The following is a 56,816-nucleotide window of genomic DNA, read 5'->3' on the forward strand; positions in this document are numbered from 1 at the left end:
GGCAAGTTAACAGCTCGACACCTTGTTTACAACCCCTGCAAAGAAAAATGCCGTTCAGACTTAACTGAACGGCATTACCCGCGCGGGGCGGGCTTGAAAAGGCCTGAGGATCCAAGACCGGACCACTCAGGATCCATGCTAGGTGCTAAGCGCGCCCTCCGCATCCCCCGTTCGGGGCGGCCCGGCACAGTGTTTCAGGACGTGGCCATCAGCGGCGGCTGCCGCCGCGTGGCCACGGCAAATGCAATTTGCGCCAGACCCGCGGCCAGCCCCAGGGTCACGCCGACCTGCCACGCCACGGTGTAGGAACCCAGCGCGTCGTAGACCAGCCCACCGCCGAAGGCGCCGAGAAAGCTGCCGATCTGGTGGCTGAAGAACGCCACGCCGCCCAGCATGGCCTGCCAGCGCAGGCCGAAGGTCTCGGCGATCCAGCCCGATACCAGCGGCGCCACGCCCAGCCACAGGAAGCCCATCACCGCGGCGAACACCAGCGTGCTTTGCGGCGTGGGCGCCGACGAGAAGTACCAGGTCAGCGCCAGCGAGCGAATCGTATAGATGCCGCCCAGCAGCATCAGCTTGTTGAAGCGGCCGCCGGCCCAGCCGAAGAAGATGCTGCCCAGCACGTTGAAGCCGCCGATCACGCCCAACGCCTGCGCGCTGAGCATTGGGTCCATGCCGCATACGTCCAGATACGATGGCAGGTGCGTGGTCAGGAACACCAGTTGCATGCCGCAGACGAAATACGCCAGCGCCATCACCACGAACGGCGCATGCCGCAGCGCGGTGCCCAGCGCTTCACGCGCGCTGTCCTGGCCGCGCCCTGCGGGCGACACCAGCGGCAGCCGGTCCACGCGCCCGGCAAACCACGCCGCGGGCAGCATCACCAGCGCCAGCAGCACGAACGCTGCCAGCCCGGTGCGCCAGCCGTAGGCCTGCGTCACCATCTGCCCGATCGGCGCCGCCAGCAGCGCACCCAGCGAGCCCGCGCCAGACACCAGCCCCAGCACCGTGCTGCGCAGCGCCGCCGACACCGGCCGCGCCGCCACCGCCATCGCCAGGGCGCTGCCGGTGCAGGCCATCGATGCGCCAATGGCCACGCCCGCGCCCAGCGTGACGCCGACCATGCTGTGCGCGGTCGCCAGCAGCACCAGTCCGGTCACATAGAGCAGCGAGCCGGCCAGCATCAGCGGCCGGAAGCCGATCCGCGTGGCCCAGGCCCCGGCCAGCGGCTGCAGCAGGCCCCACGCCAGGTTCTGTACCGCGATGGCGATGGTGAAATCCGATACCGAGATGCCGAGGTCCCGCGTCAGCGGCGGCATGAAGATGCCAAGGCTCTGGCGCAGGCCCATGGCCAGGCTGAGCATCAAGGAGGCGCCGATCAGGATCGGCAAGGCCGGGCGCAGGGCTTCGTAGCGGGAAGGCGCGGTGGGGGTGGGCACGGTGTGGTCTCGTCGTTGTCGTTATCGTTGTGAGCCCCGGGGCGCTTTCCATGTCTTTACATTTAAGCGTGCGCTGAATATACCGCAGGGTAGGGCGAGGGTATGCCCCGGGTCCCACCGTGTCAATTTGGCTTTGGGCGGGTCCGCCTTCCGCTTTGCCAAAGGCGGCCCCGCGCCTGGCTAGTCCAGGCTGACCTTGGATGCCCGGATGGTCTCGCCCCAGCGCTTGATGTCGCCGCTGACCAGCGCGGCGAACTTCGGCTGCGGTTCGCCGCCCGGAATGCCGCCCATGTCGCGGAACCTGGCCACCACCTCGGGGTCGCGCATGGCCTTGCCCAGCGCTTCCTGCAGGGTGGCGGCAATGGCCGGCGGGGTCTTGGCCGGCGCAAAGAAGCCCAGCCAGCCCATTACCACGAAATCCTTCACGCCGGCCTGCGCCATCGTCGGCACGTCCGGCAGGGCCGGCAGGCGCTCGGCGCTGGTCACCGCAAGCGCGCGCAGCTTGCCGGCGCGGATTTGCGGCAGCGCCTGCGTCAGGTTGTCGAACATGAAGGTGGTTTCGCCCGCCAGCACGGAGGTCGTGGCTGGTGTCGACCCCTTGTACGGCACGTGAATCACTTCGGTGCCCGTGCGCAGCCGGAATAGCTCCGCCGTCAGGTGCGTGGTCTGCCCGATGCCGGCCGAAGCATAGGAATATTTGCCCGGGGACTGCTTGAGCTGCGCCATCAGCTCGGCCACGCTGCGTACCGGCGACTGCGTGCCGACCACCAGCACGTTGGCAAACGAGATCAGGTCCGTCAGCGGCAGGAAATCCTGCGGCTGGTAGGACAACTGCTTGTAGGCGCTGTAGTTGATCGCGTGCGAGCCGGTATTGCCGACCAGCAGCGTGTAGCCGTCCGGCGCCGCGCGCATGAAGGCCTGCGTGCCAATGATGCCGCCGCTGCCGGGCTTGTTGTCGACCACCACCGGCTGGCCCAGGATGGCCGACAGCTTCTGCGCCACCAGCCGTGTCGGAATATCGGTGGTGCCCCCCGGCGCGCCGGGCACGATGATGGTGATGGGGCGCTCAGGCCAGGCCGCGGCGCTGGCCGCCAGCGGCAGCATGGCGGCGGCGGTTGCCAGCAGCAGGGCCGCGGACGTGTTGAACAGCGATTCTGGCAGCTTGTGTTTCATGGGTCTCCTCCATGTTCTGGTCTGCGTGCTGCTTGGAATGTGCGAACGGCCGGCTTGCGGCCGGCCGTTCTGTAGTCCACTAGCGCAGGACGGATGACATCGATGCCCTCCGCCTGGCGTGCGCCATCACTTGCCCGTCCACACCGGCTTGCGCTTCTCGGCGAATGCGGCGGCACCCTCGCGGGCATCGGCCGAGGTGAACACCGGCGCCAGCAGCGGGCGCTGGCGCTCGAACATCTCCTCGGCGCTCCAGTCGGCGGACTCGGCCACGATCTGCTTGCTGACCGCAACCGCCAGCGGGCCGTTGGCGCCGATCTCGTCGGCCAGCGCTAGCGCGCCTGCCAGCGCCTGGCCCGCTTCGGTCAGGCGGTTGATCAGCCCATAGGCGTGAGCCTGCTCGGCGCCCAGCATATTGCCGGTCAGCGCGTATTCCATGGCGATGTGGTACGGCACGCGGCGCGGCAGGCGCATCAGGCCGCCGGCGCCGGCCACCAGCCCCCGCTTGACTTCAGGCAGGCCGAACTTGGCCGCCTTCGACGACACGATCAGGTCGCACGCCAGCGCCAGCTCGAAGCCGCCGGCCAGCGCATAGCCTTCCACCGCGGCGATCAGCACCTTGCGCGGCGGCTTCTCGGTCAGCCCGCCAAAGCCGCGGCCAGGCAGGCTGGGGCGCTTGCCTTCCAGGAAGCCCTTCAGGTCCATGCCCGAGCAGAAGGTGCCGCCCGCGCCGGTCAGGATGGCCACGCTCAGGTCGTCGCGGCTTTCCAGCTGGTCGATGGCGGCGGCCAGCGCGGTCGCGGTCTCGAAGTCCATGGCATTTTTCGCCTGGGGCCGGTTCATGGTGATCAGCAGCGTATTGCCGTGGGTTTCCAGTTGCAGCGTGTCGCTCATGCGGTTTCCTTGTCAGAAGTCGGTATCGGTGCAGCGCACAGCTCAGCGCGGTGCCATGCGGATGGCGCCGTCTAGGCGGATGGTTTCGCCGTTGAGCATGGGGTTCTCCAGGATGTGCAGCGCGGTGGACGCGTATTCATCCGGTGCGCCCAGGCGGGGCGGGTGCGGCACCATGGCGCCGAGCGAGGCGCGCACGTTCTCCGGCAGCTTGGCCAGCAGCGGGGTGTCGAACAGCCCCGGGGCGATGGTGCAGACGCGGATCGCGCGCTGTGCCAGGTCGCGTGCGGCCACCAGGGTCATGCCGACGATACCGGCCTTGGCCGATGCATAAGGGATCTGGCCGATCTGGCCTTCGTAGGCGGCCACCGACGCGGTCAGCACGCACGCGCCGCGCTCACCGTCGATCAGTTCGTTCTTGGCCATGCGCGCGGCACCCAGGCGCAGCGCGTTGAAGGTGCCGATCAGGTTGATGCGCACGATCGACTCGTATTTTTCCAGCGACCCCGGCGAGCCGTCCTTCTCGACCACGCGCACCGGGCCGCCCAGGCCGGCGCAATGGATCAGCGCGCGCAGCGGGGCAATGGCTTCGGCGGCGTCATAGACGGCGTTCATCTGGTCGGTGTCGGTCACGTCGGCCTTGAGGAAGCGGACCTTGCCGCCGAACTCGTCGACGGCGGCATTGCCGCGCTCTTCCGACAGGTCGGCGATCACGACGTCGACGCCGCGTTCCACCAGGCGCCGCACGCAGGCCAGGCCCAGGCCGGAAGCGCCGCCGGTCACGACGGCGGACATATTGGTCAGTTTCATGCTTTGTCTCCTTGACTGGATACGTTGTTCGGTAGGAGGCGCCGCTTACAGGCGCTCGATGATGGTGGCGTTGGCCATGCCGCCGGCCTCGCACATCGACTGCAGGCCATAGCGCTGGCCGCTGTCTTCCAGTGCATGCAGCATGGTGGTCATCAGCCGCACGCCGGAGGCACCCAGCGGATGGCCCAGCGCAATGGCGCCGCCGCGCGGGTTCAGGCGTGCCGGGTCGGCGCCGAGCGCGCGCTGCCAGGCCAGCGGCACGCAGGCAAAGGCTTCGTTGATCTCGTAGTGGTCGATCTGGTCGAGCTTCAGGCCGCTCTTCTTGATCGCGCGCTGGCTGGCGGGGATCGGGGCGGTCAGCATCATGACCGGATCGTCGCCGCACACGTCGAAAGCGACAAAGCGCGCACGCGGCTTCAGGCCCAGGCGCTGCGCCATCGACTCGCTCATCAGCAGCATGGCGGAGGCGCCGTCACTGATCTGCGAGGCATTGCCCGCGGTCACGTTCCAGCCGATTTGCGGGAAGCGCGCGCTGAGTTCGTCGTTGCGGAACGAGGCCTGCAGCGTGCCCAGTTTCTCCACCGAGGTGCCCGGGCGGATGGTTTCATCCTGCTCGACCAGCCCGTTGGGCGTGCTGATGCCCAGGATCTCGCGGCGGAAGGCGCCGCTTTCGCGCGCGGCTGCGGCCAGCTCGTGCGAGTGGGCCGAGTAGCTGTCCATGTCGTGGCGCGACAGTTCGTACTTGGCGGCCACCAGCTCGGCCGCGACACCCTGCGAGACCAGCCCCGGCGCATAGCGCGCTTCCATCGACGGGCCGTACGGGTTCTGGCCGATGCGGGCCGAGCCCATCGGCACGCGGCTCATCGACTCGATGCCGCAGGCGATGACGATGTCATAGGCGCCGGCCATGATGCCCTGCGCGGCGAAATGCACCGCCTGCTGGCTGGAGCCGCACTTGCGGTCGATGGTGGTGGCCGGCACGTGGTCAGGAAAGCCTGCCGCCAGCCACGCCACCCGGCCCGGGCCGGCGGACTGCTCGCCCGCCTGGGTCACGCAGCCGGTGATGACGTCGTCGACCAAACCCGGGTCCAGCTTGTTGCGCTCGACCAGGCCCTTGAGCACCTGCGCCAGCAACTCGGTGGCATGGAGTTCGGTGAAGGCCGAGCCTGGCTTGGAGCGGCCCATCGGGCTGCGGATGGCGTCGACGATGACGGCTTGTTGCATGGGGTGTCTCCTGAAAAAGCTGAGCGTTGCGAGTCGTGGCTGGGATATTGAGACGTCCGTACCGAAATGTGATCGTCCAATACGATGAATTGGGATTCTGTCTTCGGAAAAGCGTCGTGTAAACCCAAATAACCCGGTTTGACTTTGGAAAAAACGAAGGGCAACATCCGGGTTTTGAGACGCTCGTATCAAAAAACCTTGAATTCAGGCAATAACATGACGAATGCACCACACGGCTCCCTGGCCCCGCCGCCCGCCGATGCCGACGGCGAAGCGCGCCTTGTCAGCGCGCTGGCGCGTGGCATTTCGATCCTCAACTGCTTTTCCCCAACGGTGCAGGAGTTGAGCAGCCGCGAGCTGATGGAGCGCACCGGCCTGGCCAAGCCGACCCTGTTCCGGCTGCTCGATACCCTGTGCGAGCTGGGCCTGCTGCATTATTCAGAGCGCCTGTCGCGCTACGTGCCCGGGGTCGGGCTGATCAACCTGGCCGCGCCCGCGCTGGCACGCATGACGATCCGCCAGCTGGCGCGACCGGCCATGCAGGAGCTGGCCGACCATATCGCCGGGCAGGTCGAGCTGATCGTCGGCAGCGGCAATGCGCTGACCTACGTCGAGATCGCCCAGGGCGTGGGCAGCCATGTGTTCCGGCCCGAGGTCGGCACGCGCGTGTCGGTCTCGCGCACAGGGTCCGGACGCGGCTACCTGATGCTGTTGAGCGAGGCCGAGCGCGAGGCCTATCTCGCCCAGCTCCGCGCCGCCGATCCGCAGCGCGCTGACTGGCTGCAGGAGCGCCTGGCTGACGCCGCCAGCGACCTACAAGAACACGGCTTCTGCCGCGGCCACCGCGACCTGCACCGCGAGGTGGAATCGGTTGCCGTACCGATGCGCACCCGCCGCGACGGCGAGGCGTGGATCTTTGCCGCCTCGGTGCCGGTGTTCAGCCAGCAGAGCAAGCAGATGGAGGAGGACATCGGCCCGCGCCTGGTGAGCCTGGTGCGCAATGTAGAGGGAGCGCTGGGCGTGGCAGGCTGAGCGGCACAGCAGTCTGCCTGGCTGCTGCAGCTCAGTTCCCCGTGAAAACCGGCGTGCGCTTATCCAGGAACGCTTGCACCGCCTCACGGTGGTCGGCAGTCTGGTGCGACAGCGCCTGGAAGCCGGCGGACAGTTCCAGCAGCGTATCCAGGCGGGTATGCATGGCCTCGCGCATCAGGCGCTTGGCCAGTCGCACCGCGTGCGGCGGGTTGGCGGCGATGCGGCCGGCCAGCTCATAGGCAGTGGACAGCAGCGCCTCGGGCGCGACCACGCGCGACACCAGGTTCCATTCCAGCGCCAGCCTGGCATCGATCGGCTGGCCGGTGAAGGTCATCTCGGCCGCCCGCGACAGGCCGATCACGCGCGGCAGCAGCCACGCGCCGCCATCGCCGGGGATGATGCCGAGCTTGACGAAGGACTCGGCAAACTGCGCGCGCTCCGAGGCAATGCGGATGTCGCACATGCAGGCCAGGTCCAGCCCCGCGCCCATGGCCGCGCCATTGACCGCGGCGATGACCGGCACTTCCAGGTTGAACAGCGCCAGCGGCAGCCGCTGGATGCCGCAGCGGTAGTCCTGCCGGATTTCCATGCCCGGCACTGCGCCGGAGGCCTGGCGCTCCATGTCCTTGATATTGCCGCCCGACGAGAACGCCGTGCCCGCGCCGGTGATGACCACCGCGCGCACGCTGCGGTCGCCGTGGATGCGGTCGATCGCGGCCAGGAACTCCGCCACGGCGGTATTGCCGGTCAGCGGGTTGCGGCGCTCGGGCTCGTTCATCGTCAGCGTGACGATGTGGTCCTGCTGCTCGTAGAGAAGGAAGTTGCTCATGGTGGTGTCTCCGGATACGGGGATGTGGGCTGGCTGGCTGGCTGCCTGCCTTGGCGCCAAGGCTAAGCGAGGCGTGCCTACACCGTCCAATATTCATTTCTTCATCAGTAATATCCGGCACATATCGCCCGACAGGCTCGGGACGCCAGCCGCCTTGCGCCGGCTGCACGACTTTCCGCGGGTAATCCCTGTACCCATAATCGAATCGCTCACCGATTATCTATAGGCCCCGGCCACCGACCGGCATCGCGCAGTTCCGTAATCCTGCAGTCCCGAATTCCAACAAGAATGCTCTACAGGAGACGACATGAGCCATGCGTTGAAGCAGGCGACGGACCCCGTTGCCCCCGATGTTGCAATGCACACCCGCCGCACCATGAGGCGCGCCACAGGCCTCCTGGCAGCGGCCCTGGCGCTGGTGGTGCAGGTCTTGCCCGCCGGCGCCGCGGCGCCGCGCAATGCGGCAGCCAAGGTTGACGGCGCCTTCATCAGTGCCAACGCCAGCACCGCCCGCGACTGGCCCAGCCATGGCCTGGACTATGCCGAGACCCGCTTCAGCCGGCTCAGGCAGATCGATGCCGCGAACGTGCGCGACCTGGGCCTGGTGTGGACCTACAACCTGGAGTCGACCCGCGGCGTGGAGGCAACCCCGCTGGTGGTGGACGGCGTGATGTACGTCACCGCGTCATGGAGCGTGGTGCATGCGGTCGATGCGCGCACCGGCAAGCGGCTCTGGACTTTCGACCCCAAGGTGGACCGCTCGCTCGGCTATCGCGGCTGCTGCGACGTGGTCAACCGCGGCGTGGCGCTGTACCAGGGCAAGGTGTTCGTGGCCGCCTACGATGGCCGGCTGATCGCGCTGGATGCCGCCAGTGGCCGCAAGCAGTGGGAGAAGGACACCATCATCGACCGCAAGTACTCGTACACCATCACCGGCGCGCCGCGCGTGTTCAAGGGCAAGGTCATCATCGGCAACGGCGGCGCCGAATACGGCGTGCGCGGCTACATCACCGCCTATGACGCCGGCACCGGCGAGCAGAAGTGGCGCTGGTTCACGGTGCCGGGCGACCCCTCCAGGCCGTTCGAGGATGAGTCGATGGCCGCGGCGGCCAAGACCTGGGACCCCAGCGGCAAGTACTGGGAGGCGGGCGGCGGCGGCACGGCCTGGGACACGCTGGCCTTCGACCCCGAACTGAACCTGATGTACGTGGGCACCGGCAACGGCGCGCCGTGGTCGCACAGCAAGCGCAGTCCGGCCGGCGGCGACAACCTGTACCTGGCCTCGATCGTCGCGCTCAACCCGGATACCGGCAAGTATGTCTGGCACTACCAGGAGACCCCGGGCGACAACTGGGACTACACCTCGGCGCAGCCGATGATCCTGGCCGACCTGAAGCTCGACGGGCAGATGCGCAAGGTCATCCTGCACGCGCCCAAGAACGGCTTCTTCTTCGTCATCGACCGCACCAACGGCAAGTTCATCTCGGCAAAGAACTTTGTCGACGTGAACTGGGCCACCGGCTATGACGCCAATGGCCGCCCCATCGAGCGGCCCGAGGCGCGCGCCACCGACAAGCCCTATGACTCGGTCCCCGGGCCGTACGGCGCGCACAACTGGCATCCGATGTCGTTCAACCCGCAGACCGGGCTGGTCTACCTGCCGGCGCAGAACGTGCCGATCAACCTGATGGACGACAAGACCTGGAACTTCAATGAAGGCAAGCCCGGCACCCCGCATGGCAACGTGGGCTGGAACACCGCCAAGTTCCTGAACGCCGAGCCGCCCAAGAGCAAGCCCTTTGGCCGGCTGATCGCCTGGGATCCGGTGCAGCAGAAGGCGGCGTGGACGCAGGAGCATGTGTCGCCGTGGAACGGCGGCACGCTGACCACCGCCGGCAACCTGGTGTTCCAGGGCACCGCCGACGGCCGCTTTGTCGCCTATGACGCGCGCAGCGGCGACAAGCTGTGGGAGTCGCCCACCGGCACCGGCGTGGTGGCGGCGCCGGTCAGCTTCGAGTTGAACGGCAAGCAGTATGTGTCGGTGGCAGTGGGTTGGGGCGGGGTCTACGGGCAGGCCCAGCGCGCCACCAACCGGCAGGGGCCGGGCACGGTCTACACCTTCGCCCTCGGCGGCAAGGCGCCGCTGCCGGCCTTTGCCGAGTACCGCGCCGCCAGGCTGCTGCAGGGCGTGAAATATGACCCGGCGCAGGTCAAGGCGGGCACCGGCCTGTACGTCAGCAACTGCGCCCTGTGCCACGGCGTGCCCGGCGTGGACCGCGGCGGCAATATCCCTAACCTGGGCTATATTGATGCGGCCTATATCGAGAACCTGGACAAGGTGGTTTTCAAGGGGCCGGCGATGGCGCGCGGCATGCCGGACTTTACCGGCAAGCTGACGCCGGACGACGTCGAGAAGATCAAGGCCTTTATCCAGGGAACCGCTGACGCGGTGCGGCCCAAGCCCTGAGGGCTGGGCCGGGCCTCAGTCCTCGGCCTGGAAGCCGGTCGCCTCCACGATCGGCTTCCACGCGGCGCGTTCCAGCTGGATGCGGCGGCGGCCTTCCTGGCCGGGGCGCGCCACCACTTCCAGGCCCAGCGCTTCCAGCTTGGCCACGGTGGCGGCGTTGGCCGAGGCGGCGAGGAACATCTTTTCCACCTGCGCCACCACGTCAGGCTGCGTGCCAGCAGGCACGAACACGCCGTACCAGCTGGTGGCGTGGTCATACTGGCTGAAGCCCTGTTCCTTCATGGTGGGCACTTCGGGCAGCGCCTTGGCGCGGCGCGTACCGCTCACCCCAAGGAAGCGCAGCTTGCCGCCCTTGTACAGCGGCATCATGCTGGCTACGGCATCCCAGCCGATCGACACATTGCCGCTGACCACATCCACCAGCATCGGCGACGCGCCGCGATACGGCGCGGGCGTGATGGCGATGCCTTCGGCCTTGCCCAGTGCCACCGTGCCCAGGTGGCCGGCGCTGCCGATGGTGGCCAGGCCCAGGCTGGCGCCGCCCGGGTTGCGCCTGGCCCAGCTCACGTATTCCTTCATGTTCTGGTAAGGCTGCTGCACGCCGGTCGCGACCGCGGTCGGCACATCGGTCAGCACCGCCGCGGGCACCAGGTCCTTGTCGGCGTCGTATGACAGCTTCTTGTAGGTCAGCGGAAAGATGGTGAACAGGGGCGAGGGGCCGATGAACACGGTCTTGCCATCGGGCCTGGCACGCTTCACGTAGTCGAGCGCCAGGCGCGCCGAGGCTCCGGGGCGGTTTTCGACCACCACCGTGGCGTGGCCGTCCTGGCGCAGTTGCTCGGCATACAGGCGCGCCAGGCTGTCGGCGGCGCCGCCCGGGGCGTAGCCGACAATGATATGCATCGGCTCGGCATCGGCTGCGCCGGCCGGCGCGGTCATGGCGAAGGTGGCGGCGGCGACAGCGGTCATGGCCAGCAGCCGGCGCGTCAATCGGACTTGATGAGTCATGGCAGTCAGGGAACGATGTTGAGAGGGTGTCAGGGCAGGGTGGGCCACTGGCCCGTGAGGTCATGGACCGATTCGTACAAGGCCGCCGCACGCAGCAGCTGCGCGTCACCGCGGAACTGCCCGACCAGCTGCAGCCCGATCGGCAGCCCGTCGCTGCCAAAGCCGCAGGGCAGGCTGATGGCCGGATGTCCCGTCATATTGAACGGCATGGTCCAGGGGAACCAGTTCGCGCGCACATCGGGATAGTCCTGGCCATCGATTTCGATCTGGCCGAACAGGTCTTGCTCCAGTGGCAGTGCGGTGCGTGTGATGGTGGGCATGGCGAGCAGGTCGGCGCGCCCCAGCAGCGCCTGCACGTGCAGGAACAGCTGCGAGCGCTCGAACATCGCCTGCTGGTATTCCACGGCGGTGAAGGCGGCGGCCGATTCCACCTGGCGCACGAAGGTCGGGCTCAGCGCCTCGCGGTGCTGCGCCACGATCGGCGCAAAGCGCGTGCGCCAGACCGTGTGGTTGATCGCACGCCAGATGGGTTCGACGTCGAACCCTTCGCCGCCGAACGGCACCAGTTCGGCGCCTAGCGCGCGCAGCTTGTCCAGGCTGGCCTCGAACGCGCGCGCCACGTCCGCCGACACTGGGCGGCCCGGCGGCGCCAGGCAATACAGGATGCGCCGGCCACGCAAGTCGCCCTGCGGCTGCGCGGCGGCCACGTAGTCGGCGGCGGGCACGCCGATCGACCACGGGTCGCACGCATGCTCGCCGGCCATGGCCTGCAGCATCAGGCCGGTGTCGGCCACCGTGCGCGTGGTCGGCGTCACGTAGGTCTGGTTGCCGAACAGATCCTGCGCCTGGCTGTGCGGAATCACCCCCTGGCTCTGCTTGATGCCCACCACGCCATTGCAGGCGGCAGGAATGCGCGTGGAGCCGCCGCCATCGGTTGCCACCGCCAGCGGCGCGATGCCGCTGGCCACCGCCACCGCGGCGCCGCCGCTGGAGCCGCCACTGGTGCGTGCGGCGTGCCAGGCATTGCGGGTGCGCCCGAATAGCGGCGAATCGGTCAGGCATTTGGAGCCGAATTCCGGCGTGGTGGTCTTGCCGACCAGGATCGCCCCCTGCGCGCGCAGCCGCGCCACCGCCACGGCGTCTTCGGCCGCCACGTTGTCTCGCATCGGCACGGCGCCAAAGGTGGTGCGCACGCCGCGCGTGTTGACGATGTCCTTGGCGGTGAAAGGAATGCCATGCAGCGGGGGCAGCGGCCGGCCGGACATCACTTCCGCTTCCGCCGCGCGCGCCGCGGCCATGGCCTCGTCCGCGCACAGCGTGATAAAGCAGTTCAGCACCGGCTGCAGCCGCTCGGCGCGCGCCAGCACCGCGGCGGTCAGTTCCACCGGCGAGATTTCCTTGCGCCGGATGCGCTGCTGCAGCTCGGCGGCGCTGGCAAGACAAAGCGCTTCGCTCATTGGACGGGCGTCTCCTGAAGATGGCTGCGCGTGCCGGCTTCGGCGCGCGCAGGCGTGATGGCGATAAGCTGGAACAGGCATATTACAACCGGCCCGGGCACGCGGGGATTATCGCCGCGAGGTGCCATCGGCGAGGAAGCGTTCGGCAAGCTCAGGGATGCACTGCCGTCGTCTCGCGGCGCGTCACCGCTCAGGGGCACGCCGGGATGCCAGGTACGCCTGCAGGCCGTCTGCCGGCAAGGCGCGTGAATACAGCCACCCCTGGCCGAACTGCGCGCCGCGCTCGCGCAGGAAGCGCGCCTGGTCTTCATGCTCGATGCCCTCGGCCACGACCTCGAAGCCCAGCGCCTCGGCCATGGCGATGATGTGCGGCGCCACGGTGCTGGATGCTGCCTCGCGGCCGATGGTGTCGATGAAGGACTTGTCGATCTTCAACACATCGACCTTGAATACCTGCAGGTAGGACAGGCTGGAGTAGCCGGTGCCGAAGTCGTCGATGTAGATCGGATGCCCGGCATCGCGGAAGGCCTGGATCACTTCGAGCGCGGTCTCGGCGTGCAGGAAGCTGCGTTCAGTGATCTCGATGCGGATCTGCCGGGGCGCGATCCCGGTGCCCTGCAGGCGCGCGGTAAGCACGTCGAGAAAACGCGGCGAGCTGACATCGTCCGCGCAAACATTGATCGACACATAGAAGCCGGGCCTGGCGCGCAGCAGCGGGCCCAGCTCCGCGATGGCGCGGTCGAGCACGTGGTCAGTGATCTGCGGCATCAGCCCGGTCTGCTCCGCCAGCGTGATCAGCAGGTCGGGCGGCACCGGCTGGCCGTCGCGCTTCCAGCGCAGCAGCGCCTCCGCGCCCACGCAGCGGCCATCTTCCAGCGCGACGATCGGCTGGTAGTGCACCTCCAGCCGGCGGCGGCGCACGGCGTTGCGCAGCGCGCCCTCCATGGTCAGGCGGCGCGACATGGCGCGAAACACCAGCGCGGCCAGCAGCACGCCGATCGCCAGCCCCGCCACGACGAAAGAGCCTACCAGCATCGGCCAGGTGGCCAGCAGCCCGGTGGGCGGTGCCAGGGCCACGGCCGCGAACGGAATCCGGGGGGAACGGCGCACGGAACTGCCGGGATTGTCGAGTTCGTCGGCGCCGTTGGCATTGCGCTGGTATTCGCGCGCCATCTGCGCCACGTCGGAGCCGGTGGTGGTGGCGATGAAGACGCCCGTGGCAGTATTGACTGCGCCTATGTACCGGCCATCGAGCTCGACGATGTCGACGAATGACTTGGGGTCGACCGATACGTAATGGCCGTGGCGCCCTACCAGCATGGAAGGGCCGGGCGCGCCAAACGGGTTGTCGAGGTCGAACCAGTATTCGAAGCCCTGAGTGTCGCGCCAGTCCGGCTCGGGCAATGTCATATGCCGCCGGAAGACGTCGCCCAGCAGTGCCGAGCACAAGCGGTAATTGCCGGCATAGCGCCCGGTATCGCGCAGGTGGTGGAAGGTGAAGGTGATGCGCCGCAGGCTGGCCAGGTTGCCGTCGGAGCAGGGCGCGTCGGGCAGGCCTTCCATTTCGTGCAGCGCGCCAGTGGCGTCTGCCATGACCATCTCCATGCGGGCGACGGCAGCATTGGCAAACATCTGCAGTTGCGCCACCTCGCGCCGGGCGACCTCCTCTTCGGCCACGCGCATGCTGGCCGCAATCGGCAAGACGGCCGCGGCAAACGCGAGTATCACTGCCATCGCAAGGAACAAAGGCCGCTTCATGGGTGTCCTGTCAGCCATGCATTGTCGAAGGGTACGGGTACTACGCGCCCTCGCTGCTGCGCAGCACGCGCCATCGCCGCGCGTATTCAGATTCTTCCAGCAAAGCGATGAATTCTTTCGTGCGCCGCGTAATAAGGCAAGCATGACTTGCGCAATGCCGGCAGAATCCGGAAAGTAGGGGGCAAGACTGCCCGCATAGAGGACCTGGCCCATGACCACCGCCCCATTTGCAAGACAAGCACCATCGGCCCGGCTTGCCGCCCGGCGCATCGACGGCCGGCACAGGCCGGCCGTGATCCCGGGCAACGGCTGAGGGGGGCGCATGGCGCTGGTGCTGCTGATCGCGCTGCCCCTGCTGGCCGCGGCGCTGGCGTGGTTGATCGGCATGCGGACCGCGCGCTTGCTGGCGCCTGTCGTCATCGGTTTGCCGCTGGCAGCGCTGGTGCTGCTGCTGAGCCTGCGCGGCGCGGTCTTCGAACCGCCGGGACATGCGCTGGGCTGGCGCGTGGCGTGGCTGCCGCAGCTCGGGCTGGACCTGTCGCTGCGGCTGGATGGCCTGTCGTTCCTGTTTGCGCTGCTGGTGCTGGGCGTGGGCCTGCTGGTGATCCTGTACGCGCGCTACTACCTCGCGCGCAATGAATCCGCGGTGCGCTTCTTCTGCCTGCTGCTGCTGTTCATGGCGGCCATGCTGGGCGTGGTGCTGGCCGGCAACCTGCTGTTGCTGGTGGTGTTCTGGGAGCTGACCAGCATCCTCTCGTTCCTGCTGATCGGCTTCTGGTCATGGCGCACCGATGCGCGCCAGGGCGCGCGCATGGCGCTGGCGGTCACGGGCGGCGGCGGGCTGGCGCTGCTGGCTGGGGTGCTGCTGCTGGGCCATATCTGCGGCAGCTTCGAGCTGTCCGAGGTGCTCGCGCAGGCCGGCAAGGTGCAGCACCACCCGCTATACCTGCCGATGCTGGTGCTGGTCCTGCTGGCGGTCTTCACCAAGTCAGCGCAGTTCCCGTTCAGCTTCTGGCTGCCCCATGCCATGGCAGCGCCCACGCCGGTCTCGGCTTACCTGCACTCGGCCACCATGGTCAAGGCCGGCGTGTTCCTGCTGGCGCGGCTCTATCCGGTGCTGGACGGCACCAACAGCTGGTTCTACCTGGTCAGCATGACGGGGCTGGCCACGCTGATCGTAGGCGCTGGCCTGGCGCTGCTGCAGCGGGACCTGAAAGGGCTGCTGGCTTATTCCACCATCAGCCACCTGGGCCTGATCACGCTGCTGTTCGGGCTCGATACCCAGCTCAGCACGGTGGCGGCCATCTTCCATATCATCAACCACGCGGTGTTCAAGGCGTCGCTGTTCATGGCGGCCGGCATCATCGACCATGAAACCGGCACGCGCGACCTGGACCGCCTGCACGGGCTGGCGCGCTATATGCCGCACACCGCGGTGCTGGCGATCGTGGCATCGCTGTCGATGGCGGGGGTGCCGTTGTTCAACGGCTTCCTCAGCAAGGAAATGTTCTTCGGCGAGACCCTGGCGCAGGGCCTGCTGGGCGACTTCAACTGGGTGATCCCGACCGCGGCGACGCTGGCGGGGGCGCTGACGATGGCCTATTCGCTGCGCTTTATCTACGGCGTGTTCTTCGGCGCCCGGCAGCCCGACGTGCCCCACTACCCGCCGCACGAGCCGCCGCGCTTCATGAAGGTGCCGGTGGAGTTCCTGGTGGTGATCTGCCTGGTGGTCGGTCTGGTGCCGGCCTATACGGTTGGCGACCTGCTGGCGGCGGCTTCGCTGGCCACGCTGCGCGCGCCCCTGCCGGAGTACAGCCTGAACCTGTGGCACGGGGTCAACCTGCCGCTGCTGATGAGCCTGGTGTCGATGGGCGGGGGCGCGGCGCTGTTCTTCCTGCGCCGCGACGCGCTGCGGCGCCTGCAACACGCGATCAGCCACCTGAGCGCGCGCCAGTCATTCGAGCATGGCATGCATGCGCTGGAACGCTTTGCCGCGGCCGTCACGCGCTGGCTGGAGAACGGCTCGCTGCAGACCTATGTCGCCTGGATGCTGCTGGCGCTGCTGGCCGTGCCGGCATACTTCCTGGCTGACCTGGAATGGCTCGGTGGCAGCGTGCCGGCGGGCGCCATCGACCTGATCGGCGCCGCCACGCTGGCGCTGCTCGGGCTGTGCGCGGTGGGCGTGGTGGTGACGCACCGCCAGCGGCTGTTCGCGCTGGTGCTGCTGGGCGGCTGCGGGTTGATGGTGTCGATGGCATTCCTGCGGTTCTCCGCACCGGACCTGGCGCTGACGCAGATCTCGGTGGAGGTGGTGACGATCCTGCTGCTGGTGCTGGCGCTGTTCTACCTGCCGCGCGAGACGCCGGAGCGCGCCGGGGCGGCGCGCCGCGGGCGGGATTTGGTGCTGGCGCTTGGCGGCGGCACCTTGCTGGCGATGGCGGCCTACGCCGTGATGACGCGGCCCTATGACCCGGTGTCTGCCTTCTACATCGACCAGTCCGTGCCGGGCGGCGGCGGGCACAACGTGGTCAACGTGCTGCTGGTGGATTTCCGGGGCTTCGACACCATGGGCGAGATCTGCGTGCTGCTGATCGCAGGGCTGGCGGTGCAGGCGCTGCTCAAGGGCATGCGGCTGGACACGCCGTCGGCAGCGCCCGATGGCCTGCCGTGGACCAGCCAGGCGCATCCGCTGCTGCTGGCCATGCTGGCGCGGCTGATGCTGCCGCTGACGCTGCTGGTGGCGGTCTATATCCTGCTGCGCGGGCACAACCTGCCGGGCGGCGGCTTTGTCGCGGCGCTAATCACCTCGGTGGCGCTGCTGCTGCAGTACGTTGCCAGCGGCGTGCGCTGGACCGAAGCGCGCATTGCGCCGGACTATCGCGCCATTGCCGGCGCGGGCATCCTGCTGGCGGGCCTGACCGGGCTGGGCAGCCTGGCCTTCGGCTATCCGTTCCTGACCACTGCCTTCGGGCATTTCCACATACCTGGCATCGGCGAGGTGGAGCTGGCCACGGCGATGATCTTTGACCTGGGAGTCTTCTGCACTGTGACGGGAACCACGCTGGTGATCGTATCGCACCTGGGTGTGCGCAACCTGCCGCCGGCACAGGCCGCGGAGGACGCCTGATGGCCGCGCTCTACGCCATCACCATCGGCATCCTGGCCGCGGGCGGCATCTACCTGCTGCTGCGCGAGCGCGTCTTCACCGTGGTGCTGGGGCTGACGCTGCTGTCGTATGCGGTCAGCCTGTTCCTGCTGGGCATGGGGCGCCTGTCGATCGGCCGGCCGCCGGTGATCGTGGCGGGCGCCAGCTACGCCGACCCTTTGCCCCAGGCGCTGGTGCTGACCGCCATCGTGATCGCGTTCGGCATGACGGCGTTCGCGGTGGTGCTGGCGCTGCGCTCGCTGGGGCTGACTGGCAGCGACCATGTCGACGCCGCCGGCCAGCCGGAGGGGCGCGATCCCGATGGCGGCAATCAGGAGCCGCGGCCATGAACCACGCCGTGCTGCTGCCCATCCTGATCCCCATGTTTGCCGGTGCGCTGTTGACCGCGATGCCGGCCCAGCGGCTGCGCGCGCAGCGCATCGTCTGCGCCGTGGCCACGCTCTTGCTGGCGCCAGTGGCGGTGCACCTGCTGCGCCAGGCGGCTACCGGCGAGATTGCGGTCTATGCGATGGGCAACTGGTCCGCCCCGTTCGGCATCGTGCTGCAGATGGACCGCACCGGCGCGATGATGCTGGCCCTGACCGTGGTGCTGGCCGTCGCCGCGCTGGCAGCGGCGGGAGAGGGCACCGCCCGGCAGGGCCGGCATTTCCATGCGCTGTTCCAGTTCCAGCTGATGGGCCTGAACGGCGCCTTCCTGGCGGGCGACCTGTTCAACCTGTTCGTCTTCTTCGAGATCCTGCTGATCGCGTCCTATGCACTGCTGGTGCATGGGGCAGGGCGGGCGCGCATCGGCGCCGGGCTGCACTATGTGATCCTGAACCTGGTGGCGTCGTCGTTCTTCCTGGTGGCGGTCGGCGTGCTGTACGGGCTGTCGGGCACGCTGAACATGGCGCACCTCGGCCTGCGCCTGGCCGGCCTGCCGGCCCAGGACCTGCCGCTGGCGGTGGCTGCCGGCGCCATGCTGATGCTGGTCTTTGCGCTGAAGGCGGCGTTGTTCCCGCTGTATTTCTGGCTGCCGCGCGCCTACGCCAGCGCCACCGGCCCGGTTGCAGCGCTGTTTGCCATCATGACCAAGGTCGGCATCTACGCGATGCTGCGTTGCGATGCGCTGATCTTCGGCGGCCCGCAGGGGCTGCTGGGGCCATTCCTGCATGACTGGGTGTTCGTGCTGGCGCTGGTCACGCTGGCGGTCGGCGCGCTGGGCGCGGTCGCTGCTGGCACGCTGCGCGCGATGACCAGCTACCTGGTGGTGACATCGGTCGGGTTGCTGGCCGCCTGCGTATCGATGCAGACGCAAGCCGGCTGGGCCGCGGCGATGTTCTACCTGCTCAGCACCACGCTGTGTACCGCCGCGCTGTTCCTGCTGGCCGACGCGCTGGAGCCGGAGCCGGCGCGCGAGGACGGGCCCCCGGTCAGTGCCTCGCGGCTGGCCGGGCTGCTGTACCTGGTGGGCGTGGTGGCAGCGGTGGGGCTGCCGCCGCTGTCGGGCTTCCTCGGCAAGCTCATGGTCCTGCGCGCGACCCCGGCGCCGTGGGTGCCGGCGCTGTGGCCCGCGGTGCTGGTGTCGGGCCTGCTGCTGCTGATTGCCGTGTCCCGCACCGGCACGCGGCTGCTGTGGCGGCTGCCGCATGATGCGGAGCGCGTGCCGGAAGGGGATGAATACCTCGACGAAGACCATCCCGGCGCGGCACGCGTGCGCGTGCGGCCCGACGCGCGCAAGCTGGCCTGCTGCGCACTGCTGCTGGCGGGCAATGTCGCGCTGACGGTATGCGCGCGGCCGGTCAGCGACTATGTGGCCGACGCGGCGGCGCAGCTGCTGGACCGCGCCGCCTATCTCCGGGCAGTGCTGCCCGGGCAGCCGGGGTAAGCCATGCTGCAGCGCCTGCTTCCCCATCCCTGGCTGAGCCTGATCCTGATGATCATGTGGCTGCTGCTGACCAACAGCCTGGCCCCCGGGCACTGGCTGCTGGGGGCACTGCTGGGCTGGGCCATCGGCCGGCTGGCCGACCGCTGGCTGGTGCTGGGCGCGTTCCGCCTGTCGCGGCCCGACCTGATCCTGCGGCTCAGCATCCATGTGCTGTTCGATATCGTGAAAGCCAACGTGGAAGTGGCCATCATGGTGCTGGGCCCCACCGCGCGCCTGCGCCCCGCCTTTATCGTGGTGCCGCTCGATGTCGAGCACGAACTCGCCACCACCGCACTGATCAGCATCGTCTCGCTCAGCCCCGGCACGCTGTGCGCAGAGCTGAGCGATGACCGCCGCGCCTTGCTCGTGCACGTGCTGGACCTGGAGGAAGAGGCCGCGCTGGTCGAGCTCATCAAGTCGCGCTATGAAACCCCGCTCAAGGAGATCTTCCAATGCTTGCCATCGTGATACCGGTCTGCCTGGTGATCCTGGGCCTCGCCTTCCTGCTGACCCTGGCGCGGCTGCTGCGCGGACCCAGCCTGCCGGACCGCATCGTGGCACTGGACACGCTGAATATCAACGCCATCGCGCTGATCGTGGTGCTCGGCATCAGCCTGGATTCGGCACTGTTCTTCGAGGCCGCGCTGCTGATCGCGGTGATGGGCTTCGTCGGCACCGTGGCGCTGTCCAAGTACCTGCAGCGCGGCGACATCATCGAATATTAGGGAGCGCCAGATGCTGCATCCTGTTGCGGAATTCATCGTGTGCGCGCTGCTGCTGGTGGGCAGCGTGTTCATGCTGGTCGGGGCGATCGGGCTGTTCCGGCTGCCGGACTTCTTCATGCGGCTGCATGGGCCGACCAAGTCGACCACGCTGGGCGTGGGCGGGGTGGTGCTGGCCTCGGTGGCGTACTTCAGCTTCCGGGGCGATGCCAGCCTGCATGAGCTGCTGGTGACCGCCTTCCTGTTCCTGACCGCGCCGATCAGCGCCCACATGCTGGCCAAGGCCGCGCTGCAGCGCCAGCTGCCGGTGGATCCGCGCACGCGCGGCAGCGGCTGGATGCCGCGCATCCGCGATTAGGGCCGCGACGCGCAAACCCGACCAACCCAAAGGAGACCAAGCCATGCCAACCCCGCAAGATCCGCGCCTTGGTGCCTGCTGCTACCTGCTGCACATGCTGCTGCAGCGCACCGAGATGACCCGGCCCGGGTTCCTCGATCAACTCATCCGCGGCGTCACGGCCGACCGGGATGGCATGCCGCAGGACGCGCCAGGCCGCGAGGACGCGCTGCCGGTGTTCGAAGAGACACTGCGCATGCTGACTTCTGCCAGTGACCAGCTGAAGGAAGCAGCCTCCCGGGCATAAGACGTTCTGGCCGCCACGGTTTACTTTCTCCGCAATGTGTCCTACACCCAGTCAGGCGATGCCGGCAACTTCCACGCCAGGGCAGGGGGTTTCATGGACTTGCAACACTCGGACAAAGTCTTCGCGGGCGCGATTCCCGAAGTCTATGAGGCCTTGATGGTGCCGATGATCTTTGCGCCATACGCTGCCGACATGGCTGCCCGCATCGCCGCGCTGCACCCCCGGCGGGTGCTGGAACTGGCCGCCGGCACCGGCGTGCTGACCCGGGAAATCGCCGGGCAGCTGCCGGCCGATACCATGATCGTTGCCACCGACCTCAACGCGCCGATGCTGGCGCGGGCGGAGCAGGCCGGCACCAGCCGCCCGGTGCAGTGGCGCGAGGCCGACGCCATGGCGCTGCCGTTTGCCGATGCCAGCTTCGACATGGTCGCCTGCCAGTTTGGCGTGATGTTCTTCCCGGACAAGGGCCGCGCCTTCGCCGAAGCCCGCCGCGTGCTGGTGCCGGGCGGCACGCTGATCTTCAATGTCTGGGACCGGCTGGAATTCAACGCCTTTGCCCGCGATGTCACCGGGGCACTCGCCACGCTGTTTCCCGACGCGCCGCCCGAGTTCATGGCCCGCGTCCCGCATGGTTACCACAGCCAGGCCACCATCGAGCAGGATCTGCGCCTGGGCGGATTCCAGTCATCCCCGGTCTTTGAAACCGTCGCGGCAACCAGCCGCGCCAGCGCCGCCCGCATCCCGGCGGTGGCATTCTGCCAGGGCACGCCGTTGCGCGCCGACCTGGAGCGGCGCGGGCCGGATGCGCTCGGCCGGGCAACCGACCACTGCGAACAGGCATTCCTGAAGGCTTACGGCGCGGGTCCACTGGCCGTGCCGATGCAGGCGCATGTGGTGATGGTAACGGCGCCCGCCGGGTAAAGCTGCCCCGGCAGTTCGCCGCGGCGCCACCCGGGCGGTGGCCTGGCTGCAGCGGTTGGCTTGAGACAGCATGGATCGTCGGCTACCATCAGCGCGGCGCGGTCCGGATTCCCTGGCGCGCACTGTCGGACGATGACTACGATGCCCCTTGTACGACGCGTGCTCGCGATCGGTCTGCTCTTAGGTTCGCTGTCAGGATGCGATTTCCTGCGCGGCTATGCTGAAGGCGAATCCGCGGTCATGCGGGACTTCAGGGCCGGGGATCGAGCCGACGACCTCGGCGCGGCACGCTTTGTCTTCGATGACTTCGGCGGCCTGAGCACCGATACCCTGGAAACCAATGCGCTGCCGTGGAAGCTGGCAACGACCGCGCTGCTGCTGGCCGGCGGCCCCGGCGTTCCGGTCACCCAGGACGCCTTGCGCCGGGCGCTGCACGAGTTCGGCTTTATCTATCCCGATGCGGTCCGCAACTGGCCGCGCCAGCAACAGCCCAGGTTCGACAAGCCCCTGGGCGTGGTCAGCGGAATGATCGGCCGGGATATCCCGAAGATCCGCCTGGAGGTGTCCAACCTGGGATGTGCATCGTGTCATGCGGGCATCACCTACGGCAAGGACGGGCATCCCACCAACGATGTCTGGCTGGGGCTGCCGAATACCTCGCTCAACCTCGATGCCTTCGTCGCCGCGGTCTATCAGGCGGTCAAGCGGGTGAAATCCGATCCGGAAACGCTCCTCTCAGCCATCCACCAGCTTTACCCCGACACCAGCAAGGAGGAACTGGATACCATCCGGAGATTCGTCTGGCCGCGGCTGGTGAAACGGGTGGCGGAACTCGAAGCCAGCGGTGACGAGCCACTGCCGTTCAGCAACGGCGCGGCTGGCAGCACCAATGGCGTCGCGGCACTCAAGTTCCAGTTTCATCTGCTCTCAGCGGGCACGGCCGCCAGTGGTTCCACCTCGATTCCGGAACTGGGCTACCGCAGGCTGCGCTCATCGCTGCTCTACGACGGCGTCTATACCAGCAAGGGCGCGCCGCGCTTTGCGCCGGTAGCGCCCGGTGCCGCCGATGATGCCGGGCGGCTGGCGCATATCGTGGCCTTCTTCACCGTGCCGACCATGGGAATGCCGCCGGATCGCGCCGGCCGCGCCATTCCGCAGGTGGAAGACGTCATGCGATTCATGGCGGGCTACACGCCGCCGCCGTTTCCGGGCCCGATTGACCGCCCCCGCGCCGCGCGCGGCCGCGCCGTCTTTGATGCCCATTGTGCCCAGTGCCACGGCAGCTACAGCCAGGACACGGAGCGCCCGCGCCTTGTAAGCTTCCCCAACCGGTTGGTGGCACAGGCGGATATCGGTACTGACCCGACGCGCTGGCAAGCGATCGATCCCGGCCTGCTGCAAGCCATCTCGCGCTCCGAGCTGGGCAAGCATATCGACGCGGCAAACACCGGAGGCTATGTCGCGCCCATTCTCTCCGGCGTGTGGGCGACGGCCCCGTACCTTCATAACGGCTCCGTGCCCACGCTCTGGCATCTGATGCATCCGCAGGCGCGGCCCAGGCGCTTCTGGGTCGGCGGTCATGCACTGGACTACGGCAAGCTGGGCATCGCCGGCAAGCTCGATGCGAACGGCACCTGGGCCTATCCGGGCAGCTACCAGCCGTGGTCGAAACCCGTGCTCTACGACACGGCGACAGCGGGGCGCGACAATCGCGGCCATGAACAGGCGTTCTCGACCCTTGCCGAAAGCGACAAGGATGCGCTGCTGGAATTCCTGAAGCTGCTTTAGCCTTGTGCGTTGCCCGGGTCAGACTGAACGGCTTACGATGCCCCCTTCGTCAGCTTGACCCGGCTGAAGGCCCGGCAGTAGCATCAGCTCAGCGCAACCAGGATGGAGCGCAGAAGATGATTGTCGATCTCTCTCATGTGTTCCACGACGGGATGCCTGGCGTCCTCTTCAAGCGCGAAACCGGTGAAGCGGTCGAGTTGACCGCGCATATCCGGCCGTTCATGACGCATGCGCAATCAGGCTGGCACTACGAGGGCAAAGCCTCGTTCGAGATTTCCGAGGTGGCGTTCCAGACATCCGTCGGCACCAAGCTGGATGCGCCCCGTCACCGCTTCGAAGGCGCGGAAGACATTGCTGCCCTCGATCTCAGCCGGCTGGTGCTTGACGGCGTGGTCATCGATGCCCGCCACGCGACCCCCGGGCAACAACTGGCGTGGAATGACCTGCAGTTTCCCGAGCTCCTCGCAGGCCGGGCTGTGTTGGTGAATTTCGACTGGGATCGCCATTGGGGAACGGAGATCTATCGATCGCACCCGTTTGTCTCACGCGACGTGATAGACCGGCTCTGCGATGCGGGCATTTCCATGTTCGGGGTGGATTGCGCGAACGTCGACTCCACCCAGGACCCGGAACGCCCGGCCCATACCCGGTTGCTGGGACGAGGCATCCTGATCGTCGAGAACCTCACCGGACTGTCGCGCTTGCATGGCGTGCCGTTTCGCTTCTTTTCCATCCCCCTGAAGGCGCGAGACGCGGCGGCTTTCCCCGTCCGCGCTTTCGCCGAGGTGCGCGAACACGCATAGCCAGGACCGCGCCCCGGGTAAGGGCCGCAAGCGTCGTTGGTTCAGGATGCTTGCACCAACTCTGCGGCGGGGAGTCTTGCGCTTCGCGGGATGCCCCGGACCGGCACCGGCCCAAAGCGCATGATGTTCACGAGCCGGTTTCCGCGCGGCAAGCGCTGGCTTTCGGCAAGCATGGCGGCATGGCCAGGTGAATCGGCCAGCGCCGACATCGGCACGCCGGCAAAGCCCCTGGCGGTCATGGCCAGCCAGAACCGGTACCAGCGGCGCCCGATGTCAAAGCTCGTGACGTCGGGTGGGGCATGAATCAGGACGATCCGGGCCGCGCTTTTCACTTTTGCGCTTTCCGATGTCAGCAGGCGGGTCAGCGAAAGCGCCGAGAGCAGCCGGACCACACGGGGTCTCAGCGCAATCGACGCACCCCAGGCTTCCCACTGCGACAGTGCCATGCATTCGGCCGAAAGCCCGTCGCGCGGCCAGCCCGGATCGTGCGGTGACAAGCGCAGCCAGTGATGGAGCTCCTCGGCAAACCGTGGGTCATTCAATCCCGCAGCCGCGGCGTCGTCATACCAATTGGCGATTTGCGCCGTGCTGTTCTCGCTCGCCAGCGTGACGAACTCCGCGTGGGCCGCAGCGCATTCGCCCAACGACTTGATCTGCGGCGGGGTCGCACGGAGAAACTTGCCTCGATAGGCGCGGCGTGCGTCCACGAAGGCGTCAAGGGGATCCGGGCTCGCACCTGATGTGATCAGGCCAGATGCGGCCGGGCGCAGGCCCTGGGTAGCGGGCGGGTAGGGCAGGCCGGAGACCTCTGGCTGCGTAAGCCCCAACCCAAGCGTGGACAGCGCGATGGCCATGCCTTCCCAGGCCATGCCCAGGGCGATCTGGTTGTCCCGCCCGGTGGGGTCGCCCACGGCTAGCCATCGAGCAGGGTCTTCAAACAGTTCAACCTTGTCGCCGGCAAAGCGCCAGCGAGCGGGCTGGATATTGTGCGCGCTGGGAGCGCGGCCAGCCTGCGCAACGAGGGTGAGTTGCTGATCGCGCGTAAGCATATCGCTAGATGGCTTTCCTGAAGAGATGCAGTTGATGCAGTACCGTGGCCCCCATTTTCTCCATTTGCTTCAGGCTGGCGCCGTTCGAGTCCGACACCCAGCTGATGCCCAGATGCGAGTATCCGGCACCCCGCATCGCCTTGAGCAGATGGTGCAGCATGACGCCATTGACGCCGCGGCTGTGGTAGTCCCTGCGCACGGAAAAAAAGATGATCGCCGCACGCTTGCGGCTGGCGCGGAACCTGATCAGATGCCAGAGCGTGGACAGCTTCAGGCGGAAGCCGGTGGCGCGCAGAAACGGATTGAGGTCCGGCACGCACAGCAGTACCCCGATCGGTTCCCCGTTGAAATAAGCGGTATAGGACAGGCGCTCGTCGATGATCCACATCATGCCGGCGCAGGGAAACAGGAATTCCTCCTCCGTCAGCGGCACGAACATCGGGTTGCTGGCAAAGCCATCGTTCAGCACAGCGCATGCTTCCAGCAGGCGCCGGTCAAAGCCGCGCCGCCGGATCGGCTCGAATTGCCAGGCGGGATCATCCAGCAGCGCGCGTTGCTTGCTCCCGATCAACTGCTGCGGATCGTAGCTGCGCACGTCGAGCTCGAACGTGCGCATCGGAAAGAACGGCTCGAAGCCGCATGCCTGGAGCAGCCTGGCAATATGCGGCGGCGTATATTCCTGGTAGGTGTATGGCGGATGCTCGAAGCCCTCGGTGACGATGCCGATCATCTGCGTGATCGTCAGGTTGAAACTGCCAGCTAGTTCGTCACAGCCGTTGTGCTTCACCCAGCCCGCCGCCGCGTCGAGCAGCGCTTGCGCGACCTCCACGTCATCGACGCAGTCGAACATGCCGAAGTAGCCGCGCTTCTGGCCGTATTGCTGATTGAATGCATCATGGATATGGGCCAGGATACGGCCCACGATCCGTCCGTCCCGATGGGCGGTGAACCAGGTGCGGCGCGCAAACTGCCGGAACAGCGGGTTCTTCGCCGGGTCCAGCGCGCGCGCAAGATCCCCCTTCATCGGCGAGACAAAATGGGTATCACGGCCATAGCAGGCGAAGGGCGCCTCGAAGAACGCGTCGAAATCGCCTTCACGCAGCACTGTTGTCATGCGGCCTCCCGCTGCCCGAGATGGCGCGCCAGCCGCAGGATCACCGCCGCGCGCAGCTCGCCGATGGCCGCGTTGGCGCCTTGCGGCAGGTTCAGCAGCACCACCTGCGCGGGCTGGCGCGCGATCAGCAGGGCATGGGTCATTTCGTGGCGCTCGAGCAGGTCTACCAGTTGCTCCGCTGCCTCGACCCGATCGCCTTCCCGGAGCCTGGCCCACGCGCGGGCGTCGCCGATCGACACGGGCTCACGCCGTCTTCCTGCCAGGTCGAACAGCGCGCCCAGGGCGTAATCAGCAAGCTCCGCGTTGCCGAGCACCACATGGTCTGCGGTCTGCGGCAGGCGCCTGAGCGAATGCAGGAAACCCTCTGGCGTATCCAGCCGGGCATGGAGCAGCCAGCGCAAGAAGGCATTGCCATCGCCCGCCAGTGAAACGGCGCGAATGCGGACAAAAATGGCGGTCAGCAGCACCCAGGCGATGGCAACTGGCATGCCGCGCAGGCCAGCCTCGGCGAAGCCCGGGCCGGGCCCGCGCGAAGCCAGCGCCATCACGCTGGCCAGCACGACGGCGAAGAGCAGGGCGGCTGCGATATGCGCGAGCAGCCCGCGCACGACCCGCTGCGATTCCGACAGCTTCAGGAACACATAGACGAATGCCAACGCCCCAAGCGCCCCCAGGCGAACCGGCACATGGCCGAGCTCCTCGCGGAAGTCTGTGGCCGCGAGCGGGACGGCCAGGGCCACGACCACCACCACCGCCCGGGCCAGGCGTTCCTCGTTGTCGGACAGCTCGGCATCGCGCAGCCACAGCAGGAACCAGCCATTGCTTGCCGTGACCACGGCGAAGCACCCAAGGAACGCCAGCAACAGCGGCGTATTGTTCGACAGATCGGTAAAGAGATTGATGACGAAGAACACCACCGATACGCCCAGCGCCAGCAGCTTCAGCCCCAACGGGTGGTGGCGCCGCACCAGGTGCTCGGCAAACAGGGTCATGGCAATGGGCAGCAAGGTTGCCGCCGCAAACACCAGCTGCGCCAGCAGCGTACCGCCAAACAGCCAGGAAAAGCCCCGGACTGCCAGCAGCGCCGTCAGCACCCCGAACAGGAACAGGCCCGTGCCGGCCCCGGCCTCGCGCCGCGACCAAAGGAAATGCAGGTAGAGCCCGCAGCCCACCGCGCCGAGCCAGGTAACGGCCACATCGCTTGCCAGGGCGTCAATCACGCGTCAGCCCTCATCTCGCATCAACCTCGCCATGAAGCGCCGTACCAGCGCGCGCACGGCCCATGCCGTCAGCACATTGCGCGGCGTTTCGACACGCATGCTCCAGGGATTGAAGAAATAGCCGCGCACACCGGCCAGCTGCGGCCGGCCGAGCACCAGCTTGATCGCTTCGAACGCCATCAGATTGCCGGTGGTGATCACCATCGGCGCAAACGACATGCGCTTGCGCTTGCCGGTCAGCAGATCCTTGGCGATGCCAAGCTCCACATGCCGGACGGAACTCGAGTTGACCATCACATATTCCAGTTCCTTGCCCAGGCATTCCTGCCTGACCTCCGCCGTCAGGGACTTCCAGTCCATGCCGGCCGTGGGATAGGCAAGACGCTCCTCGGGCCGGGGATCTTGCGGCCGGACGACCGTGACGGAGGGCAGGGGAGCGGTATAGGCGTCGATAACGGTCGCACCATGCTCCCGCGCCTTGCGATAGAGCGCGATGCCCGTGGCCATGTCATCCATGCCGTTGACCACGATCTTGTATCGGCTCAGCAGTTCATCGAGCTTGTCGGTCCACTCCGCGCCGAAGGTCTCGATGGCAAGTTCCGGGTTGATGCGCCGGATCTGCGCCACGGTGGCCTCGACCTTGTTCACGCCAACGGTATCCAGGCTGGCAAACACCTGGCGGTTCAGATTCGACACGTCGAACGCATCGAAGTCCGCCAGCGCGAAGCCGCCAATGCCCACCCGTGCCAGCGCCTGCAGGCAGGCGCCGCCCATGCCGCCGACACCGCAGATCAGCACCCGTGCACTGCGCAATTGCTGCTGTTCCGCGTCGGTGACGAAGCCGATGTTGCGGGTGGTGAATTCCTCGTATGAAAAGGGTGGAATCATTGGCTTTTCCTTGCGCGCAGGACTCCCATCGGCTCGCGCTGATTCAGCCAGTGGAACAATGGCAGGACGATCCGCCCGACAGCCAGGAACGCAATCTGATAAAGGATGGCGGGCAGGGAGTCCCGAGGGACTTCCCGCAACAGGTATTTCCGCGCGCTGGCCAGGTCCAGGCAGGCGATCTGCAGGAAATCGTCGCCGCGCTGGTAATCAAGTTCCCGCTGGCAGAGTTCGTTGGCGCGCTCATCCCGATGCTTCGGCGCCTGGTCGAACGTCTTCTTGAGATTGTCCGAGCCGCCCGTATAGGCATCGGTAATCACGAAGCGCGCTTCGTCAAATCCCGCCGCCCGGTCAACCCCAAAGACATGCCGATGCGATTTCATGATCTCGCGGGCCACGCTCAGGTGTTCAAAGCTGCGCCGCGACGGCTCAAAGGGATTGGGATAGGCCGTGACAAAGACCTCGGCAACCTTGCCAATAATGGCCGGCACCTGGGTCACATTGCTGATCCAGATCGGGCGCAGGCCGCGGCGGAAGAAAAGCAGGATGCAGGTCAGCCCGTACAGCACCCAGGACAGTCCTTGCGTGCGATAGCCCGGATCGACCATGACCAGCCCCAGGTGAATCGCCTCAGCCGGCCGGCCCTTGATCTCGATCGGCATGACCGACAGCGCATTGAACGCAATCGCCTGGCCGCTGTCCCGGTCATAAAGCAGCGTGATTACGGCCCGCCGCAGTCTTTCAGGGTCGCCGGAAAGCACCCCGTAATCGAGATCCTTGCCGATTCCCCGCTGAACGATGCCGCGCATCTCGGCCAGCATGGCTTCGAGCTGCTGCGCGTCCATCCACAGGCCGGGCCGCTCGACGACTCGGATCCGGACGGACCGGCTGGCCTTCAGGCTCAGGTCCAGGTAGCGCAGCCGCTGTCGAAAACGCCCGATGAATTTGAACATGCAGGTTTGGCTGGTGCCTTGTTCTTGTTTGGCCGGACTGGGAGGCAAGTGTGGATTGGAGCATATAACAGCCAGTCTATGGTGTCACGGGCGTGGCCACGGGAAGAAGGCCGACAGCTGGCCAGTTTTGGTAAGGGGTACGACATTTCTATTTGGCTCAAGTACGACATTACTATTTGGGCCTAACAAACGAATTTCGCAGAATGTATATTATGTTAAATTGTTATGGCGCATAACAAAAATATCACCAAGCTCCCTGGAGTCGCCCAACGCGTATCTACCGATCCTGATCGAACGTGACGATGGTGCCACGCCCGGCAATGATTGGGCATACGGGTTCATTCAGTGCTCTAGTCCATACTTGTTCCTGCAACCACGGGCGCCATTGATTACCACTCTTCGGTGGCGTGCCGCCGCCCGCGCGGGTCGTCTTTGCATTGGGGTATTGCGTAGCTACAAACGCGCGCGCCTCATCTTCGGAGCCACCCCCGCCCAACCCACTCCTCGTTTTCCCCGACTGTCCCAAATTGCAAACAAGTTGTCCCCGCTAGTCAAACTGCTGATAGCCAATCCTAGATACTTCGCCGGTCGCGACAGGACTGTGGCCAGCGTTTGAAAGGAGGGTTTTGTCCCCTGCATGCGTAGCCATGACGCAGTCAAGCGCATCCAGGAAAAGGCTTTTCATGCTCGGGCAAACCACCACGCATTCCCCCATCTCAGCCGGCGCGGCCGGTGCGAGTTCGTCGCGTTCTTACGCCTGGCTCGTCTTTGCGCTGAGCTTTGGCTTGTTGCTGTCGGACTACATGTCCCGGCAGGTGCTCAACGCCGTCTTTCCGCTGCTGAAGGTGGAATGGTCGCTGAGCGACACCGAGCTCGGTGCGCTGGGCGGGATCGTGGCCTTGATGGTTGGCCTGCTGACGTTTCCGCTGTCCATCCTGGCTGACCGCTGGGGCCGGGTCAGGAGCTTGATCCTGATGGCGGCGCTGTGGAGCCTGGCCACGCTGGGCTGCGCACTGGCCAACAATTTCGGGCAGATGTTCGTGGCGCGGCTGTGCGTGGGGATTGGTGAGGCGGCCTATGGCAGCGTCGGCATTGCCGTGGTGCTTTCGGTGTTTCCGCGCCATCTGCGTGCCAGCCTGAGTTCGGCGTTCATCGCTGGCGGGGCGTTTGGCTCCGTGCTGGGGATGGCGGCGGGGGGTGCCCTGTCCGCTCACTTTGGCTGGCGTTGGGCCTTTGCCGGCATGGCGATCTTCGGGCTTGTGCTGGTCGGGTTCTATCGTCTCTTCATTACCGAGCCGCGCCTGCACGCGCAACGCCGTGCGCTGGGCGAGGAATCGGACAGTGCCGCTCGGCGCGAGAGCGTCTCACTGCGCCCGCTGCTGTCTGCCCTCTTTTCGGCGCGTTCGATCCTCTGCGCGTATGTGGGCAGTGCGCTGCAGTTGCTGGTCATGGGCGCCCTGCTCACCTGGATGCCGAGCTTCCTGGCGCGCTACTACGGCATGGCGACGGACCGTGCCGGCGTGACCGCCGCGGCATTCGTACTGGCGGGTGGCGCAGGGATGGTCCTGTGCGGCGCGCTGACGGACTGGGCGGCTCGCCACGCCCCCGGGCGCAAGTGGCTGATGGCCGTGGCCTACAGCGTGACCTGCTGCGCGCTGCTGCTCACTGCGTTCCACCTGCCCGCCGGCACCGCGCAACTGGTGCTGATCGGTGCCGGCATGCTGTTTGTCGGTGGCACGGCCGGCCCGGCCAGTGCCGCGGTTGCAAACCTGACCCATCCGGCCATCCATGCCACCGCCTTTGCCACGCTCACGCTGGCAAACAACCTGTTGGGCCTGGCGCCCGGACCCTTTGTCACTGGCCTGATCGCCGACCGCATTGGCCTGCTCGGCGCCCTTCAACTGATCCCGCTGGCAGGCGTGCTTGCCGCGCTGTGCTTCCTGGTGGGACGCCGCACCTACATGGCCGACCTGCTTCGCCTGGAACACCAGCGTGAGGCAGACCCGAACAAGGCCTGATCTTCTGACTGATTACCTGGACGACTGATGAACCTTCCCGCTGACACCACCTTCCTGATGGTTCCCGGCCTGCGCGATCACGTGGCGGAACACTGGCAGACCCTGCTCCAGGCCGAGCTGCCGAACGCCCGTTCGGTGGCGCCGCTGGAGCACGACAAGCTCAGCCGTGATGCCCGCGTGACCGCGCTGGACGCTGCCCTGGCCGATATCGACGGCCCGGTGGTGCTGGTGGCGCATAGCGCCGGCGTGATGATCACCGTGCATTGGGCCGCGCAGCACCACCGCAAGATCCGCGGCGCGCTGCTGGCCACGCCTGCTGATCTTGAAACGCCGATGCCGGCCGGCTATCCGGACCACGCCACGCTGGCCGGGAACGGCTGGCTGCCCGTGCCCCGGGCACAACTGCCCTTCCCCAGCCTCCTCGCCGCCAGCCGCAACGATCCGCTGGCCAGCTATGAGCGCGCCGCGCAGATGGCCAGCGACTGGGGCAGCCGCCTGGTCGACCTCGGCGAAGTCGGCCACCTGAACCCGGCGGCCGGATATGGCCCGTGGCCGCGCGCGACCGAGTTGCTGGAAAAGCTGCTGCGTGCCAACTGAGCGGCAATAGCCTTCGCGTAGCGCAACGCCGCCACAGAGATTGCAGTACCCGTAGTACTCACAGAGACGGATTCATCCGCATCGCAACCAAAGGAAAAGAGGAGAAATACCAATGAAGCTCAGGAGCATGGCCGCGGCCGCGCTGCTCGCCTGTTCGGGGGGCGCCTTCGCCCAGTCGAACGTTACGCTGTACGGCGTGGCGGACATCAATGTGGAGTATGCCAATCACGTCGGCGCGGTCCCGACTGCCGCCAACCAGTTCAACCGCGGCCCGGCCAACGACGTCTACCGCATGAACTCCGGCGGCGTCTCCGGCTCGCGCTGGGGCCTTCGCGGCAGCGAGGACCTCGGTGGCGGACTGCAGGCGCTGTTCGTGCTGGAAAGCGGCTTCAACGTCGACAGCGGCACCTCGCAGCAAAGCGGCAGGCTGTTCGGGCGCCAGGCGTACGTGGGCGTGCAGAAGCCCGGCATCGGCATGGTCAGCCTGGGCCGCCAGTACACGTCGATGTTCGAGGCACTGGCCAATTTCTCGCCCACGGCCTATGCCACGCAATACGAACCGGTGGTGCTGCAGTCTGGCCCGAACTTCCGTGAGGACAACACGGTCAAGTACACCGGCAAGTTCGGCCCGGTCACGGCGCTGGCGCACTGGTCGTTTGGCACGGGCCTGGCCTTGCCGGCCACCGTGGGCATCGCCACGCCGATCGGTGGCAACGGCGAGGTCCCCGGCCAGTTCCGGCGCGATACCGCCTATGGCGCCGCGGTTGCGTACCAGGGCGGCCCGTTTGGCGTGACCGCTGGCTACGATCAGTGGAACCCGACCATCGGCACCAGCAATGGCACTGCCAAGAAGGCCGTGGTGGGCGCCAGCTACAGCATCGGGCCGGCCAAGATCATGGGCGGCTACCGCTGGGGCCAGAACAAGAACGCGGCGGATGTCGTGATCCAGCGTGATGACTTCTACTGGATCGGCGCCAACTACCAGGTCACGTCAGCCATTGGCCTGACGCTGGAATACAACTACGACGACGTCAAGAGCCTGTTCGGCAATACCAACGTCGCCAATCCCTGGCAGATCGCTTTCGTGGCGAACTATGCGTTCTCCAAGCGCACCGACGTCTACCTGACGACCGCCTACGCCAAGAACGCCGGCCTGATGATGGAATCGCTGGCAACGGTCTACGCCAACAGCCTGTCGCTGGGCAACAGCTACGCGCTGGGCAATGGCCAGAGCAATATGTTCGGAGCCGCCGTCGGCATTCGCCATAAGTTCTGACCAGGCGATCCGGTCATCGGATCGACACCGGGCAATATGCTCGTTTGCGGCCGCCCGGGGGATTCCCCCGCGCGGCCGTTCTTATTCGTTTCGAGGAGCAAGAAAAAGCCGCGGACGTGCCGCGGCTTGAGTAAGGGTCTAGCGGCGCAGGAAGGCGCCGACGACGCGCGCGGTGTTCTCCGCGCCGGTCACGAGGAAGAGATGCCCGTCGTCGAGTACGTGCAATTCCGCATTGGGGATGCGGGCGGCGAGGATCCTGGCATTGACCAGCGGCACGATGGGATCGTCGGCGCCGTGCATCACCAGCGTGGGCTGCCTGACCGCGCCCAGCCACGGCAGGCTGCTCCAGCCCCAGGCCGCCAGCAGCTGGTAGAGGTAGCCACGTCCCCGTGGCGGTTGCATGTGCCGTCCATGTTCGTCGAGCAGTGCAGGATCGTCGCGGAAGGCGCCGCCGTAGAGGTCGGCGCCAACGCGTCGCAGGTACTCCGGATCGCTGTAGCGGCGCACGCCGATCATCTTCGACAGCACCGACAGCCTGCCCGGCACCATGAGCACGCCGGGCGACGTTGCCGCCAGCACCAGGCGGCGGCAACGCTGCGGATAGAGCCGCGCGAATTCCTGCGCGAGCGCACCACCCCACGACACGCCGAGCGTATCGACCTGGCCCGCATAGCCAAGGTGCGACAGCAGCCTGTCGGCAAGCACGCAAAGGTTGGAGAAGCGGTAAGGCATCAGCGGCGCGGGGGAGCCGCCGGCGCCGGGAACGTCGAAGATGATGACTTCCACGCCCACCAGCGCATCGACGAAGGGCTCGATCAGTTCGAGGTTGGCGCCGATGCCGTTGAAGATGAGCAGCGGCGGACCCGCGCCGCTGCCGGGCCGGATGCCGACCCTGAGTTGCTGCCCGTCCAGATCTACAGTCTGGACCTGCATGTGGCCGGCCCTGATGCCGGCATTGCTTATTGTCATCAAGCTGTCCTGGAGTCGTTGGCGCTAAGGCACGGCCACGATCGCTGCGATCGCGGCCGTGCACCCCGGTGCTTACTGCCTGGGTCGCAGGATGCCCTTCACTTCCTCGACGTTCTCGGCGATGCGCCGGCCTACTGCGGCAATGCTGTCGGCCTGGGTCTTGTACACGGTGTCGGTCAGGCCGCGCAGGCCGTTCACGGCCTTGTGCAGCGAGCGCGGCAGCACTTCAGAGACCTTGGCCGCCTGGCCGTCGGCATCCTTGCCGCCACGGGCCAGCGCCTGCAGGTCGGCGGCGGTCTCGCAGAGGTATTCGCCCTGCTGGCGCACCAGCGACTGCAGGCCGGCCAGCAGCGCGATATTCACGCCGGCCAGGGCCTCGATGTCCTTGCGGCGCGATTCTAGGATAGCCGCCGGGTCCAGGCGGTTCTGCTTGACGAAGTCAAACAGCTTCTTGTGCGGGGCGGTGTGTGCGGACGACGTGCCCGCGGTGTTGGTCGATTCCATCTTTATTTCTCCTGACAGGTTGGGTTGCAGAAAACGATGGCCCCGTGGGGCCGGTGGACTACGCTTCAGACACGTAAAGGCCAGGGGCCTCGCCGCAAGGCGCGTATTGCAGGCTGCCGGGGCTGGCCGGTGCGTTGCACTTCGGCCCGGAGCGCTTCTTCAGCCACTGGCTCCAGTGCTGCCACCACGAGTCCTGGGTGGCCGTGGCGCCTTTCAGCCAGGTCTCCGGGTCCGCCTCGGTGGCGTCGTTGCGGAAGAACTTCGCCTTGGGGTTGCCGGGCGGGTTGATCAGGCTCTGGACATGCCCGCTGGAGCTGAGCACGAACTCCGTGCGTCCGCCAAAGGCGCGCACCGAGCGGTACACGGCCTTCCACGGCGTGATGTGGTCGGTCATGCCGGCCAGCACGTATTTGTCGCACTGGACTTCGGACAGGTCGATGGCGTGGCCCAGCACGCGCAGCGTGCGCGGCGTGGCCAGCTGGTTCAGTGTGAGCATGTCGAGGAACTGGCCATGCAGGCCGGCCGGCAGCCGCGTGGTGTCGTTGTTCCAGTAGAGGACATCGAAGGCCGGCGGCGCATTGCCCAGCAGGTAGTTGTTGACCCAGTAGTTCCACACCAGGTCATTGGGGCGCAACCAGGCAAAGACCCGACCCAGCTCCTCGCCGTCGAGCACGCCGCGCGCCTGGCTGCCCTGCCGGGCGGCCGTGACGGCTTCGGGCGTGCTGAACAGGCCAAGCTGGGACTGGGCATCCAGCCCGAACACCGACACCATCAGCGTGGCCGCATGCACCAGCTTCTCGCCGCTCGCGGCGCAGTAGCCCATCAGCGCCGACATCGTCATGGCGCCCGAGCAGGCGCCGTGCAGGTTCACGTCAGGGCTGCCGGTGATGTCGCGGATGGCGTGGATGGCTTCGACCAGCGCACGGACATAGGTATCCATGTCCCAGTCGCGATGCGCTGCCGTGGGGTTGCGCCAGCTCACGATGAATACCTGCAGTTCCTGGGCCAGCAGGTACTCCACCATGCTCTTGCCCTGCGCCAGGTCGAACACGTAGAACTTGTTGACCTGCGGCGGCACGATGAGCTGCGGCCGCGCGTGCACCTTCTCGGTGGACGGCGTGTACTGGATCAGTTCCAGCACATCGTTGCGGAACACCACCACGCCCGGCGTGGTGGCCAGGTTCTTGCCAACACTGAACGCTTCCTTGTCCACCTGGGCGGGCATGCCGCGGTTGGTCAGGGTGTCGGTGACCAGGTTGGTCAACCCGCTGATCAGGTTCATGCCGCCTGACTCCACAGTTTTCCTGAGCGCCGCCGGGTTGCCCAGCAGCGTGTTGGTCGGTGCCAGCGCATCGGCAACCAGCGAGGTGAAGTACTCCGCGCGGTGCTTGCTGCGCTCGTCCATGACCGAGCGCCGGACAAAGCCGCTGATGAAATTGCGCCAGGTCTCGTAGCCCTGCAGCGACATGCGGTACAGCGGGTTGTCCTGCCAGACCGGGTCGCCAAAGCGCCGGTCGCGCGCCGACGGCAACGGGGCCGAGCCGTCCAGCACGCTGACCAGGTCCTGCGCCAGCTGCGCCTGCTGCTCAAGCACCAGCACCGGCTCCTGCAGGCACTGCGCGCCGATCTGCTGCGCAGTGCTGACCAGGTCTTCCAGGCGCAGGCCCACGAAGGGGTTGGGGCCGGCCATCATGTCCGGCATGCGTTCGATGGACGCCACCGCGGTGGCCGCGCTCACGGCTGCAGCCTGATCCGCACTATCGTCCCTATCGACCTTGGCGCTATCGATCTTGGCCATAACGACCTTCGCCCTGCCGGCCCTGCCGCCCTTGCTGCCCTGCTCTCTCGTACTGCTGACCCTCGTCATCCTGCGTCTCCCGCCTTATTCCTTGCTACTACTGTCTTGCTCATTGCTTCAGGCGACCAGCAGCGCCAGGGCTTCCGCCACCAGCGCGGGCTTGGCCTCGCCTTCGATCTCGATCGTGTTTTCCGTGCGCAGCAGCACGCGGCCGCCGCCCTTGTTGTCTGCAGCCAACAGGCTGACGCGATTGCGCACGCGCGAGCCCGCCTTCACCGGCGCCAGGAAGCGCGTCTTTTCCAGTCCGTAGTTGACTGCGGCGCTGGCATCGGCCGGGATCACGCCCATCTCTTGCATTTGGCCTGCCACCAGCGACAGCGTCAGGTAGCCGTGGGCGATGGTGCCGCCGAACGGACTTTCCTTGCCGGCACGCTCCACGTCAACGTGGATCCACTGCTTATCGTTGGTGCATTGCGCGAATGCGTCGATGCGCGCCTGGTCCACTTCCACCCAGTCGGACACGCCCAGTTCCTTGCCGACGAACGCGTTGAGCGTCGCCATGCGGTAGTTCTCGATTGCCATACGGCCTCCTACATTGATTGATCTTTTTGCCCGTGCCGCGTTGCGCCACAGTTTGGGTTTCAAAACCGGGATTCGTCCAGGTTCAGGAAACCGTCCTCGCCCGACGCACCGGTAATGGCCGCTTCCAGCGCCGCGGCGCGCGGCAGGATCTGCTTGGCGAAGAACTCAGCGGTGGCGATCTTGGCGGCGTAGAACGCTTCGTCCTCGCTGCGCTTGTGCGTCGCCACGACCAGCGCGCGCGCCATCTGCCAGCCCGTCAGCACGATGCCGGCCAGCTTGAGGTAGGCCACGCTTGCGCCAAACACCGCGTTCGGCTCCTTGGCCGCGTTCTCCAGCACAAAGTCGACGGCCCGGCCCAGCGCCATGCGCGCGTAGCCGAGTTGCACGAACATGGCGCTGCATGCCGCATCCGCGCCGCTACCGGCGCAGTCCCTGAGCGCATCGATGGTCTGGTCGACTTCGGCCAGGATGGCGCGCGCGGCCAGGCCGCCATCGCGGACGGTCTTGCGGCCCACCAAGTCGTTGGCCTGGATGGCGGTAGTGCCCTCGTAGATCGGCAGGATGCGGGCGTCGCGGAAATGCTGGGCGGCACCGGTCTCCTCGATAAAGCCCATGCCGCCGTGCACCTGCACGCCCAGGCTGGTCACGTCCAGCGACATCTCCGTGCTCCAGCCCTTGATGACGGGCACCAGGAACTCGTAGGCTGACTTGAACTGCGCCCGCGTATAGGCATCCGGTGCGTGGTGGGCAAGATCCGAGTACGCAGCCGCCACCAGCGACAGTGCTCGCGCGCCTTCAGTCAGCGCGCGCATCTCGGTCAGCATGCGGCGCACGTCGGGATGATGGATGATGGCCACCGCCTCGCGCGACGAGCCATCGACCGGGCGGCTTTGCACGCGATCCTTCGCATAGGCCACCGCCTGCTGGTAGGCACGGTCGGAGATGGCAATACCCTGCACGCCCACGCCGAAGCGCGCTGCGTTCATCATCACGAACATGTACTCCAGGCCGCGGTTCTCCTCGCCGACCAGGTAACCGATGGCACCGCCATGGTCGCCAAACTGCAGCACCGCGGTCGGGCTGGCCTTGATGCCGAGCTTGTGTTCGATCGACACGCACTGCACGTCATTGCGCGCCCCCAGCGAGCCGTCGTCGTTGACCAGGAACTTCGGCACCACGAACAGCGAGATGCCCTTCACGCCCTCGGGCGCGCCCGGCGTGCGCGCCAGCACCAGGTGGACGATGTTGTCCGCCATGTCGTGCTCGCCGTAGGTGATGAAGATCTTGGTGCCAAAGACCTTGTAGCTGCCGTCAGCCTGCGGCTCGGCGCGCGTGCGCAGCAGCGCCAGGTCGGAACCGGCCTGGGGCTCGGTCAGGTTCATGGTGCCGGTCCACTCGCCGGCGATCAGGCGCGGCAGGAAGCGCTGCTTCAGCTCGTCGGAGCCAGCGGTGAGCAGCGCTTCGATCGCGCCGTCGGTCAGCATGGCGCACAGCGCGAACGACAGGTTGGCCGCGTTCATCATTTCCATGCACGGCGTGCCGACCAGCTTGGGCAGGCCCTGGCCACCAAACTCGACCGGGTGCACGATGCCCTGCCAGCCGCCCTCGCCAAACTGGCGGAACGCTTCCGCGAAGCCGGGGGTGGTCCTGACTTCGCCGTCATGCCAGCTGCTGGGTTGCTTGTCGCCGGCAACGTTGAGGGGGGCGATCACCTCGCCGTGGAACTTTGCGGCTTCGCCGATCACGGCTTCGACGGTGTCGGGGGTGGCGTCTTCATAGCCAGGCAGGCTGGCAATCTTTGTCAGTCCGGCCAGTTCACGGATGACGAACAGGATGTCTTTGGTAGGTGCGGTGTAGCTCATTCTCGGCCTCTGTGCGATGTTCACAGCGCCGGCATCCGATTCACTAACCGGTGGCACTGCAACGTTATGTGCCGATCGTAGTAGCGGCACGCACAAAGGCTGATACCCAAACCTGCCCATTCACTGACAAATCCTGCCGCTTTGCGCGGCAGCAGCCCTGCGCGCCCGCCGTGCGTCGCAAGAGCCAGGTAATGTGGCCAGATTTGTCAGTCGCCGTCCAGCTTTGCCAGCCGTGCAGGCGGGCCTATAGCGCGCGCCGGTAGGCGTTGGGGGTGCTGCCGGTCCAGTGGCGGAAGGCGCGATGGAACGCGGTGGGATTGTCGAAGCCCACATCGAAGGCAATGGCCGCGATGGGATCCTCGGAGCGCGTCAGGCGCTGGATGGCGATATCGCGCCGCACGTCGTCCTTGATCGCCTGGAAGGAAGTGCCTTCCGCCGACAGGCGCCGGCACAGCGTGCGCACCGAACAGTGCAACGCATGGGCCACCGCCTCGATGGTGGGCGACACCGGCAGGCACTCGGCCACGTATTGCCTGACCCGGTGGGAGCTCATCTGCTCGGCAAAGGAAACGAAGATCCAGTCCTCGGGCGCGCGCGACAGGAACTTCTCCAGATCCGGCTTGCGCTGGCGCACCGGCATGTCCAGGTAAGCCGCATCGAAGCCGATGCGGTTTTGGCGGCAACCGAAATGCACCGGGCCGGGAAACAGGTAGAGATGGTCGCCGGCCAGCGGCGAGTGATGAAACTGGAACTCCACTGCCTGCAGCGGGATCTTTTGGCGGATCAGCCACGACGCCACGCCATGCACGAGCTTGAGCATCAGTTCCCGCCCCAGCACGCTGACGGCGGGGCCGGCCGGGTTGTCTACCAGCTCCACATAGCCTGACCCACCATCGCGCCGCGACTCGATGCGGAAGTCATCGAGGATCAGGTGGAAGAACTGGCCGAAGCGATGCAGCGCCACCTCCAGCCTTGGCGCATCCAGCAAGCTCAGGCACAGGTACTTGAGCGTGCCATTGCGCAGCGGCCGGCTGAAGATGCCCGGCATTTCATCGTCGGCCTCCTTGGCGAGCAGGCGGTACAGCGTAGAAAACTGTTCCTGCGTGACGCGTGCGGCCGGCTCGGCCAGCAACTCACCGGCAATGCCTGAGCACTCGGCCAGCCGCGCGATCGCCATGGGATCGGCGCCGGCCAGGAAGCCATTGACGACAGATATTGGGACGGTAGCGGATAGGCCGTTCACGCGGGGCGCAGGCAGTGCATGCCGGAGAGAAGGTGACGGCGCATTCTGTCACAGCGTGTGCGCGATGGAAATGCGGATCGATGCCTAGAGCAGTCCTTGCGCCGGCTCCGCGATGTCCGTCACACGCTCCTGCGCCTGCTGCTGCGTGCGCCACTTCGACACGCTGCAGCCGAACTGCCCGCTGAACCAGCGCGAAAACGCACTCAGCGAAGAAAATCCCAGCAGCGTGGCCACTTCCGAAAGCGGCCGCTCCGTGTTTTCGATATAGCCGATCACCAGCCCCGCGCGCGCCTCATTGAGGATCTGCGAATACGTGGTGCCCTCCTGCAACAGGCGCCGGTGTACCGTGCGGCGGTCCACGCCAAGATGCTGCGCCACGCGATCAACCGAGCACATGCCGCCCGGCAGCAGCACGTAGACCAGCTTGCGCACCTTGTCCGCCATGGTGCTGTTTGCCTGCGCGAGCAAGGTGCCGAGATAACGCTGCACCTGCCCCGCCATCACCGGGTCATAGGAAGGCAGCGGCGCGTCCAGGTCCGATGCCACGCAGACGATGCCGTCAAAGTCCTGGTTGAACAACGCCGGCATGCCGAACACGCGCGCCAAGGTAGCCAGGCTGGCGGGCGCGGCATGCGTGAAGCAGATGCTGCGCGGCCGCCAGCTCGGCCCGAGAAACAGGCTGAGCATGCGGTACATCACCCCGACGGCCAGGTCAGTGGCCTGGCGCAGCGTGCCGGGCTGCTCACTCAGGATCTGCAGCCGGATCATCACCAGGCCTTCGGCCTCTTCCAGGCGCATCGCGAGCGCCTCATTCTGCAGGCCCATGTAAAGCACCATGGACTCCAGCGCCCGGCGCAGCGTGGGCTGCTCGCGCACCACGAAGGCCAGCGGCCCGAGGTTGGAGAACTGGCGCAACTCCGCCATGCGCAGGCCGAAGTCGTCCGCCTGCGAAGCGCGCGCCGACGCATCCAGCAAGCGGCCCACCAGCCCCGCCGGGATGCGGATATCGGGGTCCAGCAGGACGTCGCGGCCGATCCTGGCCGCGCGCAGTTGCTGGTGCGGGTCGAGCCCTACCGCGCGGGCGACTTCCACATAGTTGGTGAGGCTGGCGCTGCGAAGGTAGTAGGACATCGTGTTTTCCCTGACTGTCCCGAAATGTAAATCGTTCGTCCCGGATCGTCAAATCGCCGCGTGTCGATACACGATACTTCAGCCACTGAACTTGATACCGCAAACGCGACCGTCAGGTGCCGCCAGGCAGGCGGAAATCCAGGCGGTCCGCCCACAACATACCAGGAGCAACTGTGCAATTCCTCGACGATTCCCTGCACCCCGAAAACCAGGACAAGGTGGTCATCACCGTGGCGCCGTACGGCCCCGAGTGGATGCCCGCGGATTTCCCGGAAGATATTCCGGTGACGATGGAAGATCAAATCCAAAAGGCCGTGGATTGCTACAACGCCGGCGCCACCGTGCTGCACCTACACGTGCGCGAACTGGACGGCAAGGGCTCCAAGCGCCTGTCCAAGTTCAACGAACTGATCGCCGGCGTGCGCGCCGCGGTGCCGGACATGATCATCCAGGTGGGCGGCTCCATCTCCTTCGCGCCGGAAGACGACGGCCAGGCGGCCAAGTGGCTGTCGGACGATACCCGCCACATGCTGGCTGAACTGGACCCGAAGCCGGACCAGGTGACCGTGGCGATCAACACCACGCAGATGAACATCATGGAGCTGCTGTACCCCGAATACCTGAAGGGTACCTCGCTGGAGCATCCCGCCTACCAGGCTGCCTACCGCGAAATGACGGTGCCGGCCGGCCCGGGCTGGGTGGAAGAGCACCTGCGCCGCCTGAGCAACGCAGGCATCCAGCCGCACTTCCAGCTCACCGGCATCCATGCCATGGAAACGCTGGAGCGCATGGTGCGCGCAGGCCACTACAAGGGTCCGTTGAACCTGACCTGGATCGGCATCGGCGGCGGCTTTGACGGTCCCAACCCGTTCAACTTCTTCAACTTCGTGCACCGCGCGCCGGACGGTTGCACGCTGACCGCGGAATCGCTGCTGAAGAACGTGCTTCCGTTCAACATGATGGCGATGTCAATGGGCCTGCACCCGCGCTGCGGCATCGAGGACACCATCATCGACCAGCACGGCAACCGCATGACTTCCGTGCAGCAGATCGAGCAGTGCGTGCGCGTGGCCAAGGAACTGGGCCGCGAGATCGCCTCGGGCAAGGAAGCCCGCGAGATCTACCGCATCGGCACCTGGTACGACAGCGCCGACGAAACCCTGGCCGCGCACGGCATGGCGCCGAACCGCAAGGCCGGCCAGAAGAACCTGCCCCTGCGCGCGGCCTGACGCGCGCACCGGTGCGGCAGCGGGCGCAAGCGCCTGCCGCCGCACCGTCGTCCAACTTACCTTGCAAGCCATGAACCCGCCCCTCTCCGTCATCAATCCATGCCTGAACATCTGCCGCATGGACCTCGCTGGCAAGTATTGCCAGGGCTGCGGCAGGACTGCGGTCGAGATCGGCCGCTGGGCGCAGATGACCGACGCAGAGCGCGCCGAGGTCATGGCTTCGCTGCCGGCGCGCCAGTCGTGGCGCAGCCGCGCCCCGGCGCCCACCCCCTGATATTCCACAGCCTGCTGCGGCCTGCGCCGGGCTCGCCGGCTGGCGTCTTGAAGCTGCTGCCATGAACCATCCGTCCACGCTTTCGGTCGAGGCCTATTTCGACCTGATCTGTCCCTGGTGCCTGATCGGCAAGAAGCACCTGGAAAGCGCCATCGCCTTGCTCGGGCGGGAGCGTCCCGACGTCGCCGTGCAGGTGGAATGGCGTTCTTATCCGCTGATTCCGGCCATGCCGCCGGCCGGCCTGCCCTACCGCGACTTCTATGTGGCACGCCTGGGCAGCCCCCAGGCAGTGGCGGCACGCCAGGCACAGGTCTGTGCCGCGGCACAAGATGCCGGCCTCACCCTGGCACTGGATCGCATCGAGACCTTCCCGAACACCCTGCTGGCCCATCGCCTGGTACGCCTTGCCCGGCAACAGGCGGGGGCAGACGCGGCCGCTGCGCTGATCGACGAGCTGTTCACGCGCTACTTCCTGCGCGCCGAGAACATCGGTGATCCGCGCGTGCTGCGACAGGCCGCCGCGACCTGCGGCGTCGCGATTCCGGATCAGGTCCCGGCTCAACCCGATGCGGATGCACACCGTGACCTGGACTGGCTGCCGTCACTCGGCGGCCCGCAAGAACCGGTCTTGCGTGCCGGACTAGGCGTGCCGCACTTTATCTTCGACGGCACCCGCAGCGTGTCTGGCGCGCGGCCTCCCGCCGCGCTGCTGGAAGCCATGCTGCACACGCTGGCGCGCGCGAAGCAGCGCGCCACCCGGGCCACCGCCTGAACACCCTGGCGACGGCGGCATTGCGCCCACGCCTCGATTTTTCTGCAATATCCCGTGTAACTGCCCCCGACAAGAAGGCTGGCATGGGCGTATCCATACCCTAGACTTTCAACGGAGACACAGATGCCTCAACGCCCTGCCCTTTTTCGCCTGCGCCACGCCGCCTTAGCCGCCGTCAGCGCCGTCATGGCCCTGTCCATGCCCTCGGCCATGGCGTGGACCAACAAGCCTGTACGCATGCTGGTGCCGGCCCCTGCCGGCGGCACCATGGACGTGATTGCCCGCCTTCTGGCCGACCAGCTGTCGCAGGATCTCGGCCAGCCGGTCGTGGTCGACAACAAGCCGGGCGCCGGCGGCGGCATCGCCATCAGCGCCATGCTGCAGGCACCGCCTGACGGCCAGACCATCATGGTGACGGCCACTAATGTGCTGACTGAAGTCCCCCACGTGCTCAAGACGCCGTACAACACGATGAAGGATATCCGGCCCGTGGCCGCGGTGGCACGCTCGCGCCTGCTGCTGGTGGGCGCGCCGTCCCTGCCCGCCAAGGACTTCAAGAGCCTAGTGAACTACGTGCATGCCAACCCTGGCAAGCTGAGCTTTGCCTCCTATAGCGCCGGCACCGCATCCCACTATGCCGGCGTGATCATGAACCAGAAGGCCGGGCTCGACCTTGCGCACGTTCCCTTTGCCGGCTCCTCGCCGGCGCTGGCCCAGGTGATGGGCGGCCAGATCGCGCTGATGTACGACGGCATGGTGACCTCGCTGCCGATGATCAAGGCCGGCAAGCTGCAAGCCTATGCAGTGGCTTCAAAGAACCGCTCGCCGCTGCTGCCCCAGGTGCCGACCTTCGCGGAGCTGGGTTATCCGGATGTGGAGTTCAGCAACTGGGTCGGCGTGATTGCCTCGGCGCGCGTGCCCGCAGAGCTGGCGCAGAAGATCCAGGCCGCCACTTACAAGGCGGCGGCAACGCCCAAGGTGCAGGAACGGATGCAGGCATTGAGCTATGAGCCGATGCGCGAGCAGACGCTGTCGGAACTGAACCAGTCCCTGAATGCCGAGTTTGAGCGCAATGCTGCGATCGTAAAGACCTTCAATATCCAGCCCTGACCCCGGCCACACGCCGGCAGCCTGTGCGCCTCCTTCGGGAGGCGCTTTGCTTTTGCCCGTGACGCGAGCGAAAGAACCCACCGTTGCGGGTTCTCTCCCAGCCATCGCGCAAGCTATACCCCTCCCGAGGAAAAGCCGGCGCATCTTCACCTGGCGTTCGCGGCCGAGACTCGGCAGCAAGTCGAAGCTTTCTATCGCGCGGCTCTGGAGGCGGGTGGCAAGGACAACGGTGCGCCTGGCCTGCGACCGCACTACCACGCAAACTACTATGCAGCGGTCGTCATTGGTCCGGACGGGCACAACATCGAAGTAGTCTGCCACCAACCCGAGGCCTAGCCCCTCATGTCAAACACCGATCGGCGATAAAGCAAAAAAAAGCGGCAGTCCCCGCCCGAGGACTGCCGCGAATTCCCTTTACTACCCTTCAGGCTGCGTCTTCGCGCAGCTGCTTCTTGTTGATCTTGCCGACACTGGTCTTCGGGATCGCTTCAATGAAGGTGATGCGCTCGGCCTCCGGTACGGCATACTTGCTGATCCGGCGCGAATCCGCGTGCGCCATCAGCTGGTCGCGGATCTGCTCGGCCTTGACTTCGGCGCCCGCCTTGCGCACCACGAAGGCCATCGGCCGCTCGCCCCACTTCGCATCTGGCACGCCGATCACGGCGCATTCCTGCACCCCCGGCACCTCCGTGATCAGGTTCTCCACTTCAATGGAAGACACCCATTCGCCGCCAGTCTTGATGACGTCCTTGATACGGTCGACGATCTGCACGAAGCCGTCCTCGCCCATCACCGCGACATCCTGGGTATGCAGGAAGCCGCCCGACCACAGGTCTTCCGACGCTTGCGGCTTGCCGAAATAGCCCTTGGTCAGGAACGGCGCGCGCAGCACGATCTCGCCGCGGCTCTTGCCGTCGCGCGGCAAGTCCTGCATGTCTTCGCTGACAATGCGGTAGTCCACCAGCGTCACCGGGCGGCCGGTCGAGCAGCGCATGCGGACTTCCTCGGCGCGGTCCCTGGGCGTACAACCCGGCGGAATCTGGGCCAGCGACACGATCGGGCCGGTCTCGGACATGCCGTAGCCGGCAAAGATGTCGATGCCCCGCGCCAGCGCCGCCTCGCACAGCGCGGGCGGCAGCGCCGAGCCGCCGATGATGATCTTCCAACCCGACAGGTCCTGCGCGCTGCCCTGCGCGGACTGCAGCAGCATCTGCAGGATGGTCGGCACGCAGTGCGAGAAGGTGACTTTCTCGGTCTCGCGCAGCTTCAGCAGCGCATCTGGGGCGTAGCGGCCCGGCAGTACGGTACGCAGGCCCAGCATCATGGCAATGTACGGGATGCCCCATGCCAGCACGTGGAACATCGGCGTGATCGGCATATAGACGTCTTCACGATGCATGCGCTGGCCCTCGCGCGGCGAACACAGGCTGGTTGCCGATGCCAGCGTGTGCAGCACGATCTCGCGGTGGCTGTAGCAGACGCCCTTGGGATCGCCGGTGGTGCCGGTGGTGTAGAAGGTCGCGGCCTTGGTGTTCTCGTCGAAGTCCCTGAACTCGAAGTCGGGCGACGCGTCGTCGAGCAGCGCCTCATACTCCCCCGCCAGCGGCAAGGTTAGCGCCGGTGCGTCCTGGCCGTCGGCCATCAGCACGAAGCGCGGGTTGCAGGTCAGCTCGCCGCGGATCTGCTCGAGCACCGGCGCGAAGTCCGCATGGAACAGTACGACGTCCGCGCCGGCGTCGTTCAGCGTGTACAGGATCTGCTGGGGCGACAGCCGCACGTTCACCGTGAACAGCGTCGCGCCCATCATGGGTACGCCGAAGTAGCACTCCAGGTAGCGATGGCTGTCCCAGTCCATCACCGCCACGGTGGTCCCGTGGCCGGCACCGAGCGCGGTGAGCGCCGAGGCCAGCTGGCCGATGCGGCCGCGGAAATCGCGGAAGGTGTAGCGCATCTGGCCGCGGTAGCTGATCTCCTGGTCGCCGTAGAGACTGACCGAGTTGATCAGGAGCTGCTTGACCAGCAGCGGGTAAGCGTAGGCCGACTGTGCGGCCGTAATCAGGTTGTCTTGCATTGCTTGTCCTGCCTTGTCCATCAGTACGGCTTGCTGCCGATAATGCCCGCGCGCTCCATCTTGCGGTGGCAAGGCGGATAGTCCATCACGGCGTAGTGCTGGGTGGCGGTGTTGTCCCAGATCGCCACGCAGTTGGGTTCCCAGCGCCAGCGCACCTGGTATTCGGGGATATACGCCTGGCTGACCAGGTAGCGCAGCAGGTCGCCCGCGCCCGGATTGGCGTCCTGGCCGGAGCGCACCCGCCCAGGCGTGTGGTAGTTGGTGAAATGCGTGGTGAAGGCGTTCACATAGAGGATCTTCTCGCCGGTATCCGGGTGCGTGCGCACCACCGGGTGTTCCGCGTCGGGATACTGGGCCTTCAGCGCCAGGCGCTTCTCGATCGGCATCGCCGCACCAAAAGAGGCCTCGATGCTGTGGCGCGCGCGCAGGTCGGCGATCTGCTCCTTGATGTACGCAGGCAGGCGCTCATAGGCAAGTGCCATATTGGCCCACATAGTGTCGCCGCCAACTGGCGGGCATTCCACGCAGCGCAGCACGGCGCCGAACTGCGGGGCTTCGCGCCAGGTGGCATCGGAGTGCCAGGCGTTCTCGTAGCGGTCGTTGGGCTGGTCCGGGGTCTTGTAGATGCGGACCAGGCCCGGGTGCTCGGGATCGCTGCCGGCGACGGGATGGTCTTCCAGCTCGCCAAAGCGCCGGGCAAAGGCGACATGTTCGGCGCGGCTGAACTGCTGGTTGCGCAGGAACAGAACGCGGTGCTCCAGCAGCAAGGCGCGGATCTCGGCAAACAGGCCGTCGTCGCGAATCGCATCGGCTAGGTCGACACCACTCAGTTCGGCGCCAAGCGCGCAGGTAGTTTGTTGGACTTGCATGGCGTTGCCTCAGATGACGAAGATCGAAGAGCCTGTGGTCTTGCGCGACTCCAGGTCTTGGTGTGCCTGCACCGCATCTTCCAGGGCATAGCGCTGGTTGATCTCGATGCGGATACGGCCCGCGCCGACGTGATCGAACAGTTCGCCGGCCAGTTCGGCCTTTTCGGCCGGGTCGGCGATGTAGTCCGCCAGCGCAGGACGTGTCAGGAACAACGAGCCCTTCATTGCCAGCAGCACCGGGTCGAACGGAGGAATCGGGCCCGAGGCGGTGCCTACGCATACCATGGTGCCGCGCCGCTTGAGCGAATCCAGCGACGCCATGAAGGTCGACTTGCCCACGCTGTCGAACACCACCGACACGCCGACGCCATCGGTCAGCGCGCGCACCCGCTCCGCCACGTCTTCATGGCTGTAGTTGATGACATGATCGCAGCCGTGCGCCCGCGCCACCTCGGCCTTGGCTTCGGAGGAAACTGTGCCGATCACGGTCAGGCCCAGCAGCTTGGCCCACTGCGAAACGATCAGACCCACGCCACCGGCCGCGGCGTGCAGCAGGATGCTGTCGCCTGCCTTGAAGGCGTGGATGCGGCGCATCAGGTAAGCCGAGGTCAGCCCGCGCATGGTCATGGCCGCCGCGGTCTCGAAGCTGATCGTCTCAGGCAGGCGGATCAGCGCTGCGGCGGGCACCAGGCGCGAGGTGCTGTACGCGCCCAGGGTATTGATGAAGCCGGTATAGGTCACGCGATCGCCGACGGCAACATTGGTGACGTCCGGGCCGATCGCCTGCACCACGCCAGCCGCTTCCACGCCCATGCCCGAGGGCAGCGGCACGCGGTAAGTCCCGTTGCGGAAATACGTATCTGCATAGTTCAGGCCAACCGCCACGTGGCGGATGCGTACTTGGCCGGGGCCGGGGTCGCCCACTTCAGTGCTTTCATAGCGCAGCACTTCCGGCCCGCCGATCTCGTACATCCGGACAATTTTTTCCACAGCTTTAGTCTCCTGGGTCAAGGGCGGCGCGAGGTGCGCCGCGTATGGAGACCAATGTAGAACCGGGCGCGTGCCGGCGCTTTGCAACAGATTCCATCGACTTTGCATTTCATGCCAAGCGCTACAGAAGCCGTGGCCAGAGCCCGGGTCTTACGCTGCCACGGATCGCCTGATGCGCTTTCCCATGATTTGCGCAGTCGGCCCACCGTGGAACTGGCCGCTGCCTTCGTACACAGAGCCTTTCACCATGCTGCGCAGTTCTACCGTTCCCCCGTCGACCAGCAAGTCGCCGGCAATCATTCCGGAGATAACTGCCCTGCCGCGCACAATGACATTGCCGCCGCCGCACATGCTAGTCATTTCGAGGCTGTGGGTCCTTTTCGACGGTGATCTGCCCCGTGGATGTTTCGCAACCGCAATAGCGCTACAAGATGGCAAGCCGACCCCGGAGTGGCAAGAATATTTCTAGACATCGCCTTACCCCACGCGGCCACTGTCATGCTGAACAGGCCAGCACCGATTCGTGGGATGGAGCAAGCGGCCGCACGCTGCCAGGGCGCCGCTTCGAGCAGCACGTCCTGGTACTGCGACCGTTATCCCCAGCTCGACTTGCTCGTCACCAGCGGCGACCCGGCTGGTCGACCTGCTGGGCGATGGGATCTACCGCGAGGTGCGCGCGGGCATCCGCGCGATTCGTCTCTGGTGGTCAGCGGTTGGCGGATGTGCCGGAGGTGCTGTGTGCCAGTCCCGATTCGCTAGCCGCGCACGGAACGCTGCACGATCCGTGCTGGCCGGCTGGTCGCAGTTGTTGGCGCCGTGGCGGTGGCCAGATTTGCCGGTGGTGCTGTATTCGTTCTCCCGGCATCTGGCGTCTCGAGTGCGCGCGATCGTGGATTGGGCGGCGGGCTTTTCGGGGAGCGGTTTAAGCCATTAGCGGGGCGCGACATGAGGCCGACAGCCGTGTTCAACTGGCGCCGACTTCGTTCGTGAGCGACTTGCCGCTTTCGAACTCCGTCACGCTGCGCAAGGTTGTTTCGCAAATGGTCGTCACGGCCTCGCGCGTGAGGAAGGCTTGGTGCCCGGTCACGATCACGTTAGGAAAGGTGATTAGCTGCTGCAGCACGGAGTCGTCGACGATGGTGCCGGACAGGTCGCGGAAGAACAGGTCCGCCTCCTGCTCGTACACGTCGATCGCCAGCCCGCCGAGTTGCCCGCTCCTGAGCGCTTCGATGACTGCTTCCGTGTCGATCAGCCCGCCGCGGCTAGTGTTGATGAGCAAGGCTCCCGGCTTGGCGCGCGACAGCGTTTCGGCGTTGATGATGTGATAGGTCTCGGGCGTGAGCGGGCAGTGCAGCGAGATGCAGTCCGCGCTTGCGCCGATTTCTCCCTCGTACGCGTAGCGTCCACCAAGGGCCTCGAATTCCGGGGACGGGTACTTGTCGTAGCCGATCACGTTGCAACCGAACCCGACCATGATTTTCGCAAACACGCGCCCGATCTTGCCGGTGCCGATCACGGCCACGGTCTTGCCGCACAGGTCGAAGCCCATCAGGCCTTCAAGCGAGAAATTGAAGTCCCGCGTGCGGTTGTAGGCTCGGTGGATCTTGCGGTTGACCGCCATCAGCAGGGCCGCCGCGTGCTCGGCGACCGCGTTGGGCGAGTAGTCGACAACGCGCACTACCTTGATCCCGAGCGCCTGCGCGGCTTTCAGGTCGACGTTGTTGAACCCCGTGCAGCGCAGCGCGACCAGCTTGGTGCCGCCGCGTCCGAGCGCTTCCAGCACGGTCGCATCGGCCCGGTCATTGACGAAGATGCACACTGCGCCGTGGCCCGCGGCGAGGCCCACCGTCTCACTGTCCAAGGGAACTTCGAAGTACTTGAGCTGATGGCCTTCGGCCGCATTCGCGGCATCGAGATGTTGACGATCGTAGGACTTTGCGCTGAAAACGGCGATTTCCATGATGTGTCTCCGCGGCGAATCGCATGGCGCGCTTCGCCCAGGTTGCCCTGCACTATCCGCCAGCCAGTGTGGCGGCGACCTGTACGAACAGGATTTTCACGATGGTCATTGACGGGAAGATCATCGAGTAGCCGAGGTCGGGCCGGTCGGTGGGCGCGACGCGGTTGGCAAAGGCAAGGATGGCGGGATTGCCGGTCGCGCCGCAGATCACGCCCACCGCCAGGTCGAACGGCAGCCTGAAGACCCAGAGGCAGAAGATCGCAGTAATCAGCAGCAGCGCAAGCAGAATCACCACGCCATAGATCAGGAAGGACACCCCGGTCACGCCGATGGTGGCGAAGAACTTCGGCCCGGATGCAATGCCTACCTGTGCGAGGAAGATGGTCAGCCCGAAGTTGCGCAGGACCAGGTTGGCCGACAGCGGCATGGTCCAGACGAACGGCCCGAGACGGCGCACCCGGCCGAGCACGAGCGCGACCAGCAGCAGCGCGGCGAGCCCCAGCGCCAGCGTGCCGACGCCGGGAATCGGCACCGGGATCAGCCCCACCAGCAGCCCGAGGGCCGCGCCGATGCCGATCGAGATAAAGCTCAGTTCGGCGGTGCCCTTGATGGAGTCGCCAAACAGCGCGCGAATCGGCTTCATGTGGGCGCGATTGACCAGCAGGCCGACGCGGTCACCGAACTCGAGGGTGAGGTCATCGCGGGGCATCAGGTCCGCATCGCCGCGCCGCACATGGGCGATCGAGCAGACCATGCCTTCGGGAAAACGGATATCGCGCAGCGTGTGCCCGACCACGAGCCGGCTTGAGGCGAACACGCGCATATAGTCCAGGTCTTCGCGATGGCTCGTCATGCGGCCCGGCTGCAGTTCCCCGCACAGCGAGGTGGCTTCACGCAGCACGGCCGGGTCGGTGGCGGTCGCGAGCAGCACGTCGTTGGCCTGCAGGACTAGGTCGTCGGCGGACGGGTGGTTGTGGTGGGCGCGACGCACGGCGGCAATCGCCACCCCGTCCGGTAGGCGCGCTACCATCTCCGACAGCCGCACGCCGATAAACGCCGGGTTTGTCAGCGCAATCTCGGCGGTCTCAATCAGCTTTGGTGGCGGCCGCACGATATTCGGCTTGAGCAGCGCGGTGAGGGCATACAGAAACAGGATCGGCCCTGCCACGCCGACCGGGTACGCGACGCTGTAGCCCACCGCGGCGCCGTCGCTCTTCATCGCCGCCATCGCGGCCTGCAGGCTTGCCGTACTGGTGCCCGCGCCGGCGAACATGCCTAGCGACTCGTCGAGCTTTACGCCGACCAGCGGCACCAACGCAACCGCGACCAGTCCGGAGCCAACCACGCCAAGGACCGCAGCGGCGTTGGCCTTGATGCCATCTGGGCTGGTCAGACCCTTAAAAAACTGCTCCCCGTACTGGATCCCAATGCCATAGAGAAAGAGCAGCAGCCCTAGGGTGCCAAGGATGGCAGGCGGCGCGGACTTCGGCGCGAACCCGCCGATCGCCAGCCCCACGAACAGCACCGCGCCCGAACCGAGCGACACGCCCTTGATATTGATCTCGCCGATGACATAGCCAAGTGCAACCGTGAGGAACAGCGTGAGCAGCGGCTGGGTTTCGAGCAATGTCCGGACTGCATCCATGGCAGCTCCTTTCTGATGGGCAGGAGCAAGGCGGCAGCGATAAGCAACTGCGCAGGGTCACGCGCGCACTGCGCGGACGGGGTTGACAGCCCTTGTTCCGGGCATGCGTTATCGAGTGCGGCTTGTATGAACCCGATCATCGTGACAGGCACCGGCCGGCACGGCCGGCAACCACCGGAATGCCCCTCGAAAATATACGATGCGCCGCACGAATTCAAGAATTGAAGCGGCGCGGCAGCGGGGCTACCAAACTTCCCAACTCTGCCAAACCTGCAATCGGCCCTCCGTCAGCCTGCGGCGGGACGCGCGAGCGGGTCGCTTCGGGCACCGCCGGGCTGACCGGCAGCATCATCCCGATCCGCATCGCGTGGGGTCCCACCTGGGCGAACAAGCGGCCGCCGTGCTGGTGGCGGTGTGGGCTGGAAGCCCGTGGCTTTGATGGTGCCGGAGACCCTTTTCCTGGCGGTGCTGTTCTATGGAATGTTGGTCTGGATGCGTTCCTAGGCTCGATTGGTTAGCGCGCGGTTGGCCGCAGCATGTGGGCGAAAGCGAGGCCGGCGCTGCCGTAAGGCGGAGACAGGGCTTGGCAGAAGATTTGTGTTTAGAGGTGCCAACCGCCTGGTTGACCGCTTCTACCGTGCCGACGGGGCGCGCAGCGACAGCCCGGCAGAGCCTCGGGCTTGGGCTGGCCATCGTCAAGGGCGTCGTCTGCTCACGGCCTCGACAGGCATCAACAGCAACACACTGGCCATGTGCGCGACGGCGTCGTCAAACGCGCCTTCCTGTACCCGATGCACCGTGGCCTTCAAAATGGAACACCCCCGCAAAGGGATCCTTCGGGGGGCTCGCAAATGGTCGCAAAGAGGGCGCGCCCATCACTTGGGGTACTTCTTCAAGTCAGTCGGCAATTACCTTTGTGAGCTCTCTTCGATGTACCCATCGCGGTTGGTGATTCTCGCGCCATCCATAAACACATCCCGCCTTTCGGTAATAGCTCTACCACCATCGGTATAGGGGTCTCGCGGCCCCATCACAGCGCCATCGGTATAAATATCCCGCATCCCGATGGCAGCATTGGCGACACCGGCACTGAGCGCGGCACCGGCCGCAACGAGCAATACGACTTTCTTGAGCATTTCCATCTCCTTGTCACGCGCCTCGACATGGTCATGACGGGGCCATCACGGGTTTCGTCTCGGACAGACTGACGCGCTGTCCTTGGTCCGTAGTGTGTGCAACAGAACTCACGCTTCCATCCGCCAAAGTTCAAATTTTCGTCACGGCGCACCATCGCGCCGGCAAGAGTCGACCGGTGATGCCTTTGGTGGCTTGGTCGCGCTCAGCCCCATGCGGGCAAGAACGCCGTATCGGGCGGAGATGTTAAGTAGCTGCGTGCCGGCGCTGTGTATCACGCCGCTGGTCACGGCACTACCCGGCGCCGGACGCTGCCTGCGCTCGCGTCAGGTGTTCGAGAACGGCCTTACGCTCGATCTCGGCGGCGGCGCGCGCGGTAAAGATGCGGTACACGTAATCCATCAAGACTTCTTCCTCTTTCATCTTTCGAATATTGAGGAAGGCCATATGCCCGATCACCTTGCCCCGGCTGTCTTGGATCGGCAAGCCGTAATAGCATTCAAAGCCCTGCTCCCGCGGAAACAGATTGCCAATCCCTTCCGGATAGAACACCGGCGCGCCGTGCTCGAAAACGGCTTCGCAAGGCGTACCGGCCAGGTCATATTCGACGTTGTCGCGAAAGTCGTCCTTGAACCAGAAGGCCAGCGTGTGGACCCGCCGTGGTGGCCACCCCGTACATTCAGTGACGAAGGCGCAGGGGACGTCCAGCGCGGCGGCGAAGTGGCGCACCAGGGCGCGAAAGAATTCGTCGCCACACGTGCCGGCGGTGCCTTCGACGATGTGCCTGAGAATGTCCTCGACGCGCTTGATCCGGGTCACATCGGTATCCAGGCCGACCAGCCGCAATGCCTTGCCGTTGGCATGGCGAATGGCGCTGCCCAGGGAATTGACCCACCGATACTGTCCGTCTTTGTGCAGTAATCGGCACTGTTGTTGATAACGCGGGCTGGCCCCTTCGATATGCCGTGCCAACGCTTGCTCGACGGCCAGCAAATCGGCGGGATGCACCCGTTCCTTCCAGGCCTGCAGGCTGTCCGGGATTTCGTTTTCTTCAAAGCCGAGCATGGCCTTCCAGCGTTGCGACAGGTGGAATTGGTTGGTCTGGAAATTCCATTCCCACAGGCCGTCATCGGCGCTGCGCATGGCCAAGGCATAGCGCTCTTCGCTGGAACGCAGCGCGATTTCCTGCTGTTGGCGCTGTTCCACCGACAACGCCAGCGCGCTTTGCGAGGACTCTGCGCGGGCACGCAGGTCCATGACGAGCTGGCGAATCTGATGAAATTCATTGGGTGTGCCGCGGCCGATGCCATCATCGCGTGTGGCCTCGGACGCGGCACAGTTGCGCAGCAGCGCGCCGAGCGGACGTCCCAAGTAGACGTGAATGGCAAGTGCGAGGACGCCGAGCAGCAGCGCCAGCCCGATTGCCGCAACCAGTGCGATGCCAGTGCGTGTGCCGGGTGGGCCGGCGCCAGGCACCCAGCCAAGCAAGAGGTAGCCAATCAGCACTACGCTGATCAACGCCGGCGGCAGCAGCAGCTTTCCTCTCAGGCGCATCTTGATATCCTTTCCGGTTCCGCCCCCGTCCGTGCAGACTCGTATCCCAACAAAATGGCCTTTGCCTTACACCTTGCCCAGCCACTGTCGAGGAATGCCGCGTCTGTGCCACCCACGCGTGACATGCCGGCGCGAGCCCTTCCTAACATAGCCCACGATCCCGCCACCAACCAGTGCCGCGGAAACACGCCCTCGCCTGCCCATTGGCGCTAATCGACGGATTTAATTGAACGCCGCGTGAGAGTTTCGTGATCTTTGTCGGCCAGAGTGACACTGAGTGAAATCGCCACCGACAGGACCTCCGATGCCAACCACCAGCCTCCACCCGAATCTGGGAGCCCCCGTCCCGTCCGGCGCCGGGATCGGCTTGCGCGCGCCACACTATCGGCAGGTCCTGACGGAAACACCGCCCACAGGATGGTTCGAAGTCCATAGTGAAAACTACTTCGGTGATGGCGGTCAGCCCCTTCACTACCTCGCGCAGGTACGGGCTACCTACCCGCTGAGCCTGCACGGGGTCGGCCTGTGCCTGGGCGCTACGGACCGGCCGGATCGCGCACACCTGCAGCGTCTGGCTGCACTGATCCGGCGCTTCCAGCCAGGGCTGGTATCCGAACACCTGAGTTGGGGCCGCATCGGAGGCCGCTACCTTAACGACCTGCTGCCCCTGCCCTACACCGAGGAGTCGCTCGCCATCGTGTGCGGGCACGTGGCGGAAGTACAAGACTACCTGCAACAGCAGTTGCTGGTGGAGAACATCACCAGCTATCTCCGGTTCACCCACTCGACGATTCCCGAGCCTGAATTTATCGCGGCGCTGGTGGCGCGAACCGGTTGTGGCATCCTCCTTGACGTCAACAACATCTACGTCAACGCGGTCAACCACGGCACCGATGCATCGGGCTATATCGATGCGATTCCCGTGGGCGCCGTGAACGAGATCCACCTGGCCGGCTTTGACCACAGCGGCGGCATGCTGATCGACACCCATGGCCAGCGTGTGGCGGAGCCGGTATGGAGCCTCTATCGGCATGCGCTCGCCCGCTTTGGCCCGGTTCCCACCCTGATCGAGTGGGATACCGACATTCCCCCGCTCGAGGTACTGCTCGAAGAAGCCCGCAGGGCCGACCAGATGCTGGAGACCGACGATGCCTTCATTGCATGAAATCCAGGGTTGCTTTGCCCGGGCGGTGCTCGAGCAGGACACGGCTGCACTGTCCGACCACATCGTTGGCGGCGCCATTGACGGGCAGCGGTGCCTCGGCATCTATGCCAGCAACGTGCGCCACAACTTGTGCGAGGCCCTGCGCGCCGTATTCCCCGTGATCGAGCGCCTGGTGGGCGAATCTTTCTTCGATGCCACGGCGGCCCGGTATATCCGGGCCTGCCCATCTACCAGTGGCGACATCCAGCGCTTCGGCGAGAGCTTTCCCAACTTCCTCGCGCAATTCGGGCCGGCGGCGGGCTTGCGCTACCTGCCCGATGTGGCGAGGCTCGAATGGCTCATGCATGAGGTGTTCCACGCGGCAGATGCCGAGCCGCTCGCGCTCAACCGCCTGGGCGCGCTCGCCGAGGCCGATGCCGCAGTCCTGCGCCTGACGCTGAACCCAGCCTGCCGCTTGCTCGCGTCGCCGTTTCCTGTACTGCATATCTGGCGGGCCAACCAGCCGGATACAGCCGACGATACCGAGATCGACGTCGACATCGGCGGCGACTGGCTGCTGGTCAGGCGCAGCGGCTTTGTGGTTGAAGTGCAGTCCCTGTCGGTCGGCGAATACACCATGCTCGAGGCACTGGATGGCGGTGCCGCGCTCGAGCCGGCATATCAACAGGCGCTGCAGGCTGCGCACGGCTTCGCGCTGGCCGACTTTATCCAGCGACGCATCCTGGACGCGACCATCATTGACTTCGACGCGTGCGCCGCCTGCCTTATCCCCGCGCCAGGTCGATCGTAAAGGCGGTGCCCTTGCCG

General features: G+C 66.1%; 50 protein-coding genes and 1 pseudogene (1 of these 51 running past the window's edge). 22 read left to right on the forward strand and 29 right to left on the reverse strand.

Translation table 11 applies throughout. From position 1 onward, the window contains the following. Nucleotides 1-194 precede the first annotated feature (194 nt). The 5 genes from AC1Q7H_RS29875 to AC1Q7H_RS29895 form a co-directional block, all read right to left on the reverse strand. A complete protein-coding gene (locus AC1Q7H_RS29875) occupies nt 195-1,439 on the reverse strand; it encodes an MFS transporter (RefSeq protein WP_420872234.1) in 1,245 nt (414 codons plus the stop codon). A 180-nt stretch (nt 1,440-1,619) separates the two neighbouring features. Beyond that, complete coding sequence (locus tag AC1Q7H_RS29880; protein WP_492382087.1) at nt 1,620-2,612, reverse strand: Bug family tripartite tricarboxylate transporter substrate binding protein; 993 nt, start codon at nt 2,610-2,612, stop codon at nt 1,620-1,622. A 126-nt stretch (nt 2,613-2,738) separates the two neighbouring features. Further along, entirely contained in the window at nt 2,739-3,503 is a 765-nt protein-coding gene (locus AC1Q7H_RS29885) for a crotonase/enoyl-CoA hydratase family protein (RefSeq protein WP_153956254.1), read from the reverse strand. 42 nt (nt 3,504-3,545) lie between these two features. Further along, the gene (locus AC1Q7H_RS29890) at nt 3,546-4,310 is read right to left on the reverse strand and encodes an SDR family NAD(P)-dependent oxidoreductase (protein WP_013956840.1); all 765 of its coding nucleotides are present in this window, start codon (nt 4,308-4,310) and stop codon (nt 3,546-3,548) included. 45 nt (nt 4,311-4,355) lie between these two features. Beyond that, nucleotides 4,356-5,534, reverse strand: a complete 1,179-nt coding sequence (locus tag AC1Q7H_RS29895; RefSeq protein ID WP_153956255.1) for a thiolase family protein — start codon at nt 5,532-5,534, stop codon at nt 4,356-4,358. 216 nt (nt 5,535-5,750) lie between these two features. Here AC1Q7H_RS29895 and AC1Q7H_RS29900 point away from each other — a divergent pair, with 216 nt between their 5' ends. After that, entirely contained in the window at nt 5,751-6,566 is an 816-nt protein-coding gene (locus AC1Q7H_RS29900; RefSeq protein WP_211979752.1) for an IclR family transcriptional regulator, read from the forward strand. 31 nt (nt 6,567-6,597) lie between these two features. Here the strand turns inward: AC1Q7H_RS29900 and AC1Q7H_RS29905 are convergent, their stop codons facing one another. Beyond that, on the reverse strand, nt 6,598-7,395 hold the full coding sequence (locus AC1Q7H_RS29905; RefSeq protein ID WP_013956837.1) for a crotonase/enoyl-CoA hydratase family protein: 798 nt from the start codon (nt 7,393-7,395) through the stop codon (nt 6,598-6,600). A gap of 307 nt (nt 7,396-7,702) precedes the next feature. Here AC1Q7H_RS29905 and AC1Q7H_RS29910 point away from each other — a divergent pair, with 307 nt between their 5' ends. Then, nucleotides 7,703-9,862: a PQQ-dependent dehydrogenase, methanol/ethanol family gene (locus AC1Q7H_RS29910; RefSeq protein WP_013956836.1), complete on the forward strand. Its 2,160-nt coding sequence runs from the start codon at nt 7,703-7,705 to the stop codon at nt 9,860-9,862. A gap of 15 nt (nt 9,863-9,877) precedes the next feature. Here the strand turns inward: AC1Q7H_RS29910 and AC1Q7H_RS29915 are convergent, their stop codons facing one another. The 3 genes from AC1Q7H_RS29915 to AC1Q7H_RS29925 all read right to left on the reverse strand — a co-directional run bounded on the left by AC1Q7H_RS29915 (nt 9,878) and on the right by AC1Q7H_RS29925 (nt 14,085). Further along, nucleotides 9,878-10,831 carry a Bug family tripartite tricarboxylate transporter substrate binding protein gene (locus AC1Q7H_RS29915; RefSeq protein ID WP_492382097.1) on the reverse strand — a complete coding sequence of 318 codons (954 nt, stop codon included), beginning with the start codon at nt 10,829-10,831 and terminating at the stop codon, nt 9,878-9,880. A gap of 68 nt (nt 10,832-10,899) precedes the next feature. After that, nucleotides 10,900-12,327, reverse strand: a complete 1,428-nt coding sequence (locus AC1Q7H_RS29920) for an amidase (RefSeq protein WP_492382088.1) — start codon at nt 12,325-12,327, stop codon at nt 10,900-10,902. Between the two features lie 183 nt (nt 12,328-12,510). Continuing rightward, entirely contained in the window at nt 12,511-14,085 is a 1,575-nt protein-coding gene (locus AC1Q7H_RS29925) for an EAL domain-containing protein (protein WP_211979751.1), read from the reverse strand. Between the two features lie 322 nt (nt 14,086-14,407). Here AC1Q7H_RS29925 and AC1Q7H_RS29930 point away from each other — a divergent pair, with 322 nt between their 5' ends. From AC1Q7H_RS29930 to AC1Q7H_RS29975, 10 genes are all read left to right on the forward strand, one after another. Next, nucleotides 14,408-17,212, forward strand: coding sequence for a monovalent cation/H+ antiporter subunit A (locus tag AC1Q7H_RS29930; protein ID WP_013956832.1), 2,805 nt, complete (start codon nt 14,408-14,410; stop codon nt 17,210-17,212). Continuing rightward, nucleotides 17,212-17,580 carry a Na+/H+ antiporter subunit C gene (locus tag AC1Q7H_RS29935; protein WP_013956831.1) on the forward strand — a complete coding sequence of 123 codons (369 nt, stop codon included), beginning with the start codon at nt 17,212-17,214 and terminating at the stop codon, nt 17,578-17,580. Before AC1Q7H_RS29930 ends, AC1Q7H_RS29935 begins: the two co-directional genes overlap by 1 nt. Next, entirely contained in the window at nt 17,577-19,118 is a 1,542-nt protein-coding gene (locus AC1Q7H_RS29940; protein WP_153956260.1) for a monovalent cation/H+ antiporter subunit D, read from the forward strand. Before AC1Q7H_RS29935 ends, AC1Q7H_RS29940 begins: the two co-directional genes overlap by 4 nt. 3 nt (nt 19,119-19,121) lie before the next feature. Then, nucleotides 19,122-19,625 (forward strand): Na+/H+ antiporter subunit E, encoded by a 504-nt coding sequence (locus AC1Q7H_RS29945; protein WP_010812079.1) that lies wholly within the window; start codon nt 19,122-19,124, stop codon nt 19,623-19,625. Then, entirely contained in the window at nt 19,610-19,882 is a 273-nt protein-coding gene (locus AC1Q7H_RS29950) for a K+/H+ antiporter subunit F (protein WP_013956829.1), read from the forward strand. The genes AC1Q7H_RS29945 and AC1Q7H_RS29950 overlap by 16 nt, the downstream gene beginning before the upstream one ends. 10 nt (nt 19,883-19,892) lie before the next feature. Further along, the gene (locus tag AC1Q7H_RS29955; protein ID WP_013956828.1) at nt 19,893-20,237 is read left to right on the forward strand and encodes a Na+/H+ antiporter subunit G; all 345 of its coding nucleotides are present in this window, start codon (nt 19,893-19,895) and stop codon (nt 20,235-20,237) included. 43 nt (nt 20,238-20,280) lie between these two features. Further along, nucleotides 20,281-20,523 carry a hypothetical protein gene (locus AC1Q7H_RS29960; RefSeq protein WP_013956827.1) on the forward strand — a complete coding sequence of 81 codons (243 nt, stop codon included), beginning with the start codon at nt 20,281-20,283 and terminating at the stop codon, nt 20,521-20,523. Between the two features lie 93 nt (nt 20,524-20,616). After that, nucleotides 20,617-21,444, forward strand: coding sequence for a class I SAM-dependent methyltransferase (locus AC1Q7H_RS29965; RefSeq protein ID WP_492379094.1), 828 nt, complete (start codon nt 20,617-20,619; stop codon nt 21,442-21,444). A 141-nt stretch (nt 21,445-21,585) separates the two neighbouring features. Then, nucleotides 21,586-23,232: a c-type cytochrome gene (locus AC1Q7H_RS29970; protein ID WP_211979749.1), complete on the forward strand. Its 1,647-nt coding sequence runs from the start codon at nt 21,586-21,588 to the stop codon at nt 23,230-23,232. A 116-nt stretch (nt 23,233-23,348) separates the two neighbouring features. Then, nucleotides 23,349-24,035 carry a cyclase family protein gene (locus tag AC1Q7H_RS29975; protein ID WP_492379093.1) on the forward strand — a complete coding sequence of 229 codons (687 nt, stop codon included), beginning with the start codon at nt 23,349-23,351 and terminating at the stop codon, nt 24,033-24,035. A 41-nt stretch (nt 24,036-24,076) separates the two neighbouring features. On the opposite strand, the gene AC1Q7H_RS29980 is transcribed toward AC1Q7H_RS29975, so the two are convergent. Genes AC1Q7H_RS29980 through AC1Q7H_RS30000 form a run of 5 tightly spaced genes read right to left on the reverse strand, consistent with a single transcriptional unit; the run spans nt 24,077 to nt 29,256 of the window. Then, nucleotides 24,077-25,084: a nitroreductase family protein gene (locus tag AC1Q7H_RS29980; protein WP_492379092.1), complete on the reverse strand. Its 1,008-nt coding sequence runs from the start codon at nt 25,082-25,084 to the stop codon at nt 24,077-24,079. Nucleotides 25,085-25,088: 4 nt separating this feature from the next. Then, on the reverse strand, nt 25,089-26,198 hold the full coding sequence (locus AC1Q7H_RS29985; protein ID WP_013956822.1) for a GNAT family N-acetyltransferase: 1,110 nt from the start codon (nt 26,196-26,198) through the stop codon (nt 25,089-25,091). Next, nucleotides 26,195-27,418 (reverse strand): hypothetical protein, encoded by a 1,224-nt coding sequence (locus tag AC1Q7H_RS29990; protein ID WP_013956821.1) that lies wholly within the window; start codon nt 27,416-27,418, stop codon nt 26,195-26,197. The genes AC1Q7H_RS29985 and AC1Q7H_RS29990 overlap by 4 nt, the downstream gene beginning before the upstream one ends. Nucleotides 27,419-27,421: 3 nt before the next feature. After that, a complete protein-coding gene (locus AC1Q7H_RS29995; protein ID WP_492382089.1) occupies nt 27,422-28,306 on the reverse strand; it encodes a HesA/MoeB/ThiF family protein in 885 nt (294 codons plus the stop codon). Continuing rightward, a complete protein-coding gene (locus AC1Q7H_RS30000; protein ID WP_492382090.1) occupies nt 28,303-29,256 on the reverse strand; it encodes a hypothetical protein in 954 nt (317 codons plus the stop codon). The genes AC1Q7H_RS29995 and AC1Q7H_RS30000 overlap by 4 nt, the downstream gene beginning before the upstream one ends. Nucleotides 29,257-29,939: 683 nt before the next feature. On the opposite strand from AC1Q7H_RS30000, the gene AC1Q7H_RS30005 reads away from it, so the two are divergent. The 3 genes from AC1Q7H_RS30005 to AC1Q7H_RS30015 all read left to right on the forward strand — a co-directional run bounded on the left by AC1Q7H_RS30005 (nt 29,940) and on the right by AC1Q7H_RS30015 (nt 33,147). After that, nucleotides 29,940-31,274: an MFS transporter gene (locus tag AC1Q7H_RS30005; RefSeq protein ID WP_492382091.1), complete on the forward strand. Its 1,335-nt coding sequence runs from the start codon at nt 29,940-29,942 to the stop codon at nt 31,272-31,274. Nucleotides 31,275-31,301: 27 nt separating this feature from the next. Beyond that, a complete protein-coding gene (locus AC1Q7H_RS30010; RefSeq protein ID WP_013956817.1) occupies nt 31,302-31,871 on the forward strand; it encodes an RBBP9/YdeN family alpha/beta hydrolase in 570 nt (189 codons plus the stop codon). 112 nt (nt 31,872-31,983) lie between these two features. Then, a complete protein-coding gene (locus tag AC1Q7H_RS30015; RefSeq protein ID WP_013956816.1) occupies nt 31,984-33,147 on the forward strand; it encodes a porin in 1,164 nt (387 codons plus the stop codon). A 138-nt stretch (nt 33,148-33,285) separates the two neighbouring features. On the opposite strand, the gene phaZ is transcribed toward AC1Q7H_RS30015, so the two are convergent. The 7 genes from phaZ to AC1Q7H_RS30050 form a co-directional block, all read right to left on the reverse strand. Continuing rightward, nucleotides 33,286-34,116 (reverse strand): poly(3-hydroxyalkanoate) depolymerase, encoded by an 831-nt coding sequence (gene phaZ, locus AC1Q7H_RS30020; RefSeq protein WP_153955802.1) that lies wholly within the window; start codon nt 34,114-34,116, stop codon nt 33,286-33,288. Nucleotides 34,117-34,188: 72 nt separating this feature from the next. Continuing rightward, nucleotides 34,189-34,620: a phasin family protein gene (locus AC1Q7H_RS30025; RefSeq protein ID WP_153955801.1), complete on the reverse strand. Its 432-nt coding sequence runs from the start codon at nt 34,618-34,620 to the stop codon at nt 34,189-34,191. Nucleotides 34,621-34,678: 58 nt separating this feature from the next. After that, nucleotides 34,679-36,310 carry an alpha/beta fold hydrolase gene (locus AC1Q7H_RS30030; RefSeq protein ID WP_153955811.1) on the reverse strand — a complete coding sequence of 544 codons (1,632 nt, stop codon included), beginning with the start codon at nt 36,308-36,310 and terminating at the stop codon, nt 34,679-34,681. 225 nt (nt 36,311-36,535) lie between these two features. Beyond that, nucleotides 36,536-37,000 (reverse strand): MaoC family dehydratase, encoded by a 465-nt coding sequence (locus AC1Q7H_RS30035; protein ID WP_013956812.1) that lies wholly within the window; start codon nt 36,998-37,000, stop codon nt 36,536-36,538. A 59-nt stretch (nt 37,001-37,059) separates the two neighbouring features. Next, a complete protein-coding gene (locus tag AC1Q7H_RS30040) occupies nt 37,060-38,862 on the reverse strand; it encodes an acyl-CoA dehydrogenase (RefSeq protein WP_013956811.1) in 1,803 nt (600 codons plus the stop codon). 244 nt (nt 38,863-39,106) lie between these two features. Then, the gene (locus AC1Q7H_RS30045; RefSeq protein WP_013956810.1) at nt 39,107-40,105 is read right to left on the reverse strand and encodes an AraC family transcriptional regulator; all 999 of its coding nucleotides are present in this window, start codon (nt 40,103-40,105) and stop codon (nt 39,107-39,109) included. A gap of 84 nt (nt 40,106-40,189) precedes the next feature. Further along, complete coding sequence (locus tag AC1Q7H_RS30050; protein ID WP_153955798.1) at nt 40,190-41,236, reverse strand: AraC family transcriptional regulator; 1,047 nt, start codon at nt 41,234-41,236, stop codon at nt 40,190-40,192. Between the two features lie 173 nt (nt 41,237-41,409). Between AC1Q7H_RS30050 and AC1Q7H_RS30055 the strand changes: the two genes are divergently transcribed. The 5 genes and pseudogenes from AC1Q7H_RS30055 to AC1Q7H_RS30075 form a co-directional block, all read left to right on the forward strand. Beyond that, nucleotides 41,410-42,465, forward strand: a complete 1,056-nt coding sequence (locus AC1Q7H_RS30055) for a beta-keto acid cleavage family enzyme (protein WP_013956808.1) — start codon at nt 41,410-41,412, stop codon at nt 42,463-42,465. A 70-nt stretch (nt 42,466-42,535) separates the two neighbouring features. Further along, a complete protein-coding gene (locus AC1Q7H_RS30060) occupies nt 42,536-42,739 on the forward strand; it encodes a DUF1289 domain-containing protein (RefSeq protein ID WP_013956807.1) in 204 nt (67 codons plus the stop codon). Between the two features lie 61 nt (nt 42,740-42,800). Further along, the gene (locus AC1Q7H_RS30065) at nt 42,801-43,511 is read left to right on the forward strand and encodes a DsbA family oxidoreductase (protein ID WP_013956806.1); all 711 of its coding nucleotides are present in this window, start codon (nt 42,801-42,803) and stop codon (nt 43,509-43,511) included. A gap of 123 nt (nt 43,512-43,634) precedes the next feature. Beyond that, nucleotides 43,635-44,621, forward strand: coding sequence for a Bug family tripartite tricarboxylate transporter substrate binding protein (locus AC1Q7H_RS30070; RefSeq protein WP_013956805.1), 987 nt, complete (start codon nt 43,635-43,637; stop codon nt 44,619-44,621). Between the two features lie 126 nt (nt 44,622-44,747). Then, nucleotides 44,748-44,957: pseudogene (locus tag AC1Q7H_RS30075) on the forward strand (VOC family protein); the annotation flags it as partial. A gap of 88 nt (nt 44,958-45,045) precedes the next feature. Here the strand turns inward: AC1Q7H_RS30075 and AC1Q7H_RS30080 are convergent. The 7 genes from AC1Q7H_RS30080 to AC1Q7H_RS30110 form a co-directional block, all read right to left on the reverse strand. Then, nucleotides 45,046-46,692, reverse strand: a complete 1,647-nt coding sequence (locus tag AC1Q7H_RS30080) for a fatty acid--CoA ligase (protein ID WP_013956804.1) — start codon at nt 46,690-46,692, stop codon at nt 45,046-45,048. A gap of 20 nt (nt 46,693-46,712) precedes the next feature. Further along, nucleotides 46,713-47,561 carry a TauD/TfdA dioxygenase family protein gene (locus AC1Q7H_RS30085; RefSeq protein ID WP_153955797.1) on the reverse strand — a complete coding sequence of 283 codons (849 nt, stop codon included), beginning with the start codon at nt 47,559-47,561 and terminating at the stop codon, nt 46,713-46,715. Between the two features lie 9 nt (nt 47,562-47,570). Then, nucleotides 47,571-48,551 carry a quinone oxidoreductase family protein gene (locus tag AC1Q7H_RS30090; RefSeq protein WP_035816476.1) on the reverse strand — a complete coding sequence of 327 codons (981 nt, stop codon included), beginning with the start codon at nt 48,549-48,551 and terminating at the stop codon, nt 47,571-47,573. A gap of 964 nt (nt 48,552-49,515) precedes the next feature. Continuing rightward, a complete protein-coding gene (locus tag AC1Q7H_RS30095; protein ID WP_153955796.1) occupies nt 49,516-50,511 on the reverse strand; it encodes a 2-hydroxyacid dehydrogenase in 996 nt (331 codons plus the stop codon). A 52-nt stretch (nt 50,512-50,563) separates the two neighbouring features. After that, nucleotides 50,564-52,156, reverse strand: a complete 1,593-nt coding sequence (locus AC1Q7H_RS30100) for an aspartate:alanine exchanger family transporter (RefSeq protein ID WP_492382092.1) — start codon at nt 52,154-52,156, stop codon at nt 50,564-50,566. Nucleotides 52,157-53,064: 908 nt separating this feature from the next. Next, nucleotides 53,065-53,292 (reverse strand): hypothetical protein, encoded by a 228-nt coding sequence (locus tag AC1Q7H_RS30105; RefSeq protein WP_420872233.1) that lies wholly within the window; start codon nt 53,290-53,292, stop codon nt 53,065-53,067. A 292-nt stretch (nt 53,293-53,584) separates the two neighbouring features. Next, nucleotides 53,585-54,844 (reverse strand): PAS domain-containing protein, encoded by a 1,260-nt coding sequence (locus AC1Q7H_RS30110; RefSeq protein WP_211979742.1) that lies wholly within the window; start codon nt 54,842-54,844, stop codon nt 53,585-53,587. 304 nt (nt 54,845-55,148) lie between these two features. On the opposite strand from AC1Q7H_RS30110, the gene bufB reads away from it, so the two are divergent. Both bufB and AC1Q7H_RS30120 read left to right on the forward strand, forming a co-directional pair. Beyond that, nucleotides 55,149-56,009, forward strand: a complete 861-nt coding sequence (gene bufB / locus AC1Q7H_RS30115) for an MNIO family bufferin maturase (protein WP_153955792.1) — start codon at nt 55,149-55,151, stop codon at nt 56,007-56,009. Beyond that, entirely contained in the window at nt 55,993-56,799 is an 807-nt protein-coding gene (locus AC1Q7H_RS30120; protein ID WP_492382093.1) for an HvfC/BufC N-terminal domain-containing protein, read from the forward strand. The genes bufB and AC1Q7H_RS30120 overlap by 17 nt, the downstream gene beginning before the upstream one ends. On the opposite strand, the gene AC1Q7H_RS30125 is transcribed toward AC1Q7H_RS30120, so the two are convergent. Continuing rightward, nucleotides 56,774-56,816, reverse strand: the end of a protein-coding gene (locus AC1Q7H_RS30125; RefSeq protein ID WP_153955790.1) for a sensor histidine kinase. The gene runs 1,010 nt beyond the window's last position; only the last 43 of its 1,053 coding nucleotides appear in the window; its start codon lies beyond the right edge, outside the window; it ends in the stop codon at nt 56,774-56,776. The two genes, AC1Q7H_RS30120 and AC1Q7H_RS30125, sit on opposite strands and share 26 nt — an antisense overlap.

The organism is Cupriavidus sp. GW823-FHT06D04 (assembly GCF_058795055.1).

Bases quoted from the DNA above. Each gene is read 5' to 3' on its own strand.
- AC1Q7H_RS29880 (WP_492382087.1), bottom strand. From the start codon at position 2,612: ATGAAACACAAGCTGCCAGAATCGCTGTTCAACACGTCCGCGGCCCTG.
- AC1Q7H_RS29885 (WP_153956254.1), bottom strand. From the start codon at position 3,503: ATGAGCGACACGCTGCAACTGGAAACCCACGGCAATACGCTGCTGATC.
- AC1Q7H_RS29890 (WP_013956840.1), bottom strand. From the start codon at position 4,310: ATGAAACTGACCAATATGTCCGCCGTCGTGACCGGCGGCGCTTCCGGC.
- AC1Q7H_RS29895 (WP_153956255.1), bottom strand. From the start codon at position 5,534: ATGCAACAAGCCGTCATCGTCGACGCCATCCGCAGCCCGATGGGCCGC.
- AC1Q7H_RS29900 (WP_211979752.1), top strand. From the start codon at position 5,751: ATGACGAATGCACCACACGGCTCCCTGGCCCCGCCGCCCGCCGATGCC.
- AC1Q7H_RS29905 (WP_013956837.1), bottom strand. From the start codon at position 7,395: ATGAGCAACTTCCTTCTCTACGAGCAGCAGGACCACATCGTCACGCTG.
- AC1Q7H_RS29910 (WP_013956836.1), top strand. From the start codon at position 7,703: ATGAGCCATGCGTTGAAGCAGGCGACGGACCCCGTTGCCCCCGATGTT.
- AC1Q7H_RS29915 (WP_492382097.1), bottom strand. From the start codon at position 10,831: ATGACCGCTGTCGCCGCCGCCACCTTCGCCATGACCGCGCCGGCCGGC.
- AC1Q7H_RS29920 (WP_492382088.1), bottom strand. From the start codon at position 12,327: ATGAGCGAAGCGCTTTGTCTTGCCAGCGCCGCCGAGCTGCAGCAGCGC.
- AC1Q7H_RS29925 (WP_211979751.1), bottom strand. From the start codon at position 14,085: ATGAAGCGGCCTTTGTTCCTTGCGATGGCAGTGATACTCGCGTTTGCC.
- AC1Q7H_RS29930 (WP_013956832.1), top strand. From the start codon at position 14,408: ATGGCGCTGGTGCTGCTGATCGCGCTGCCCCTGCTGGCCGCGGCGCTG.
- AC1Q7H_RS29935 (WP_013956831.1), top strand. From the start codon at position 17,212: ATGGCCGCGCTCTACGCCATCACCATCGGCATCCTGGCCGCGGGCGGC.
- AC1Q7H_RS29940 (WP_153956260.1), top strand. From the start codon at position 17,577: ATGAACCACGCCGTGCTGCTGCCCATCCTGATCCCCATGTTTGCCGGT.
- AC1Q7H_RS29945 (WP_010812079.1), top strand. From the start codon at position 19,122: ATGCTGCAGCGCCTGCTTCCCCATCCCTGGCTGAGCCTGATCCTGATG.
- AC1Q7H_RS29950 (WP_013956829.1), top strand. From the start codon at position 19,610: ATGCTTGCCATCGTGATACCGGTCTGCCTGGTGATCCTGGGCCTCGCC.
- AC1Q7H_RS29955 (WP_013956828.1), top strand. From the start codon at position 19,893: ATGCTGCATCCTGTTGCGGAATTCATCGTGTGCGCGCTGCTGCTGGTG.
- AC1Q7H_RS29960 (WP_013956827.1), top strand. From the start codon at position 20,281: ATGCCAACCCCGCAAGATCCGCGCCTTGGTGCCTGCTGCTACCTGCTG.
- AC1Q7H_RS29965 (WP_492379094.1), top strand. From the start codon at position 20,617: ATGGACTTGCAACACTCGGACAAAGTCTTCGCGGGCGCGATTCCCGAA.
- AC1Q7H_RS29970 (WP_211979749.1), top strand. From the start codon at position 21,586: ATGCCCCTTGTACGACGCGTGCTCGCGATCGGTCTGCTCTTAGGTTCG.
- AC1Q7H_RS29975 (WP_492379093.1), top strand. From the start codon at position 23,349: ATGATTGTCGATCTCTCTCATGTGTTCCACGACGGGATGCCTGGCGTC.
- AC1Q7H_RS29980 (WP_492379092.1), bottom strand. From the start codon at position 25,084: ATGCTTACGCGCGATCAGCAACTCACCCTCGTTGCGCAGGCTGGCCGC.
- AC1Q7H_RS29985 (WP_013956822.1), bottom strand. From the start codon at position 26,198: ATGACAACAGTGCTGCGTGAAGGCGATTTCGACGCGTTCTTCGAGGCG.
- AC1Q7H_RS29995 (WP_492382089.1), bottom strand. From the start codon at position 28,306: ATGATTCCACCCTTTTCATACGAGGAATTCACCACCCGCAACATCGGC.
- AC1Q7H_RS30000 (WP_492382090.1), bottom strand. From the start codon at position 29,256: ATGTTCAAATTCATCGGGCGTTTTCGACAGCGGCTGCGCTACCTGGAC.
- AC1Q7H_RS30005 (WP_492382091.1), top strand. From the start codon at position 29,940: ATGCTCGGGCAAACCACCACGCATTCCCCCATCTCAGCCGGCGCGGCC.
- AC1Q7H_RS30010 (WP_013956817.1), top strand. From the start codon at position 31,302: ATGAACCTTCCCGCTGACACCACCTTCCTGATGGTTCCCGGCCTGCGC.
- AC1Q7H_RS30015 (WP_013956816.1), top strand. From the start codon at position 31,984: ATGAAGCTCAGGAGCATGGCCGCGGCCGCGCTGCTCGCCTGTTCGGGG.
- phaZ (WP_153955802.1), bottom strand. From the start codon at position 34,116: ATGACAATAAGCAATGCCGGCATCAGGGCCGGCCACATGCAGGTCCAG.
- AC1Q7H_RS30025 (WP_153955801.1), bottom strand. From the start codon at position 34,620: ATGGAATCGACCAACACCGCGGGCACGTCGTCCGCACACACCGCCCCG.
- AC1Q7H_RS30030 (WP_153955811.1), bottom strand. From the start codon at position 36,310: ATGGCCGGCCCCAACCCCTTCGTGGGCCTGCGCCTGGAAGACCTGGTC.
- AC1Q7H_RS30035 (WP_013956812.1), bottom strand. From the start codon at position 37,000: ATGGCAATCGAGAACTACCGCATGGCGACGCTCAACGCGTTCGTCGGC.
- AC1Q7H_RS30040 (WP_013956811.1), bottom strand. From the start codon at position 38,862: ATGAGCTACACCGCACCTACCAAAGACATCCTGTTCGTCATCCGTGAA.
- AC1Q7H_RS30050 (WP_153955798.1), bottom strand. From the start codon at position 41,236: ATGTCCTACTACCTTCGCAGCGCCAGCCTCACCAACTATGTGGAAGTC.
- AC1Q7H_RS30060 (WP_013956807.1), top strand. From the start codon at position 42,536: ATGAACCCGCCCCTCTCCGTCATCAATCCATGCCTGAACATCTGCCGC.
- AC1Q7H_RS30065 (WP_013956806.1), top strand. From the start codon at position 42,801: ATGAACCATCCGTCCACGCTTTCGGTCGAGGCCTATTTCGACCTGATC.
- AC1Q7H_RS30070 (WP_013956805.1), top strand. From the start codon at position 43,635: ATGCCTCAACGCCCTGCCCTTTTTCGCCTGCGCCACGCCGCCTTAGCC.
- AC1Q7H_RS30080 (WP_013956804.1), bottom strand. From the start codon at position 46,692: ATGCAAGACAACCTGATTACGGCCGCACAGTCGGCCTACGCTTACCCG.
- AC1Q7H_RS30085 (WP_153955797.1), bottom strand. From the start codon at position 47,561: ATGCAAGTCCAACAAACTACCTGCGCGCTTGGCGCCGAACTGAGTGGT.
- AC1Q7H_RS30095 (WP_153955796.1), bottom strand. From the start codon at position 50,511: ATGGAAATCGCCGTTTTCAGCGCAAAGTCCTACGATCGTCAACATCTC.
- AC1Q7H_RS30100 (WP_492382092.1), bottom strand. From the start codon at position 52,156: ATGGATGCAGTCCGGACATTGCTCGAAACCCAGCCGCTGCTCACGCTG.
- AC1Q7H_RS30105 (WP_420872233.1), bottom strand. From the start codon at position 53,292: ATGCTCAAGAAAGTCGTATTGCTCGTTGCGGCCGGTGCCGCGCTCAGT.
- AC1Q7H_RS30110 (WP_211979742.1), bottom strand. From the start codon at position 54,844: ATGCGCCTGAGAGGAAAGCTGCTGCTGCCGCCGGCGTTGATCAGCGTA.
- bufB (WP_153955792.1), top strand. From the start codon at position 55,149: ATGCCAACCACCAGCCTCCACCCGAATCTGGGAGCCCCCGTCCCGTCC.
- AC1Q7H_RS30120 (WP_492382093.1), top strand. From the start codon at position 55,993: ATGCCTTCATTGCATGAAATCCAGGGTTGCTTTGCCCGGGCGGTGCTC.